The sequence below is a fragment of the Desulfovibrio sp. OH1186_COT-070 genome (genome assembly GCF_003860215.1).
Taxonomy (GTDB): Bacteria; Desulfobacterota; Desulfovibrionia; order Desulfovibrionales; family Desulfovibrionaceae; genus Desulfovibrio.
The window spans coordinates 1-42,762 of sequence record NZ_RQYH01000017.1 but is presented as its reverse complement, the minus strand read 5'-3'; the positions used below and the strand labels follow the sequence as shown (position 1 = coordinate 42,762).

Annotated in this window: 36 protein-coding genes and 1 pseudogene; 9 read left to right on the top strand and 28 right to left on the bottom strand. The window is 61.2% G+C overall.

The genetic code is table 11. The annotated features are described in order from the left end of the window. Positions 1 to 634: 634 nt before the first annotated feature. The 17 genes from EII23_RS07285 to EII23_RS07210 form a co-directional block, all read right to left on the bottom strand. On the bottom strand, positions 635 to 1,366 hold the full coding sequence (locus tag EII23_RS07285; RefSeq protein WP_124792732.1) for a hypothetical protein: 732 nt from the start codon (positions 1,364 to 1,366) through the stop codon (positions 635 to 637). A 21-nt stretch (positions 1,367 to 1,387) separates the two neighbouring features. Then, complete coding sequence (locus EII23_RS07280; protein WP_185702332.1) at positions 1,388 to 4,324, bottom strand: helicase HerA domain-containing protein; 2,937 nt, start codon at positions 4,322 to 4,324, stop codon at positions 1,388 to 1,390. 8 nt (positions 4,325 to 4,332) lie between these two features. Further along, the gene (locus EII23_RS12920) at positions 4,333 to 7,056 is read right to left on the bottom strand and encodes a hypothetical protein (protein ID WP_185702331.1); all 2,724 of its coding nucleotides are present in this window, start codon (positions 7,054 to 7,056) and stop codon (positions 4,333 to 4,335) included. Positions 7,057 to 7,064: 8 nt separating this feature from the next. Continuing rightward, a complete protein-coding gene (locus EII23_RS07275; protein WP_124792730.1) occupies positions 7,065 to 9,995 on the bottom strand; it encodes a hypothetical protein in 2,931 nt (976 codons plus the stop codon). A gap of 15 nt (positions 9,996 to 10,010) precedes the next feature. Further along, complete coding sequence (locus tag EII23_RS07270; RefSeq protein ID WP_124792729.1) at positions 10,011 to 10,823, bottom strand: hypothetical protein; 813 nt, start codon at positions 10,821 to 10,823, stop codon at positions 10,011 to 10,013. After that, on the bottom strand, positions 10,820 to 11,407 hold the full coding sequence (locus EII23_RS07265) for a hypothetical protein (protein WP_124792728.1): 588 nt from the start codon (positions 11,405 to 11,407) through the stop codon (positions 10,820 to 10,822). Before EII23_RS07265 ends, EII23_RS07270 begins: the two co-directional genes overlap by 4 nt. 5 nt (positions 11,408 to 11,412) lie before the next feature. After that, entirely contained in the window at positions 11,413 to 13,245 is a 1,833-nt protein-coding gene (locus EII23_RS07260) for a DEAD/DEAH box helicase (protein ID WP_124792727.1), read from the bottom strand. A 12-nt stretch (positions 13,246 to 13,257) separates the two neighbouring features. Then, complete coding sequence (locus tag EII23_RS07255) at positions 13,258 to 13,452, bottom strand: hypothetical protein (RefSeq protein ID WP_124792726.1); 195 nt, start codon at positions 13,450 to 13,452, stop codon at positions 13,258 to 13,260. Next, positions 13,449 to 14,402, bottom strand: a complete 954-nt coding sequence (locus EII23_RS07250; RefSeq protein ID WP_124792725.1) for a YafY family protein — start codon at positions 14,400 to 14,402, stop codon at positions 13,449 to 13,451. Before EII23_RS07250 ends, EII23_RS07255 begins: the two co-directional genes overlap by 4 nt. Before the next feature lie 65 nt (positions 14,403 to 14,467). Beyond that, the gene (locus tag EII23_RS07245; RefSeq protein WP_124792724.1) at positions 14,468 to 15,142 is read right to left on the bottom strand and encodes a hypothetical protein; all 675 of its coding nucleotides are present in this window, start codon (positions 15,140 to 15,142) and stop codon (positions 14,468 to 14,470) included. 9 nt (positions 15,143 to 15,151) lie between these two features. Beyond that, complete coding sequence (locus tag EII23_RS07240) at positions 15,152 to 15,340, bottom strand: hypothetical protein (protein ID WP_124792723.1); 189 nt, start codon at positions 15,338 to 15,340, stop codon at positions 15,152 to 15,154. Positions 15,341 to 15,554: 214 nt separating this feature from the next. Next, positions 15,555 to 16,190 carry a protein phosphatase CheZ gene (locus EII23_RS07235; RefSeq protein WP_124792722.1) on the bottom strand — a complete coding sequence of 212 codons (636 nt, stop codon included), beginning with the start codon at positions 16,188 to 16,190 and terminating at the stop codon, positions 15,555 to 15,557. 36 nt (positions 16,191 to 16,226) lie between these two features. After that, complete coding sequence (gene ybgF, locus EII23_RS07230) at positions 16,227 to 17,147, bottom strand: tol-pal system protein YbgF (protein WP_124792721.1); 921 nt, start codon at positions 17,145 to 17,147, stop codon at positions 16,227 to 16,229. 10 nt (positions 17,148 to 17,157) lie between these two features. Further along, positions 17,158 to 17,367, bottom strand: a complete 210-nt coding sequence (locus EII23_RS07225; RefSeq protein WP_124792720.1) for a PLDc N-terminal domain-containing protein — start codon at positions 17,365 to 17,367, stop codon at positions 17,158 to 17,160. Beyond that, positions 17,364 to 17,888, bottom strand: coding sequence for a signal peptidase II (gene lspA, locus EII23_RS07220; RefSeq protein ID WP_124792719.1), 525 nt, complete (start codon positions 17,886 to 17,888; stop codon positions 17,364 to 17,366). The genes EII23_RS07225 and lspA overlap by 4 nt, the downstream gene beginning before the upstream one ends. Continuing rightward, complete coding sequence (gene ileS, locus EII23_RS07215) at positions 17,889 to 20,717, bottom strand: isoleucine--tRNA ligase (protein WP_124792718.1); 2,829 nt, start codon at positions 20,715 to 20,717, stop codon at positions 17,889 to 17,891. It lies immediately after the preceding gene. A 61-nt stretch (positions 20,718 to 20,778) separates the two neighbouring features. Then, positions 20,779 to 21,030, bottom strand: coding sequence for a HypC/HybG/HupF family hydrogenase formation chaperone (locus EII23_RS07210; RefSeq protein ID WP_124792717.1), 252 nt, complete (start codon positions 21,028 to 21,030; stop codon positions 20,779 to 20,781). Between the two features lie 231 nt (positions 21,031 to 21,261). Between EII23_RS07210 and EII23_RS07205 the strand changes: the two genes are divergently transcribed. Next, positions 21,262 to 24,555: a S8 family serine peptidase gene (locus EII23_RS07205; RefSeq protein WP_185702330.1), complete on the top strand. Its 3,294-nt coding sequence runs from the start codon at positions 21,262 to 21,264 to the stop codon at positions 24,553 to 24,555. Positions 24,556 to 24,638: 83 nt separating this feature from the next. On the opposite strand, the gene EII23_RS12915 is transcribed toward EII23_RS07205, so the two are convergent. From EII23_RS12915 to EII23_RS07170, 8 genes are all read right to left on the bottom strand, one after another. Then, a complete protein-coding gene (locus tag EII23_RS12915) occupies positions 24,639 to 24,791 on the bottom strand; it encodes a hypothetical protein (protein WP_185702329.1) in 153 nt (50 codons plus the stop codon). A gap of 23 nt (positions 24,792 to 24,814) precedes the next feature. Further along, positions 24,815 to 26,029, bottom strand: a complete 1,215-nt coding sequence (gene hmcC / locus EII23_RS07200) for a sulfate respiration complex protein HmcC (RefSeq protein ID WP_124792715.1) — start codon at positions 26,027 to 26,029, stop codon at positions 24,815 to 24,817. Then, positions 26,030 to 27,160 (bottom strand): 4Fe-4S dicluster domain-containing protein, encoded by a 1,131-nt coding sequence (locus EII23_RS07195; protein ID WP_124792714.1) that lies wholly within the window; start codon positions 27,158 to 27,160, stop codon positions 26,030 to 26,032. A 25-nt stretch (positions 27,161 to 27,185) separates the two neighbouring features. Next, complete coding sequence (locus EII23_RS07190; protein WP_124792713.1) at positions 27,186 to 28,157, bottom strand: cytochrome c3 family protein; 972 nt, start codon at positions 28,155 to 28,157, stop codon at positions 27,186 to 27,188. A 235-nt stretch (positions 28,158 to 28,392) separates the two neighbouring features. Next, positions 28,393 to 29,322 (bottom strand): tRNA (adenosine(37)-N6)-dimethylallyltransferase MiaA, encoded by a 930-nt coding sequence (gene miaA / locus EII23_RS07185; RefSeq protein ID WP_124792712.1) that lies wholly within the window; start codon positions 29,320 to 29,322, stop codon positions 28,393 to 28,395. After that, complete coding sequence (gene coaD, locus EII23_RS07180) at positions 29,323 to 29,862, bottom strand: pantetheine-phosphate adenylyltransferase (RefSeq protein ID WP_124792711.1); 540 nt, start codon at positions 29,860 to 29,862, stop codon at positions 29,323 to 29,325. Between the two features lie 53 nt (positions 29,863 to 29,915). Then, positions 29,916 to 30,500: a 16S rRNA (guanine(966)-N(2))-methyltransferase RsmD gene (gene rsmD / locus EII23_RS07175; protein WP_124792710.1), complete on the bottom strand. Its 585-nt coding sequence runs from the start codon at positions 30,498 to 30,500 to the stop codon at positions 29,916 to 29,918. 9 nt (positions 30,501 to 30,509) lie between these two features. Further along, positions 30,510 to 32,114 carry an MBL fold metallo-hydrolase RNA specificity domain-containing protein gene (locus tag EII23_RS07170; protein WP_124792709.1) on the bottom strand — a complete coding sequence of 535 codons (1,605 nt, stop codon included), beginning with the start codon at positions 32,112 to 32,114 and terminating at the stop codon, positions 30,510 to 30,512. Positions 32,115 to 32,363: 249 nt separating this feature from the next. Here EII23_RS07170 and EII23_RS07165 point away from each other — a divergent pair, with 249 nt between their 5' ends. The 3 genes from EII23_RS07165 to EII23_RS07155 all read left to right on the top strand — a co-directional run bounded on the left by EII23_RS07165 (position 32,364) and on the right by EII23_RS07155 (position 35,094). Then, complete coding sequence (locus tag EII23_RS07165) at positions 32,364 to 33,032, top strand: TIGR00730 family Rossman fold protein (protein ID WP_124792708.1); 669 nt, start codon at positions 32,364 to 32,366, stop codon at positions 33,030 to 33,032. An 80-nt stretch (positions 33,033 to 33,112) separates the two neighbouring features. Continuing rightward, complete coding sequence (locus EII23_RS07160) at positions 33,113 to 33,580, top strand: nucleoside deaminase (protein WP_124792707.1); 468 nt, start codon at positions 33,113 to 33,115, stop codon at positions 33,578 to 33,580. Further along, positions 33,580 to 35,094, top strand: a complete 1,515-nt coding sequence (locus EII23_RS07155) for a fused MFS/spermidine synthase (RefSeq protein ID WP_124792706.1) — start codon at positions 33,580 to 33,582, stop codon at positions 35,092 to 35,094. The genes EII23_RS07160 and EII23_RS07155 overlap by 1 nt, the downstream gene beginning before the upstream one ends. Positions 35,095 to 35,100: 6 nt before the next feature. On the opposite strand, the gene EII23_RS07150 is transcribed toward EII23_RS07155, so the two are convergent. Beyond that, positions 35,101 to 35,391 (bottom strand): hypothetical protein, encoded by a 291-nt coding sequence (locus EII23_RS07150; RefSeq protein ID WP_124792705.1) that lies wholly within the window; start codon positions 35,389 to 35,391, stop codon positions 35,101 to 35,103. Between the two features lie 146 nt (positions 35,392 to 35,537). Here EII23_RS07150 and EII23_RS07145 point away from each other — a divergent pair, with 146 nt between their 5' ends. Together EII23_RS07145 and EII23_RS07140 are read left to right on the top strand one after the other, a co-directional pair. After that, positions 35,538 to 35,768 (top strand): hypothetical protein, encoded by a 231-nt coding sequence (locus tag EII23_RS07145; RefSeq protein ID WP_124792704.1) that lies wholly within the window; start codon positions 35,538 to 35,540, stop codon positions 35,766 to 35,768. Between the two features lie 24 nt (positions 35,769 to 35,792). Further along, positions 35,793 to 36,074 (top strand): hypothetical protein, encoded by a 282-nt coding sequence (locus tag EII23_RS07140; RefSeq protein ID WP_124792703.1) that lies wholly within the window; start codon positions 35,793 to 35,795, stop codon positions 36,072 to 36,074. Positions 36,075 to 36,115: 41 nt separating this feature from the next. Here the strand turns inward: EII23_RS07140 and ggt are convergent, their stop codons facing one another. Then, a complete protein-coding gene (gene ggt, locus EII23_RS07135; protein ID WP_260424634.1) occupies positions 36,116 to 37,759 on the bottom strand; it encodes a gamma-glutamyltransferase in 1,644 nt (547 codons plus the stop codon). 303 nt (positions 37,760 to 38,062) lie between these two features. Here ggt and EII23_RS07130 point away from each other — a divergent pair, with 303 nt between their 5' ends. The 3 genes from EII23_RS07130 (at position 38,063) to EII23_RS07120 (ending at position 42,513) form a co-directional block, all read left to right on the top strand. Further along, entirely contained in the window at positions 38,063 to 40,534 is a 2,472-nt protein-coding gene (locus tag EII23_RS07130; protein WP_124792702.1) for a glycyl radical protein, read from the top strand. 147 nt (positions 40,535 to 40,681) lie between these two features. After that, positions 40,682 to 41,578 carry a glycyl-radical enzyme activating protein gene (locus tag EII23_RS07125; protein ID WP_124792701.1) on the top strand — a complete coding sequence of 299 codons (897 nt, stop codon included), beginning with the start codon at positions 40,682 to 40,684 and terminating at the stop codon, positions 41,576 to 41,578. Between the two features lie 47 nt (positions 41,579 to 41,625). Then, complete coding sequence (locus EII23_RS07120; RefSeq protein WP_124792700.1) at positions 41,626 to 42,513, top strand: NAD(P)-dependent oxidoreductase; 888 nt, start codon at positions 41,626 to 41,628, stop codon at positions 42,511 to 42,513. A gap of 164 nt (positions 42,514 to 42,677) precedes the next feature. Here the strand turns inward: EII23_RS07120 and EII23_RS07115 are convergent. Further along, positions 42,678 to 42,762 (bottom strand): annotated as a pseudogene (locus tag EII23_RS07115) (IS5/IS1182 family transposase); the annotation flags it as partial.

The following is a 42,762-nucleotide window of genomic DNA, read 5'->3' as shown; positions in this document are numbered from 1 at the left end:
TCCAGATCCGCAACGAAATCCGCAGGCACAAAATCCCGCAGCAGCGATTCCACCATTTCAGGATTGCTGAAAAACTGCTTGTACGCAGGATCGTGCGGGATGCGCTCTTTTCCCATACGCACATCCTATCCCAGTGATGCCCGAGGGGCAAGGTGTGGGGGACGCCCTTGCGATCCTCCCCGAAACAGGGCCGCCCCTGAAAGCAGAAGTTCCCCCGCACATGGAGCGGGAAATCATGCATGCAAAAAAGCCCCTGCGCACGAGCACAGGCGGCCATCATGTTTTGTGTGCACTCGCGTCAGAAAGGCATTCCCCCTGCCTTTTCAAGGGACTCCTGTCCACGTCTGAAGATATTCATCGGGCATCGTATGTGCATCTTTTGCATTGCGTATGATGCAAATCTCACGCAGGTTCTGTCACTGCGTGACTGTCCGCGCACAAAAAACAGGGGTGGAAGCTACGGCAGCGCTTTCGGCACTGGCGGTTGCACGGCGGTACAGCCCGGCAACCGCCGTCCGGCTGGAAAGACTCCGGGGATAGGGGATACTACAGGGGCATCAGGGTTTGCGGAAAACGAAAAAAGGGTCCCCATTTTATGCGGATGGGGACCCTTTGAGAAGACATACCCTATGCGCTATGCCTTCGGCTCCTGCGTTTCGCAGTTGGCGCTGACCGTGCGCAAGGTGGCACTGATTTCATTGTCCGTGGCAGCGGGATTCATCTTTTTTTCCGCTTCCCACACAAAGTCAGCGGTATCGCTATCAACGCGGACCCTGTCGCCGGGAGCAAAATATCTGGCAATGCTTTCCCCAAAGGGGATATTTTTTTCCAGCGCCAGGTGCGTGTAAACCTCCTGGCGTTGCCTGGTGAAAAAGTCCGAGTTGCGGACGATAATGGGCCACATGGCTGCGGTGGACATTTGCGGGTACTTCAGTTCAAGGCCTTTTTCCAGAAGCAGGCTGCCTGCCAACCACTGGTCAGTCTCCGGTCTCGTCGCCGCTTTTTGGGGGTCAAGTTCAAGAGCGCGCAGTTTTTCCATATAGGCGTCAAAATCCTTGTTGCAGCTTTCCAGAGTGATGCCCTGCTCCTCGGCCTGCAGGGCGCGCTCGCCCATGTCCGGCACTTTTTCGTCGGGTTTGAGCAGGTTCATGACTTTTGCCACCACGTCAATGACAATGCCGATGACCTGTATGGCAATTCCAATCTGTGGACCCACCAGTTTTACCAGCACAGGTGCAAGCACTTTTACCGCCTGGAACACGCTTGTCGCAACGCTTGTCACTGCGCTCGCCACATCGCGCACAGCATTGGAAATGCCCGTAGCAATACTGGAACAAAAATCTCCGACACTTGACCAGAATCCCATACTTCCTCCCCAAAAAGGTTTTCAAAAAATCCGTTTGGATACGTTGTCCGCGGGCTTGAGCCACCCGTCAGCAGGCGGATTGTCAAACTGCCGGACAAGGCGGGGCAGTTTTTCCTGCATGGTGCGGCGGTGCTCTGCGGCATCGGGGCAGGGGACGAGCATGTCCCACGCGGCCAAGAGAGTCAGGAGCAGTTCGTCTGTTCTCCCGTTCAGGGCCTTGCGCAGTTCACGCCACGCTTCCCGCCAGTCTCTGCCCTGTTTGTCGAGCAGCAGTGTCCAGAAGTTTTCCTTGAGGCGCACTGTCTGGAGAAGTTCTTCCCGGCTCAGCGCCCCTGCCATGTCTGCGGGTATGCCGGGGCAAAAAAGGTGGGGCCGTTGCAGCCAGTAGGTCCAGCCTGCTGCGTTCACCTGATCCTGCGGCACATCGGCATCACCGGTTTTGACATCCAGCGGCTCCACCTGCACGTTCACGGGTTTTTTCCACCCCTGGGAGAACATGACAGCCTCACCGGGCGCAAGGTGGGAAAGATAGGGTTTTTGCTTGTCGTCCAGGGCCATGGTATCGCCGACCACATCCTTGTCGTCCCGGGCAAAGAGCTTGTGGATGATTTTGGTATTGGTGTTTTTCAGCACTTCCGGGGCCAGTTTGTTGGGAATCTGGTCCACGATGATCAGGCTTTCTCCGTACTTGCGCACTTCGGCCAGAAGGTCGGTGAAGGTTTCCACGCCCAGCTTGCGGTTGGGGCTGTCGCCGGGCATGGGCCGGGTGAGCAGCCTGTGCGCCTCTTCCAGCAGGGTGATGTGCCGGAAAGAGGGATTTTCCCGGTGGCGCGCCTTGAGGGCTTCGACCATACGGCCCAGTACAAGCCCCATGAGAAAAGACTTGTCTTCACCGGACTTGAGCTCTTCCAGTTCCAGAATAACCTTTTTGTCGATAAGCTCCATAAAGTCCACGGAAAGCGGCGTATCCAGCATGAGGCCCTTGGCTCCGGCGCGCAGGCTGTCCAGCCTGCCCCGGATGGAGCCTTTGTAGTCGTTTTGCAGGCGTTCATCAAAGCCCTTTTCGTCCACAAGGCCAATGGTGATGTCAATATAGCTGGAAATGGTGGGAAAGTAGCGTCCGCCGCAATTCCAGGCATCCAGGCGGTTTTCCAGATAGCGGTTGGAATCGTCGCGAAAATCCCAGCCATAGGCTTCATAGGCGCGGTACATCCCTTCTTCCAGCAGGTTGGGGATGGCCGCCTCCATGTCAAAGCTGGCGATAAAGCAGGCCTTGAGCAGATCCACATGGCCCGAAAGGCTTTCTGTGGGGAGAAACTCGAAGGGATTGAAGCGGAAGGGCACGCCTTTTTCGTTGCCCACCGTAAAGATGATGGTGTCGGCAAGCCGTTGGTCGCGCAGCAGCGCCCGGTACTCTGTTTTGGCAGGTTCAATGACCAGAAAGGGCAGGGCCTGCCCTGTCGAGGCCGAGGAGGCCAGCAGTTTGTGGCAGGTGGTGGTTTTGCCGGATCCCGTGGTTCCGGCAATGAACACATGTTTGCTCAGTTCCTGGCGATCCAGACTGACCCGCCGTTTTTCGAGGTGGCTGCCTTCCTGCATCATATGGCCGAGTTCCAGGGCATCGCCGGAACCTGGAGGAGCGATGTTGAGGCCGAAGGACACCTGCTCCCGCAGTTCCAGGCCGGGAACCTCCTTCTGCGGCATGCCGGCCAGCATGCTGATTTCCGCTGCGGTGAGCCATGTGCCCAGACTGACCCTGCCGCGCACGACAGGCCGGGAATCCAGCAGGAGCAGGCTGACATCGGTGTCGAGATGGTCGTGGATGTTCAGGGAAGAAACGAGGGCATATGCCGCTTCCGTGCGCGGCAGGGGCCGCGCGTACAGGGGGGTGAAAACAGGTTTGTCGCCCTGGCAGATGGACAGGAGAGCGTTTTCCAGCAGGGAGAGGTCCAGAGGGGTTGCCGCGCCCACATAGACCGAGGTTTTGTACATGCCCTTGGCCTTGCCCCGGCGGATGCGCGGTTGCAGTTCGTCCTTGATGTGCTCCATGGCGTCCTGCACAAATTTGTTCTGTTCTTCCCAGGAAAGATTGTCGCTTTCGGTGCGCGTGGTGGTTTTGGAAGTTTCCTCGTTGTGGTTTTTTTGCTTGCTGGTTCCGCCGGATGTGGTGTTGCTGGTGTTTTCGCTGCCTGTACTACAAGTAGTGGTTTGGCTTTTTCCTTCACTTTTCCCTTCGGCGTAGGAATCCTGGATTGTCTTTCCCTCTTGCTGGCTTGTTTGTGTGCTGTGCTGGACATTGTGTTTGGCCTCAGCAGAGAGCCGGGAATAGAGGTTTTGGGCTTCAGCTTCAATGCGCGCCACATCCTGCGCCGCCACCGGCTCCCAGAGCACCAGCAGATGAAAGCTGTGTCTGAGGCTTTTGCCGCCGCTGGTCATGATGTTGACCAACCTGTCCACGCCCTGAAAAGCAATGTCTTCCCGCTGGCTGTTGCGGGTGGGCACGCCCAGCAGGGTGCTGAATTCCATATGGGGCTGGCGCAGTTCGGCCAGCAGGGAGCGCGTTTCCTCTTCCTTCAGTTCGTCCAGTTGCGAACCGAGAAAATTGCCCTGGAAGGCACGGGAAAGCATGTTGCCGTAGTCGCCGATGTTCAGGCGGTCGTCCACGCCCATGTTCACCACGCCGACATAAAATTCCACACCGTCCCCTGTGCCCCGCAGGTAATATACAAGGCGGCATCGCATATTGTTGATGGAGGCCACCACGTTTTCAAAGGCTTCCTGTCGGGGAAAATCCTTTTCATAGGTCAGGCGGCTGACCCGGTACAGGCGGCAGGTGCTGTTGTTGATGGGAATATCGAGGGCCGTTGCGTTGCCCAGAGAGATTTCCTCATCGCGTGCCGTGCGGAGTTTGTGGAGTTCGTCGGCAAGATTTTCGGGCGAAGGGAAACTGTTGTCCATGCATCCTCCTAATGTGCCAGTATGAGCGTGTGTGCATTGTCCAGATCTGTTTCGTCCCCGCTGCCTTCGTTGCCAAGGGCCAGCACGGCCTCGCCGGGGCCAGCGGCCTTGATGAAGATGGAGCGCCCGAAGTTTTCTGCACCCCAGTGGATTCTGTGTTCGCGGCAGCGTGTGCGGGGAATCTGCTGTTCCATGGCCAGGGGGGAATCGGAGTATCCCAGCAGGGTCCAGCCGTTGCGCACGACCCTGCCCAGGGGTTCCCATTTGCCGTATTCGGCGTTGCGGTGCAGAACCGGCACAAGAAGGTCATTTTTGAAGGTGCCCACAGAAAACAGGAAAGGCGACTCTTCTTCGCGGTTGCGCTCCACAATGCCAGTGGCCTCACCGGGCAGAAGGCGCAGCAGGCCCAGGGTCACGCCGGTTTTGAGCGTGGGGCTGATGCCGTTGCTGCCGATGGCGCTGCCCCCGGCATTCTGGTTGGCATGCTTTTCTTCTGCGGAGGGGATCATTTCGTAATGCACCGGGACGCTCTCGCTCTCATTGGGCGCGACTTCCGTGCTGATGAAGTGTTCAAAGACCTCCCGCACCAGAGGAGAACGGCAGGAGTTGCCTGCCAGGAGCACATGCAGTTCCCGCGGGTGTATTTCGTGCATTTTGAATGCCTGCCGGAAGGTGGTGAAAAAGGCCAGCACGCCCTGGCGGATGCGGTCTTTGAGGCAGGCGCGCAGGGCATCTTCGTCCACGGAAAAGGTGACGTTTTCCTCCTTGTCCTGGCCCTGCAGCATCACGCTGATCTGCCCGGTTCCCTCGTCGGGGAGTTTGCCTTCTTCCCAGAGCGGCCGCAGTGCCTCACGGAGGCTGATCATGTTGGCATGGGCCTCCCGGCTTTCGGCAAAAAGAAGCTCCGAACCGGGAAAGGGGGTCATGCCGGTGGGGCAAAGCACGGTGACTCCTTCCGGCATCTGCTTTTCTTTTTCGGCCTGTGTTGCCTTGGTCCGGATGATTTCGTAGGCCAGCAGATCCAGCAGGTGTTCACCGCCCAGATTTTCGTCTCCGGAGACGTCAAGAATGTCCAGCACACGCTCCCAGCCGTCGTTGCCGCTTTCTTCCGGCGTTGCCGTGCGGTAGAGGCCGAAAGCAAAATCCGTGGTGCCGCCGCCGAAGTCGAAAATGCCGAAAGGCGTTCCCCCTTCTGTGGGCATGATGCCCAGATGCGGCAGCACGCTGGCGGCAAAGGCCGTGGGTTCGCTGGCCTGTTCCGCAAGCGTGAAGGGGGGCTTTTCCTGCCAGCGGGCAGAGCTTGCCAGACTGAGCGGCATGGAGCGCAGCAGCCCCCGCGAAAATCCCTGCAGAATGCGCTGGCGCACCTCACGGGGAAATTTGACCGGAAAGGTCATGGTGTAGTCGCAGTAAATGCGGCCGCCGAAAGCCGACTGGTTGTTGAGGGCAAGGCCGAGAAAGTAGGCGTACAACTCGACGGGATCCAGCGGGCGCTGGTCAAAGTTGCCGATACCTTGCGTATTTTCTTCCACCGGCAGGGGAACAAGCTCGAAGTTTTCGCCCTGTTCGTCGTGCAGGCGCAGGGGGCGCTGCCCGGGACGGGCACGCGCCCATGTTTTGATCTGGCGGATGCCGCACAGGGCCAGCGGGCCTGCGCCCAGTTCGTTTTTGGCCTGATGGGAGCACTTGACGTTTTTCCACTCGATGGACGGCCGCCACGGCTCCCTGGTCCAGGGACGCAACAGTTCCCTGTAGTTGGAAAATTCCAGAGCCGTGGGATTTTCGTATTCCGTGGGTGCGTCCCGTGCTGTCAGGTCTCCCCCGATGCGCAGCAGGCGCACGCTGCCGTCATTTTCGCGCACGGCAGCCACGGTGCTGGAAGTGCCGAAGTCAATGCATACGGAACTGCCGTGGCGCACGCTGTCCCACGGGTCGGCAGCCGCGCATTCTGCGGCAAGGTTCACGGGGAGATACCATTTTTTGTCAGGCTCCGCTCCCTGCGGCCAATACGCATCCCACAGGCCCAGGTTGCTGTTCAGGTAGGTTTTGTCCAGCACGGGCAGTTGGGCGCGCTCGTGATCGCCCTTCAGCAGGACCTCCGGAGAAATTTCAGGGAGCAGCTTGTCGGGAGAAGGGGGAATGAGCGCCTTGTCGCTGCTGCTGCGCTCCATATGCAGGAGCACATAGTCGTGCTTACGGGCAGCTTCGATATATTCGTCACTACCATAAAATGATATTGAATGCTCTGTACATGTTGGAAGTTCGGAGCGGGTGTCCAGGCTGTAGATTTTGCCGCCGGTGCATACAAACATTGTGGATTTTTCTGGAAGATATGCGGCAGCGTCCTGTATATTCCCCTTCCATTCGCACACAAAATCGAAGCCGAGATTGTTTTTGTGCTTTATGGTGGGGAGAATCTGCTGGAGAATATCTTGTATGTTCACCCGATACGTGTTGTGGATATTTACCGTCGCATCGGAAAGAAAGTCCTCTGTTCTGAGAAGCAGATACACGTGCGTGTGGACAACAAAAATGCGGGATGTGTTCCGCAGCAGAGGAACAGAATGGAAGATGTTTTTGCCGGACAGGAGCGTCTCGTGCAGATCCGGCAGTTGCTCCACGGGCGGCAGGCCGTACAGGCCCCATTCCAGGGCATCGTGGACAACGCGCAGGGCAAAGCGCTCATCGTTCAGGCAACGCCATACGGGGAAATACGATCTTCGGGAAAACACGGCAGCTCCTATGGGCGTGTGTTTGACAGGGAAAGCGTGAAATTGTCCCTGCCTTGCGGCAGTTCGTGCCCCACATCCAGTGCCACTTCCACCGTGTCCTGGCCCACAGGGCGCACAAAGGCCTCGTGCCCGACATCCCCGGGCTTCCAGTCAATGACGGTTTCCGTGCATGCGGGGTCGCCGCGCAAGATCCTGCCTTCCAGAGCCAGGGGAGATTCTGTATGGGCAACGATCTGCCGCAGATCCGCGCGCACAAAACCCAGAGAGTGCCACTCGCCCGGCGCGGAAAAGCGCGTCAGCAGCGGTTCCAGCATGCCCCGCCGGAACGTGCCGAAAGCATAGCGGAACACTGTGTCCGGGTCCGCCAGTTCGGGCACGGGGAGAATGCCCACGCTTTCGCCCGGCACGGTATTGAGCAGGCCAAGGGCTACGCCGGTTTTCAGGGTAACGGCCTCCGGATTGGCATCGTCCGGCAGGCGGACATCGTGCAGGCGAAAATGGTCTGCCTTGAAGTTTTCCTGCCGGGCAATGGCCTGCATGTGTTCCACGAAGCAGGCATGCACCAGCGGCGAGCGGCAGGCGTTGCCCGCAGGCAGGATGTGCAGCGTATCCATGCCCTCCACATTGTGGCGTTTGAATGCCTGTCGAAAGGCGATGAAAAAGGCGCTGACCCCTTGCAGGATACGGTCGTGGAGCAGGGCTGTCAGTTTTTCCTTGTCTGCCTTGAGTTCCACAAGGCTGGCATTGCCGCCGTTGTGGTTCTGCATGTCCAGACGCAGCAGGCCTTCGTTTTCGCTGTCAAAGGCATCCGGCCCTTTTTCCCAGAGGGGACGCAGGGCTTCCATGAGGCGGGTGGTGTTGGCCCGCGCTGCCAGGCTGTCGCCAAAGATGCGCTCCATGCCTGCAGGGGCCTGGGCCGTACGCGGCAGTACAAAGGGCAGCGCCTTGGCGAGCAGGGTGTCTGCATTGTCGCACATGACGGCAAAAGACAGCATGTGCAGCAGAGCTTCGCCGCCCAGATCGGCATCGCCTGTCACGTCCAGCAGTTGGAGCACGCTTTCCCATCCCTTGTGCCTTTCTTCTTCCTGGCTTGCCCGGCGGTAGAGGCCAAAGGCAAAGTCCGTCGTGCCGCCGCCGAAGTCAAAAACGCCAAAGGCCAGGCCCCTGTCTGTGGGCTCCAGATCGCTTTCTTCCAGCACGGCGGCGGCGTAGGCCACCGGCTCTGCCGCTCCCTCGCGCACGCTGAAGGGGGTTTCTGCCCGCCACTGGCTCTGGTGGGCAAGGCTGGCGGGCAGGCTGCGCTCCAGGCCGCGGCCAAAGGCCTCCAGAATGTCCTGCCGTGTGGCGGAATCAAAGGTGGCGGGAAAAGAGAGATGGTATTCGTGATAAATGCGCCCGTTCTCCCTGTACTGGTTGTTGATGGCAAGGCCCAGATAGAAGGCGTAGATTTCCAGCGGATTCAGGGCAAGCCCGCCGTTTTCGGGCGCGGCATTGCCCGGGGTCAGGCGCAGTTCTGTTCCCTGCTGGTCGCGCATGTCCAGCGGCGGTCGGTCGGCTGCAAGCCGCGCCCATGTTTTGAGGTCGCCGATGATGCTGTAGAGGGTTTCCGGGCTGGCAACAGGGGAAATGTCGTTTCTGGCCTGATGCGAACACTTGAGGGATGTCCAGCGCACCGGGGGGCGCCACTGTTCATGCTGCCACTTCCCGGCAAATGCGGAGGCGTTGATGAATTCCAGCGCCGTGGGGTTTTCAAAATGTCTGGCCCTGATTTCTTCGCTCCAGTCGCTGACGCCCACCCGCAGCAGGCGTTTGCGGCCGTTCTCGCGCAGGGCCACCACCGTGGAACTGGTGCCGAAGTCAATGCACACCGGCACGCGTTTTTGTATGTCGCCTTTGGGGTTGCGGGCCATGAGGCCGTCTTTTGTCTGCACGGTCTGCCTGCTCTGGTCGTGCGGATTTGCGTCGGGTGGCCACAGGTCCCAGTGCCCGCGCAGGGGATCGTGCAGCAGGCTTTCTTCCAGCGCGGGGTAGCCGTTGCGCCGGGTATCGGCCTGCAGCAGAGCCTGAAGGCGTCTCCGATGCAGGGCTGCCAGAACAGCCTGTTCTTGTTTTTTCCTTTCTTCCTTCTGCCGCAGTTCCCACACTTTGTGCCGCCGGGCAAGGCAATCCCAGGCAGGAGCAAAAAGTTTTTCTGCCGCGGACATATCGACATCTGGAGTGCGGTCCGCGACGGGGATGCCCTCCAGGTGCTGGTGGTCAAGCGCACGGTAGAAGGAAAGGCGGTCCGCGACTAGGATGCCATCCAGGGAGCGCCAAAAACCGAGTCGTCCGGAGGCTGCGCCTGTTGCTTCTTTGTGGGGACAAAGCAGAGAGAACCATTGCGGAGGGAAGGACTCCTGCGGCTCTGACAGTGGATGCGATTCCGAGGCATCAAAAATTTTCCCGATCAGACGGGAAAATTCTTCAGCTTTTCCTGCGCGCTCATAGGCAGACCAGAGCCAGGCCAGAAGGCTTTTGTCCAGGGGGGTGTCCGGCACACGGGCAAGGGTCATGAAAAATGCCTTTACCTTCTGGGGCCGAGGACTGCGGACTTCCTCTGCCCAGAGGGATTCCAGGTTTTCCTCCATGAAAAATGCCTTTACCTTCTGGGGCCGAGGACTCATCGGCAGAACGTCCTTTACGGCGCAGGCAAGCTCTGTGCGTTTTTTCTGAAAATCTGCGGCCAGTCGCACAAGAACAGGCAGCCAGACAAAGGCGTTCAGTTTGTGGCCGTACCACCAGCCGCCGACATCAGCCCAGAGGCGGCGGACGGTTTCTCTGATCGTGTCTGTTTGCTTTGCGGGCAAGGCCAGGCCGCGCAGCGCATCCTCCAGCAATGCGGTCTGCTCTTCTTCGGAAAAAGAAAATGTCTTGTTTTGTGCGGGACGGGCGTTGGGCATGGGCTTCTCTTTTGTTTACCGGAGTTCCACCAGGGCTTTCTGTTGCAGCTTGCCGCCGGGATTGCGCAGGCCGGGCAGCAGCAGCGTGCGGACCGTGCGGCCATCGCTGTTGACGCGGTAATGGATTTCGGAGTTGTAGGCATTGCCCGGTGTTGGGGCAACTGTGGTGGCAAGGTTTTCTCCTGCGGCCCTGTTGTAGAGAGCGAGCAGTTTTTCCAGGCACTGCGTCATGCCGGGCGTTGCGCGCCCGGCGGTAATGGCTTTGCCGCAGGCCTCCCACAACTGGTTCAGCCGGTTGAACTGCCCGCACTGGACAAGAAAGGTGATCAGGCTGTCTGTGGCAAAATAGGGGGACAGGAGGTGCGCTGTTTCCTGCGGCAATGCCGCCAGAAATGCCTGGATTTCGCCCAGACTCTCCTGCTCCGGCACATGGCATTGCCTGGCGGCTGCGAGCGATGTTTCCGCGTCATGGGCCTTGCGCAGGGCCTGCTCAAGATCGTTCTGCCATCGCGCCTTTTCGTTTTCGTGCTGCGTCTTCAATCGGTTGAGGTCGGCATCTGCCTGGTCATGTTTTTTCCGCCATGTTGCGGCTTCCCGCTCGGCCGCCTCACGCTCGCGCAGCAGTTGCCCGGTTTCGGGCGTGTGTTGCGGCGCGGGCATGGGCTGCTCCGCCTCTGCCGGGGACTGGGGGGCGGGCGGCACGGGATTTCTGCTTTCCATAAAGCGCAGGAATGCCGCGACAGCTTGCCCGGCCTTGTCGGTAAGCATGTTTTTTGTCAAATGCTCATACAGGGCCTCGCAGGCCAACCGGACTGCACGATCGTTCATGACGGTTTTCTCCCTGTTCCGGAGGACTTGGGCTGCACCCTGGAGCCCCGCACATAGCCATCCAGTTCTCCATGAGGGACCGGCGGCGGCGCGCTTTTTTCTTCCGTTTTCGGCGGGGCAGGTTCCGGAGCAAAAAAGAGCCGCGCCACGTCCTTTTCCTCCAGGCGGAATGGCGCATTGCCGCTGGCCTGGCAGGGAGTCACGGTCAGTTCTTCCACACGCCATGTTGCTGCGTCAAAAGTGATGCAGGCGGCGCTCTGCCGGGGAATGCCCATCTTGTGGCAGAACTGCGGCAGCAGGTAGGGGATGGTGTAGAGGGCAAAGGGGATGTCCTGATACGTCCCGGTGATTGCCGCCACGGCCAGCGCCGCGTCCCTGCACGGGTCCCCGCAAAGAAAACTGATGCGCGTAGCCCGGCCATCATTGCCGTAATTTTTCAGCATATACTCCAGAAACAGGCGGACATCCTCGGCAGTCGCGCAGGGCATTTTCTTACTGCCCCGGTAGTTGAGGGGTTTTCCATTGCCGGGATGACAAAAAGCCCAGGCATGCCCGCTGTTGAGCAGAAAAAGGAATTCCTTCACGTTCTTCATTCCTCGCTGTTGCTTGTCATGGGCGCGGAGCATTGTGCCCGGCGCGAAAAGCCTGCTGCCGCAGCCTTCAGGCGTTCTTTCCACCCCGTGCGCCCGCACACGGCCAGGGTCAGGCTTTCGCGCGCCCGTGTCATGCCCACGTGGGCCAGCCGCCGATCCTGGCTTTTTTCCGGATTCAGGCTGTCCAGACCCAGCAGAAAGACGTGGGCAAAGTCCAGACCCTTGGCGCTGTGGATGGTGGAAACCGTCACGCTGTCCGTGGTGATGTCAAAGGAACGCTTGCTGGCAGCGTCCCGCGCGGCCCAGCGGGCCAGAGCACCGCGCGCCTCGATGGCGTGCAGCAGGGCTTCGGGCAGGCTGGCCGTGCCTTCGCCTCTGGAGCGGACATAGAGCACCGCAATTTCGCTCATGGGCACGCCCCCGTGCGCCAGCCTTGCCACGGCATCGGCCACGTCCGCCACCTGGGCGGGAAGGTCGGGGCTGACCAGCCATGCCGGTTCCGGCCCGTCGGCTCCTGCAAGACTTTCCGGCTCCGGCTCTGTGCCGAGCGCCAGACCTGCGGCGCGCGCAATCTGTTTGGTGTTGCGGTATTGGCGGCACAGGCGGCGCACTTTCAGCCCCTTGATGCCCATGTGTTGCCATGTTGCCGCTTCGGGCCGGTACAGGCACTGGTTTTCGTCCTGGGCCACATTCAGCGTGCCGTGGGACGGCACAAGGCGCAGCAGCACCTGCGCCATGTCTGGCGAAAAATCCTGCCCTTCGTCCACAAGCACGGCGTCCCAGTATTTTTGCAGGGGGTGCGTGCCGTCCAGACGTTCCAGTGTTTCCTGCACGACCAGATGGTAAAAATCTTCCGTTTCGGCAGAATGCGCCAGCGGTTCGCCGAGGATACGCTCGCACAGACTGTAGAAGGGAATGACCTCCACGCCGTCTCGGCCGAGGCTGACGCCCTTGCGGGCCAGCAGGCGGCGGATATACCCCACCAGCGACAGATTGAAGCAGGTGATGAGTACGCGCCGCACGCGTTTGTCCACCCGCGGCAGATGCCAAGCCTGATGGGCGAGAATGAGCGTTTTTCCGCTGCCGGAGGGGCCGGTGATCAGGTTTTTTCCCGGCCCGAAAGAGCGGGCCAGATTTTCCTGCTCGTGGTCAAGGGCCAGCACGGCCTGTGCCTGCGCGGAGGCCGCTGCCGCGCGCTGGGGCAGGTCCAGCCGTACTACCGGGAAAATGCGCTCGCGCAACCGGTGCACATCTTCCGGCGACAGGGAAAAATCAAAGAGCGGCGGAAAGTGCTCCTGCAGCCAGCGCCGCAGTGTCTGGCCGGAGGCATCGCACAGCAGGGGAGAGCGCTCGCACAATTCGTCCCAACACAGCACCCGCGTCCCGTCCATGACAGTGTTCAGGCCCGAAGCCTCAAACTCCTCCCGCCGCATATGGGGAAAAACCGCTCCCCACGTCACCGGGCAGGGCAGCCGCCTGCCTTTCGCACCGGGGGTTCCCCTGCCCAGCAGGCTCATGAGGTTGTTGACGTATTCACGGGCCTGGGCCAGAGGCTGTTTGCGCCGTTCCTCCCTGTCGCCCATGCGCAGCAGAGCTGTTTTGGGGTCGGCCTCCAGCAGTTGCCCGGCCAGCCAGTCCTTGACCTCCAGCACAATGAGGCCGCAGTCGGGCGACAGCAGGATGAAATCCGGCTCCCTGTCCTCAATGTCCGGCGAATACCAGACAAGAAAATCCGCATCAGGCCGCGCCGCCTGCCGCAAAAAGCGGTAGACCGCGCCCTCTCCGGGCGTGGAGAAATCCGTGACGTCAGAGGGAAACATGGTGGCCATGCCGCAGACCCCTTACAGGATATGAAGCATGGATATCTGCCCGCAGTCCTTGCATTTCACAAACTTTCGTCCGCCCGGCTGGGACGGCAGCGCCATGTCCCGGAGCGTGCTCATCAGTCTGGTCTGCCAGTCGCTGGCAGGCAGGCTCGAACTCTGCTCCGTATTGCGCGAGCCGCAATGCGAGCAGGAAAGGGTCGGAGTGTTCATTCTTTCTCCTTTGCGGGCAAAAGCCGCGCTTCGTCTCCAAAGCTGCGCGCCCAGGCTTGCAGCTCCGGTTCGCTGCGCGTGGTGATTTCCAGCAGGAGGCCGCCGTCGGGCAGATCTTTCAGCGTCTGCTCATCTGCCCAAATGCGTTCCCGCACGTAGTCTGCGGCTTTTCCCGCCGCAAAGCGGATGCGGAAGGTGCGCGGCTCGTGCCACGGCAAACCAAAAGTGCCGGGGTCTGCCTCGGGGATGGCAAAGGCCACGGGCCTGTCGGTAAGGGTGACGGCCAGGATGCGGTGTACCGCCAGGCTGGTCATGCGCCGGAGGGTACGCCAGTCCTCCTCAACATCCGCGCCCAGAGCGTAGATGGCGTTGTTCATGCAGGCCATGCGCCCCACGGCGAAGCGCCGTTCCCCGGCTTCGCCGCGCCCGGCGGGCCTGTAGCGCACAAGGCAGATGCGTTTTTCTTCCTGCGCGCGCAGCAGCTGGTCGATGTGCGTGAAGTGCGGGGTATAGTCGATACGCCCCTTGCCGAAAAAGGCGAAGCGGGAGGCCCCATTCCCGCCAAGGCCGCCGGAAGGGGACTCGGCCAGATGCATGGCAAAGCGCAGAATGCTTTCGTCCACACGTTGGCCGACCTGCTCCGGCAGATAGGGCCGGGCCATGTCCCGGCAGATGCACAAAAAGCGCAGTTCTTCGGAGTCCAGCCCCAACTGCGGGCGGGAATGGGGGCAGAGCTGGTACCAGCGCCGCCGGCCCTCCAGCCCTGTACGCAACTGCGTACCTGCCACGCCCTCGATTTCACGGGCAAGGCGGATGATCGTCTGCTTGGAGCAGTTGAGCCATTGCGCAAGATCGGCCTGAAAGTGCCTGCGCCTGTCGGCCATGAGCCTCTGGAAGAAGCGCAGCAGCTTGGTTCCGGTGGTGGCATCGGCGTCATGCTTGAGCGGCATGGCATCTCCGGTTGGTGTCCGCGCCGGGCAGGCGGCGCGGACGTTGTGCGCCAGGGCAATTTTGCCTATACGGCCATGCTGGTGGCCCCTTCCTCTTCACGCGGCGGCGCGGGGGACTGCCCCACAAGGTTTTCCAGGCGCGAGGTCAGGGTGAGGGCCGCTTCGCTTGTGCGTTCCGCAAAGTCACTCAACATGGCCTGAAGTGCCGCCACTTCTTCGCCCCAGTTCTCGTTGGATGCGGAGTTGTTCAGGGAGAAGTCGTGCCCGGCCAGCGTCAAGTCCTTCAGGCTCACGCCCGCCATGCCGTGCGCAGCCAGCAGTTGATTGGCCCGCACAAAGACCGGGCGGTATTCCTGATACAGCCCCTCAATGCGCTGCCTGGCCTGACGCAGGTTGATCTCCTTGCCCCTGCGGCCGATGGTCGTGCACATGTCCTGCACGCCGTTCTGCATTTTTTCGGTCCAGGTGTCTTCCGGCTGGGCAAAGGAACCTGCCACCAAGTCTATATATTCGCTGTCAATCACCAAATTTGCAAGAGACAGCCGGGTAAGCTGCCAAGAATATCGGCTGAGTTGCCGGATCACCGCGTCCGCAGGCATTCCCTTTGCCGCATCCGGCGTGAAGTCTGCGTGCTCTCCTGTTTTGGAGAGTGCATTTTTGTCCCTATCCAGAAAAACAGCGGCGGTCAATCCTCCGATGCCCAGCAGCACGCCGCTCCAAAAAGATTTCATCCTGCTCATGCCCGGCTCCTATACGGTTTCGGTTTCTGCATCGGGAGGGAGGCTCCCTTCCGATGTGTCCAGGGTGAGGCAACCGTCGTCGCTGTTATCGCGCTCCACGTCTTTCCGTGCCTCATACTCGGTCACAAGCCAGGCGGCTGTGCCCAGGGCTGCAACACCGGCCAGCACTCCGCCAAGAAAAGAAACAAACCTGCTCACAAGAACCTCCAGATGGTTGTAGTATTGCCTTGGTGGTTCTCACAATAGGGGGAGAGTATTCCGTAAGAAGGAATTTTCGGGGCTTTCCGAAATTTTTTTGCGGATTTTTTATCCCGGAAATTTTTTTGCTGGAAGGAATTTTTGCCTTTTGTCAAAAAGCAGAGCGGGGATGCGCCAGCAAGCGCATCCCCGCTTCAAAGCATTGGGGGGCAGGTTACATGCCCAGTTGGGAGAGCATGTCGTCAATGGCGCTCTGGGAAAAGCCGTTCTTGTCCGGTCCCTTGAGCTCGCCGCCCTGGCGCTGCTGGCGAAAGTCCTCCACAGCCTTGCGGGCTTCGGTCTGCAACTGGGCGGGGTCTTTCTCCGGCGCGTTGCGGGCGCCTTCCAGCATCAGTCCCGAAGAAACATACAGTTCCACCACCTTGCTTTCGATCTGGTTCAGGGCCGTGACCACGCGTTTGATGCGCTGGCCGGTGATGTCCTGAAAGCTCAGACTGGTCAGCACATTGCCCAGGTCCTCGCCCAGAAGCGCATTGTGCTCCCGCAGGCGGGCCACCTGTTCCGGCGCATCGCCCCTGGCTGCCATTTCGTCCAGAATGGCGGCGCTCTCGGCCTGAATATCCATGTGCCGTTCCACGATTTCCATGATCTTCATGGTCGCCGCTTCCGTGCCCTTGAGCACTTCGTCCAACTGGTCGGACGCTTCGTGAAAGAGCGTGTCCGTGCTCATGTCGGTCTGGGGCGCGTCTTTGGAGGCAGTGGCGATCTGCTGGTAGATATCCTTGAGCCCCTGGCGCATGTCTGTGCTCAACTGCCTGTACACGGCGGACTGATCCGTTTTTTCACTCATGGCGTCTTCCTTGTGTGCCCGGAAAAGTCGGCACAATTATTTGTTGGTCTTGAGGAAATTCCTGGCGCGCGCGGCCTCTGGCGAATTGGGGAACTTGGCGATGAGTTCCTGCATGCGTGCCTTGGCGGCCGCCCCCTGATTGAGCTTGCTGAAGCTGATGCCCTGTTTGAGGTAGGCGCCGGGCGCGCTGGAAGATTTGGGATACTGCTTGATCACCGTATCATAGCTCAGGGCCGCATCGGCAAACTGGTTGCGCTGGAAATAGCATTCCGCCAGATAGAACTGGGCTTCGGCCGCCTGGCTGTGGTTTTTGTAATTTTTGAGAAAGTCGGAGAAAGAGCGCTGGGCCTCGTCATACTTGCGCGCGTTGTAGGCATTGACGCCCGCGTCAAAGAGGGCCAGCGAAATGTCTTTTTGCGGAACCTGAACCTGCGGCTGGGGCTGGGGAGAGGGCTGGCCCCATGTGCTGGAACTGGGGTTGATGACCGGCTCCACGGGCTGGGAAGACTGGCCTGTGTCGGCAGTGGCCGCAGGCAGCCCGTAGGACGGCAGGGAGCCCGCCTGGGCCAGCGACTCTGGCTGCGCGACAGGCGTGGCGCCCACAGGCGTGGCGGGCACAGGCGCGCCCAGATTCAGGTTGAGCGCCATGCTGCGCTCCACCTGCCGCAGGGCCTCGTCGTGGCTCTGGACTCTTTCCGCAAGAACCTGCGCGCCGCCCACATTGCGCAGGTCGTCCATCTGCCCCTTGATGGCGTTCAGGTCCTGCCGCAGGGCCTGAAGCTGGTTCCACACATCGGCCTGGGTGGGCTGCATCTGGCGCAGCTGCGCATCGTGCTGCTGCACCTGCTGTTCCAGGGTCAGGCTGTTGCCGCGGCTGCCGCTGCCGCCCATGCAGCCGCTCAGGGGCAGGGTCAGGCAGACCAGGGAAACAATGGACAGAGAACGGATGGTGCGCATATTCTCCTCGTCATGAAGGTTGGACTTTGCCCAGCACACGCTTGCGGCCGGTGCATATGTAGATGATGCCGCCCACCACGGGCAGAAAAACCACCAGAACCAGCCAGAGCGCGCGCTGCTGCTGCGTGGGAAACTCGTGCCCCCAGATGTGCAGGATGCTCCACAGGGTGGGAATCATGGGAACCATCAGCAACAGCACATGCCACCAGTGGAAAATCATGGCCTTTCCCCCGTCATGCCGGGCATGCGGCTCCGGCTGTCCGGCGCGGGGAGCGGTTTGCGCCAGACCAGAAAACAGGCCAGTACCGCTCCCGTGAGTATGGCCGAGTCCGCCAGATTGAAAGCCGGCCAGTGCCAGTCTTTCCAATAGAAATCCAGAAAATCCACCACCGCGCGAAAGCGCAGCCTGTCGGTCAGGTTGCCCAGCGCGCCGCCCATGACCAGCCCCAGGGCCGTGACCAGCCACGGCTCGTCATGGGCATTGCGCACAAGAGAAATGATGGCCGCCACAGCCACCAGCGTGGCCGCCAGAAAGAGCCAGAACTGCCATTCGATGTCGGAGCGGTTCAGAAAGCCGAAGGCCGCGCCCCGGTTGCGGATGTTGACCAGATCGAAAAAACCCTGAATGACGGTGATTGCCCGGTGCTCCGGGATTGTCCGCACCACGAGCCACTTGCTGGCCTGATCCAGCACAAGGACGAGAGCGGCAGTGCCGCCCAGCAGGGCGTAGCGTTTGCGCATTCATACACCCGTTTCGGCCACAACGCGCGCGCACCGCGGGCAGAGCGCGGGGTGCGCGGGCTGTGTGCCCAGTTGCGTGCTGTGTATCCAGCAGCGCGCGCATTTTTCGCCGTGGGCTTTTTCGGCGCTGATTTTGAGACCTTCCAGCTCTTCGGCGCAGCAGGCGTCCTGCGGGGCCTGATCCAGAGGGGCAAGCTCCAGTTGGGAAACAATGCAAAAAGCCCGCAAGTCCGTATACAGGCTTTCCAGACGCCGGGCAAGCTCGTCGCTCAGAAAGAGGGTGACGTGGGTGTCCAGCGAGTGCCCGACAGTGCCTGCCTGCCGCAGGGGCTCGATGGCTTTTGTCACCGCGCCGCGTACTGCCAGAAGGACGTTCCAGTCATCGCGCAGACCGTCGGGCAGGAAAAAAGCGTCGGCTGCCAGCGGGGGCAGGGCGAAAACCGTTTTTTCCTCGCCGCGCAGGCCCGGGGGAATGTGCCCGAGGACTTCTTCTGCGGTGAAGGAAAGAACCGGGGCCATGTCGCGCAGGAGCAGACCGAGCACATGCCAGAGAGCCGTTTGCCCGGAGCGGCGCTCCCGGCTGTTTTTGCCCGAGGCGTACAGACGGTCCTTGAGAATGTCCAGATACAGGGCAGAAAGGTCGGTTGCACAGTATTTGTGCAGGGAGTGGTAGACCTTGTGGAAGTCGAAATCCAGATATGCCTGTTGCACGCGCTCGTGCATGCGGGCCGCAGCGTCCAGCGCAAAGCGGTCCAGCGGCAGCAGGTCGTCCAGGGGCAGCACGTCTTCACGGGAAAAATCGTGCAGGTTGCCCAGCAGGTAGCGGCAGGTATTGCGGATGCGGCGGTAGGCGTCCACCAGGCGTTTCAGGATTTCGTCAGAAATGCGGATGTCTTCGCGGTATTCTACCGAAGATGCCCACAAACGCACGATTTCCGCGCCGAATTTCTCGATGAGCTCCTGCGGCGCAATGACATTGCCCACGGATTTGGACATCTTGCGCCCTTCGCCGTCCACCACATAGCCGTGGGTCAGCACCGCCCGGTAGGGCGCATGCCCACGCGTGCCCACACTGACCAGAAGGGAACTGTGGAACCAGCCCCGGTGCTGGTCCGAACCTTCCAGATAGAGGTCCGCGGGGAAGGCGAGTTCCGGCCTCTGCTCCAGAACCGCGGCAAAGCTGGTGCCCGAATCAAACCAGACGTCGAGAATGTCCGTTTCCTTCTTCCAGTTGCGGCCGCCGCAGTGCGGGCAGGCAAGCCCCTGGGGGACGAGTTCCGCAAGGTCGGCCTCATACCAGTAGTCACAGCCCGTGGGGTGGGCGGCAAAGCGGTCGCAGATGCCGCGCATCCATGCCGGGTCGTTCCAGGCAGCGCCGCAATCCTCGCAGAGCAGGGCCAGAATGGGCACGCCCCACTGCCGCTGGCGCGAAATGCACCAGTCCGGACGAAAGGCGATCATGTTGTGGATGCGTTCGCGGCCCCATGCGGGAATCCATTCCACATCCTTTTCGATGGTCGTGAGGGCGCGCTGGCGCAGGTCGTTTTTCTCCATGCTCACAAACCACTGGGTTGTGGCCCGAAAGATGACCGGCTCCTTGCAGCGCCAGCAGTGGGGGTAGGAGTGGCTGATCCTGCTTTTGGAGAGAAGGGTGTCTGTTTCTTCCAGTTTGGCAATGACCACGGGGTTGGCCTCAAAAACCGTGAGGCCCGCGAAAAACGGCACCGAGGGCAGAAAGCGTCCGGCATCGTCCAGAGGCGAAAGCACTTCCAGCCCGTAGCGGAGGGAAACGTCATAGTCTTCCCGGCCGTGCCCCGGCGCGGTGTGCACGCAGCCGGTGCCCGCCTCAAGGGTGACGTGGGTTCCCAGAATCAGCGGGGATTGCCGGTCGTAAAAGGGATGGCGGGCGACAAGACCTTCCAGGCGCGCGCCCGGCGCGCGCCCCACAATGTGCAGCGCGGCCTGGGGATGGCGTGCGCGCAGCACGCTCTCGCAGGCGGGCAGCAGTTCTTCGGCCAGCAGATACTGCGCTTCGCCCGTATCCACCAGAGCGTAGGAAAATTCCGGATGCAGGCAAACGGCCATATTGTCCGGCAGGGTCCAGGGGGTGGTGGTCCAGATGACCACCCAGGCCCGCGCGGGGTCCGCCTGGGGGAAAATTTTTTGCAGGCCCGTGTCGGGGAGGGGAAAGCGCACAAAAACAGAAGGGGAAGTGTGGTCGCCGTATTCCACTTCCGCCTCGGCCAGAGCCGTATGGCAGGAGCAGCACCAGTAGATGGGCTTTTGCGCGCGGGTCACGGAACCGGCGTCCACAAAGGCGGCCAGTTCCCGCGCGGTGGCCGCCTCATAGGCCGGGGTCATGCTCAGATAGGGATCTTCCCAGTTGCCCAGCACGCCAAGACGCCGAAACTCCCCGCGCTGCACGTCGATCCATTTTTCCGCATACTGGCGGCAGAGGCGGCGCACCACATGGGGGGGCAGTTCTTTTTTCTTTTCCTTCAGTTCCTGCTCCACCTTGTGCTCGATGGGCAGTCCGTGGCAGTCCCAGCCGGGCACATAGCGCGCGGCATAGCCCGCCATGTTGCGCGACTTGACAATGATGTCCTTGAGGATCTTGTTCAGGGCCGTGCCCATGTGGATGTGGCCGTTGGCGTAGGGCGGGCCGTCGTGCAGCACATAACTTCCCCTGGAGCCGGAGGCCGCCACCATGGCCTCGCAGGCATTGACGTTTTCCCACTGTTTCAGGATTTCCGGCTCCCGGCGGGCCAGATTGGCCTTCATGGGAAAGTCGGTTGCGGGCAGGTTCAGCGTGCTTTTGTAGTCGGTCATGGTGATTGTCCTGTCCGGATGCGAAAAAAACGCTCCGGACAAATATGGTTGCGGCGTTTTGTCAGAAAGAAGGGGGCGCGCCTTCCAGGGCTTCGGCCAGGTCGCGCAGGGCTGCAAGGCTTTCCTGGGCTTCCTGGGGCGTCATGGTGTGCATGGCAAAACCCGCATGCACAATGACATAATCGCCCACCTGCGGCGGTTCCGGCAAAAGCATGACGGAGGCTGTGAGAAAGGTTTCGCTTTCGCCCACGCGCACGCGGGCCATGCCTTCTCCCTGAAGTTCCTCGATACGGGCGGGGATGGCGAGACACATGGCGGTTTGCCTCCTTATCTGTCTGATTGTGGACGCGGAATACCGGAAAGTCAAGGCAAGGATGCGCGCCGCAACTGCGGAGCCGGGGCAGGAATGCGCGTGCAGCGGCTTGTCATGCCGGGCATGCATGACGTATGGATGCAAAAAGCAACACCGGATTCCGCGCCCGCGGGCGTCCGCGTGAGCGTCCGTGGGAAAAAACCGAGAGGCCGGAGGCAATCTGGAGGAAATATGCCGCTGTTTTTCTTCATCCTTTTGGGGGGCCTTTTCCGAACCTTTTTTCCAACAAGGAGAACGCGTTCGGTCGCGCGCCTCTGCCGCGCCGTGGGTGGGGGGCCAGTCCTGCTGCTTCTGCTTGCCGTGGCTCTGCCAATTCCGGCCGCGGGGGCCACCGCAGACAGCTTCAGAACAGAAGAATACCGCAGGAGCACAGGGCTGGACTTTCTCCGCGCGGCAGAGGCCTATGCTCTGGGCTTCACCGGCGCGGGCGTGACGCTGGGCATCATTGACTCTGCTGTGCGCGCTGACCATCCCGAACTGGCCGGTAAGGTCAGGGGCATGACCCTGCCGTTGGATAAAAGTACCGGCCAGACCTATGTGCCCAACTGGGCGGATGACGATCACGGCAGCCATGTGGCGGGCATCATGGCGGCTGCGCACGACGGCCGGGGCATGCACGGCGTGGCCTTTGACGCCAACCTGTTTTCGGTCGCTATCCTCGGAGGCAGTGGGGGGGCGGACGAGGGACTTCAGGCGCCGGCCGTTGAGGCCCTGTTTGCCGCGCGTCCGGAGGTTCGCATCATCAACAACAGTTGGGGCGGTAGTGAATATCCCACCCTCGACGGCCAGGATACCCTTGAATATGCTCACGAATTGTTCCAAGATAATTCCAACTCCACGCTGCGTGAGCTGACCCGGCTCAACCTGCATGACAAGGTCAGTGTGTTCGCGGGAGGCAATGAGAGCAAGGCGGCGCCTTGTTTCGAAAGCATGCTGCCGCGCTATTTTCCGGAATTGAGGGCTTGGGTCAACGTTGGTTCCCTGGACACAAAAGGCATTGCCACGGCGGCGGACGGAACCCGCACGGTGAGTCCCACCGGAGTCAGTCGGTTCAGCTGTCTGGCGGGGGACGCGGCCCTGTGGACAGTGTTTGCCCCCGGCAGCGACATCTATTCTTTGCACTCCTCCGACAACGGCTATGCGTACCTCAGTGGAACCAGCATGGCCGCGCCCTATGTGAGCGGAACCTTGGGGCTGGTGGCCCAGGCCTTTCCCTGGATGACCGGCAAGCAACTGGCCGATGCCGTGCTGACCACAGCGGACGATACCTTCGCTGCGCCGGACTATCTTGTCCAGTACAGGTGTGATGATGACGGCCGGCTCGAAAAGCTTGTTGTGACCGGAGTCGATGGTGGAGCGATCCCGAGTCCGGAGGTTCTCAAGCAGGCCATTGCGGAGGCCTCCTATCCCGATGACGTGAAGGAGGTTTTGGGAGAACTGGTGGATGCCGGGGAGATAGAGACGCGATTCCTGTCCCGGTGGGAAGTTTTCGGGCAGGGCTTTCTGGACGCGGGCAAGGCCGTGCGCGGCATTGCCCGTCTGGACGCCAACCGCATGACGGCTGCCGATGTGCGCTCCCTGCCCGAACTGGACAGCGTCAGGAAGGACGCGCTGGAGACTTTTGACACCAAAGGCTATTTTGCCGAATTCAGCAATGACATAGACGAGCGGAAGTGGGATGATGGCTGGCACCATCCTGATTTTCGATCCGATGCTGCGGGCGACAGCAATGCAAACGCCAAGGCACTGGAAGACAAGGATATTGGCCTGCGCAAAATCGGCGCGGGTCTGCTGGTGCTCAGCGGCTCCAACGACTATACCGGGGCAACCGTGGTGGAGGGCGGTTCTCTGGGCATAAGCAGAAGGGCTGACGGCAGCGGCGGAGAACTGATCAACAGCGATGTGGTGGTGCGCCAGGGCGGCACGCTGCTGGGCGACGGCAAAATACACAAGCAGGTTGTGAACACGGGCACGGTTGCTCCGGGCTATGGCGGCACAACGCTTGAGGTGGGAACCTATGTGCAGAAGCCAGAGGGCGTTCTGCGCATCAGCATGGCTCCCGACGGGCGGCATGCCGTGCTCAAGGCGGATACCGCGGAGCTTGACGGAAGCCTGCATCTTGCTCCCACGCCGGCCTTTTATCCTGACGGCTATACGCAAGCGGTGCGCAGTGTGGAGGCGGGCAACCTCATTGGCACGTTTGCCAATGTGGGCGTCACGTCGTTGTCGCCCACGCTGACGTTCAGCCTGGTTTCCAGTGACGACAAAGGGGCGGCTACTGTGGCGCTGCGGCGCGCGGCCGATGCCTACAGCCGCCATGCCCACAGCGCCACGACCGCTGATGTGGGGCGCGCCTTGTCCCGGGTGGCCGGGCAGGCCACGGGCGACATGCGCAATCTGCTCCAGGCCCTGGACTGGAGTGATGCCTCGGGGAGCGGCATTGAACCGGCTCTGGAACAGTTGAGCCCCGCTGGCTACGATGCCGTTGCGCGGGCGGGCCTGGAGGTGCAGCAGCAGGCCAATCTGCTTTTTGCCCAGCGCCTTGTGGGAGTGGCTCCTCCTGTGGCCGGCGTGGGCACAGGCGTGTCCGGCGGCGATGGAACTTCAAGCTGGCAGGCATGGGCCATGCCCTTTGGCAGCTACAGCCAGGTCAACGGCGAAGGCTCCTCGGCAAGCCAGGTTTCCTCCGGCGCGGGAGTGGCCCTTGGCCTTGAGCGCCTGTGGGACAGCGGTTTCTCCGCGGGGCTGGACGTGGCGCTTTCCGGCCGCCGCACACAGTTGCGCAACGGAGGCGAAATCACCACGACAAGTCAGGCCGTCTCCCTTGGCGGGCATCTGCGTTTCGCGCCGCAGCGGTGGGACGGGGCCTATGTCATGGGGCTGGCCCGTGTGGGCGTTGAAGACACGCAGATGCGGCGTACCGTCAGATTTAACGGGTATGAGCGCAGCCATGACAGCCGCTGGACAGGGTATACGGCGGATTTTCTTGCGGGCGGCGGCAAGGACTGGGCCTGGCTGACTCCGTGGGGCCGCATGGATGCGGGGCCGCTTGTCTGGCTGGAATACAGCCTGAATATGCGCCCAGGCATTACGGAAAAGGGCTTCGGAGCCTCCGCCCTCAAACTGGATGCCGCCACTGTGGACAACCTTTCTTTTGTGCTGGGCGGCCATGCGGATTTTGCGCGGGAACTGGGCAACAGCACACAGCTTGCCTGGGGTCTTCTTGCCGGCTGGCGGCACGACGCGCTTGCGGGCTCTGCCTGCAGCCAGGCCAGATTCAAGGAGTATAACGTAAAGTTTGAAAGTCGTTCAGAACTGCCGGGTCAGGACGCCCTGCTGGCCCAGGCCCGTCTGCGTGCCACTCATGCCAGCGGGTTTTTTGCCCAGGCGGAACTGGGCGCGAAGCTTTTCCGCACGCGCAGTTTTTCGTGCTCGGGCGGCATCAGCCTCGGTCTCGAATTTTGAGACGGCCAGGCGGGGGGGCTGTACGGCCACGGGGCCGGAACCGCAAGGTTCCGGCCCCGTGGCGTTTGGGAGGCCGTTACGGCCTAGTGGCTGTCGGTATTGTTGCCCCGCCCCTTTTTGGAGGGGAAGAGCACGAAGTTCCAGTACAGCACATAGAGGGGCAGCACAATGAACATCATCACATACGCCCAGCTCTTGGTGTAGAGGAAGTAGTCATAGAACGTGTAGAAGTGCATGATATTCTCCTCGCGTATGCGGTTTAGTGCTCGTCCCTGAAGTGCGGGTGTTCATACAGCACCGGCATGTTGTAGACGATGAAGCGATACGCCGTCACGATCATGGTCACTACAAACATGGAGATGCAGATTTCCCAGATACTGGGGAAATAGCGCTCCGCCGAGGGCAGATCGTAGTTGAAGGCGATCATGGACACGTTGAAGCGGTTGAGCACAATGCCCAGCACTGCATTTGCCGCGGCAAAGCGGCACAGGCCGAGGCTGCGCTCGCGCGCGCCCTTGGCATAGAGCAGGGCGGGCAGCAGAACGAAGCCCAGCATTTCCAGCAGCCACCATGCCCCGTAGCCCGTGAACAGGTAGGGGATGTTGGCCTGCACCAGCATGTCGATGAGCTTGAGCATGAAGTAGGCAAAAAGGATGAACGAGGCGGCTCTGGCAAAGCTGAAGGTCACCTGATCCGCTTCGCGCAAATGTGTCTTGTCCATATAGTGGTGCACGCCCCTGTGGGCGAGCATGCCCTCAAAAATGACCATGGACGCGCCCGCTGCCATGGAACTGACAAAGAAGAACATGGGAATGAAGGGCGAGTACCACAGCGGGTGCAGCTTGCCGGGGGCGATGAGATAGAGCGCGCCCAGCGAGGACTGGTGCAGGGTGGAGAGGGTCACGCCGAAGATGGTCAGGGGAATGGTGCACTTGATGACAAGGTTGCGCCACTTGATGAGCCAGGGATACTGGCAGGACAGCCACTCCATGGGCGCCACCGAAAACTCGATAAAGAGCACGGTGACGTAGGTGGCTACGCACAGGCCCACTTCAAAGAGCACGGACGTGGTGCCGGGAAAGAAGAACATGAAGGGCAGCCGCAGGGGATGGCCCAGATCGTAGAGCAGGGCAATGACCACGAAAAGATAGCCCAGAAAGGCCGTGGTGATGGCCGGGCGCACTGCGGAATGAAAGTGCTTCACGCCCATGATGTAACAGGCCACTGTGGTGAAGTAGCCGCCCGCCGCCAGGCACACGCCGCACAGAAGGTCAAAGCCGATCCAGAGTCCCCAGGGCTGGTTGTCGCTCAGGTTGGTGACCGAGCCGATGCCCATGGTAAAGCGGATGACCGTGAGAACCAGCCCCACCGTCAGAATGATGCCGGTAATGATGTTGCCCGGTGTGGGCGTCAGGAACTCGCCGATATTGAACAGCCTGCTCCTGGTGGGAATGACAATGCTGTGGTTTTCCATTTACTTATCCTCCCCGTGTTCCTGGCGACACGCCGCCTCCCTGGCCCTGAGGGCTTCGGTCATGGCGCGGCGGGCGGTATCTGCGGCGCCCGGCCCCTGGGTTTCCTCAATTTTGCGCACGGCCGCGTCAACAGCCGCGGCCACATCGTCCCTGGCCTCCCTGACATGCTTTTCCTGCTCGGCCTTGTACATGGCCTCGCGGCGCTTGCTGATGGCGTAGGCTCCGCCAAAGAGCACAGGCCAGAAAGCCACGATCATGGGCACGGCTCCCAGCGCGCCGTACGTCAGCTCGCCGATGGGGCGGTTGCCGAGGTGGGCGTCCAGATCGAGCTGCTTGAGTTCGTCGCCCTTGTCCGCAGCCGCGTCTGATGCCGCAAGCGGGGATTTGCCCTTGTCCTCCGCCCCGGAGGACAGCGGAACAGCCGGAGCCAGCACCATCCATGCCGTGCCGCCGGCATCGGATTCGCCGTAGACATAGTTGACGTATTTTCCGGGATTGTCGGCAATGCGCGCCCGCGCGATACGGAGCAGGTCGCTGCGCCGGCCGAAGGTCAGGGCTTCCATGGGGCAGGCTTCCACACAGCCGGGCAGCTTGCCTTCCTTGAGGCGGTGTTCGCAGAATGTGCACTTCTGCACCAGAGGGTCAAAGGCTTCGTCATACTGGAAGCCGGGCACATAGAAAGGACAGGCGATCATGCAGTACCGGCAGCCCACACACTGCGAACCTTCGTACGAAACGCGCCCGTCAGGCTCTTTTTTGAAGCATTTGGCAAAACAGGCCGAGGCGCAGGCCGGGTCGTTGCAGTGAAAACACTGGAGCTTGCGGAACACGTCCTTGCCGTTGACCGTGTACTTGTTGACCACGGTCCATTCGTAGGCCGTGGTACGGCGTTTGTCGCCCGTTACCGAAAGGTCGGAAAAAGGCTTCTGGGGCTTGGGCAGGTTGTTGACGATATTGCAGGCCTCTTCACACTTGCGGCAGCCGATGCAGCGGGTGGTGTCGTGCAGCACGGCATAGCTGTCGGCATAATAGGGAAAGGTGTGCACACCGGCCTCGGCCACCTTGGCTGTGCTCAATGCCGAGAGAACACCCGCGCTTCCCATGAAAGTCAGGAATTTTCTGCGATTCATATACATTCTCCGTGCAGTTGGGCTGTTACGGACGAGCCTTGTGGCAGGTGGTGCAGTCGGTATTTCGCGGACGCGCCACTTGCATGCCCTGATGGCAGCCCATGCATTGCAGATGGTAGGCGGCCTTGAGGTTGGGGCGTCCGCTGTTTTCGGCATTGGTATCCTTGGCGTGGCAGCTGCCGCACTTGGGAGGCGTGGCCGAAAGCGGACTTCTGTGGTGGCAGGTGGCGCACAGGGTTTCCGGCTTGTTGTGGAAGGCCTGGGCCAGCTTGTCGTCCTTGATGCGCTCCATGAGAGAGTCAATGTGGCGCCGGTGGGTGAACGTGCTGGGCTCGTACTGGTCGGCCAGCGCGTCGATGGTCACCTTGTAGGGGGCCTGCAAGGGCGTGAGAAGCTGCACGGGCTTGCGCGCGAGCACGGTTTCCGTTGCCAGGGCGTCTTTCTGGTGGAAGGGGAGCTTGTCTGCCGCGCCCATGCGCATCTGCTGCGCAGTCATGGAGGGCGTGACGTTGTGACAGGTGGCGCACCAGTCTTCCTTGCGCTGCGGGGTCACAATGCTGTGGCAGCCCGCGCACTCGCGGCGCTCTTTGGTTTGCCGCTCATGGCAGCTCACACAACTGGACGGGGTGATGCCCTTGGCGCGCTTGGCAATGTTGGTGGCGTGCATGGCCCGTTCGAGCGTGACGAACTTGCCTTCGGCCTTGCCCTCGACCGTGTGACAGCTGCTACAGGACACGGGATCGCCCGTGTGGTGGCAGGTTTCACAGGGTTCGATCTTTTTCTCGTGGATAAGGTGGTTGAACACCACGGGTTTCATGCCCGCACCCACGGGACTGGGCTTTGAACTGACCGGAAACATGACAATGGCCGATGGTGCGCCGCTGTCTGTCGGCTCCAGGGCTGCGGGCGCGGCCGCAGCGTATCCCGGCGCAGTCAGACACGTCGCGCCCGCCAGGGCCAGAGCCGCCAGCAGAAGCAATGATGTGCCGTTCCTCATGTGCTTGTCCTTTTGTATTCCAGACATTTCCCCAATGCCCGCCGCATGGCGCGACGGGATTCCTCCGGCTCCTGCGATCCTTGCTGCGCAAGGATTACGGACTGGGCTACCATACCTCAACGAACGGGCTACGTCAAGGAGGGGGCGGGATTGAAAGACCTTCTCGGCAAAGGGCACAGAAGGCTTTGGGAAAATTTTCATCAGTTTTGCCCGCCGCCGTGTGCGCCCGAAACTGTCAGCGGGGGCCGGGCCACAGGCTGCGCGCAAGGGCAACCGCGTTTTGGGGGGCGTCGGGGGCGATCCAGCGGGCTTCGGGCCGCGCCCGGAACCAGGTGATCTGGCGTTTGGCATAGCTGCGGGTATGGTGCAGCCAGAGGGCGCGGCACTGCCCAAGGTCAAGGCGGCCCTTCAGGTGGGCCAGCAACTCGGCGCAGCCGATGCCCGACCATCCGGGCGCGCTTGCGTCGTCGCAGGCCTTGAGGGCGCGGCGGGCCTCGTCAACGGCTCCGGCTTCCAGCATGAGGTCAAGCCTGCGCGCCAGGCGCGGTTCCAGCCAGGCAAGGGAGGCGTCCAGAACCAGCAGGGGGCCTGCGCAGGGCGCGGGCGACATGGCGTTTTCGTGCCACCAGGTGAAGGTGCGCCCCGTACCGCGCCAGACTTCCAGAGCGCGGACAATGCGCTGCCTGTCGTTGGGGTGGATGCGCGCCGCATAGGGGGGATCGGCCTGTGCCAGTTCCGCGTGCAGGGGGGCCGGGCCGCGTTCTTCCATCTCTTGGGTCAGAGCTGCCGTCAGGCAGGGGTCCACAGGAGGGATCAGGGCCATGCCGCGCAGCAGGGCCTGAAAATAGAGCCCCGTGCCGCCCACCAGCAGCGGTACCCGGCCGCGTCCAAGAATTTCGCGCGCCGCGCGCGTGGCGGCCTCGGCCCAGATTCCGGCGCTGATTTTTTGCCCGGTGGGCAAAAATCCGTAAAGATGGTGCGGGCAGGCGGCCTGCTCCTCCGGCGAGGGCTGGGCCGTTGTCAGGGGAAAATCCGCGTAGACCTGACGCGAGTCGGCGTTGATGACTTCGCCGCCCAGAGCTTCGGCCAGGGCCAGAGCCGTGGCTGTTTTGCCCGAACCGGTGGGACCGGCCAGGCAGATCACGGGCAGGGGGCAGGGCGGCATTCAGTCCACCCGGAAGCCGCCAAAGGGGGCCGCCAGGCAGGGCGTTCCCTGCCGCACGCCGCCTTCCCGGTATTTTTGCTCCAGGGCCTGCCGCACGTTTTCCGGCACAAGGCCCGTGATGTCCGCGCCGTGGCTGGCTGCGGACTTGACAATGGTGGAACTGATGAACAGCCATTGGTAATCGGTCATGAGAAAGACGGTCTGGATATGCCGCTGCAGCCGCCGGTTCATGAGCGCCAACTGGAATTCGTATTCAAAATCCGAGGCCGCGCGCAGACCGCGCAGCAGGGCGCAGGCTCCACGGCTGGCGGCGTATTCCACCGTCAGGCCCGAAAAGGGGGCCACCTCCACCTGCGTCTCGCCTTTCAAGGCTTCCCTGGCCATGGCCACCCGCTCCTCATGGCTGAACAGGGGCCTTTTGGGCGTATTGTCGGCCACGGCCACGATAATGCGGTCAAAGACCTGGCAACTGCGCCGGATCAGGCTCATGTGTCCGTTGGTCAGGGGGTCGAAGGTGCCCGGATAGATTGCCGTTCTCATAACAATTTTCCTGTCCGGAGGTTTTTGCGCGCGCACGGGCCGCGATTTTTTTGTTATTTCTCCCGTGCGGGCGCGTCAGCAAAAGGGCCGGGCAGCGTCCAGATGCAGATGCGTGTCTGCCCGAAAAGACGCTGCGTTTCCGGCCTGAGGGCTTCGGGGGCGGGGAGGGGAGCGTCTTTTTCTATCTCGGCGGTGACAAAGGCTCCCGCAGCAAGCCAGCCGTTTTTGACCAGCAGGCGCAGGGCGGGTTCCGCCAGATTTTTTCTGTAGGGCGGGTCCATGAAAATCAGGTCGTACGGCTGTGGCGGCGAACGCCGCAACACGCGCAACACATCGTCCTCCACAAGGCGGACGCTCTGTTCAAGCCCCAGGGCGGCGGTATTCTCTTTGAGGCAGCGCAGGGCCTGCGGGGCCATTTCCACCAGCAGGGCATGGGCCGCGCCACGGCTCAGCGCCTCAAAGCCCAGGCTCCCGCTGCCCGCAAACAAGTCCAGCACCCGCGCCGCGTCCCAGCAAAGCCCGCGGGCCTCCAGCATGGAAAAAAGCGCCTCGCGGGTTTTGCCCATGGCCGGGCGATACCCTTCCCCTTCTGCGGTTTTCAGCCTGCGTCCCCCCAGGCGTCCGGCAATGATACGCATGGGCCCTGCCTACATGCGGGAGAGCGTGCGGGTGAGGGCGTAGTCCAGCTTTTCCAGAGCCTCCTGCACGTCTGTCTGCTCCACCCAGGGGCGGGCGTGCATACTGTCCATTTTTGTTTTGAGCATGCCCCATTTGCGTTCCAGCTCGCCGGTGAGGAAATCCCAGTTCACACGGGGCTGGGCCGGCGCCGTGTGGCGCACCGGCTCATCAGCGGGCGTGAGCTGCAGTTCCTCATGGTGCACGGGAATGAAGGGTGTGACGCCGAAGCGCTGCTGTATGAGCCCGGCCAGGGTGGCCTGGGCGCCATTATCGCCGTGCACAAGCACCACCTTCACCTTGTCGTGCACAAGGGGGGCCAGCCAGTCCTGCAACTGGCTCTGCCCGGCATGGGCGGAAAAACCGTTGATGGTGACGATACGGGCCGCGATTTCGGTGTCTTCACCGAACAGGGTGATTTTTTTGGCCTTGTTCACAATGGAGCGGCCGGGGGTTCCCATGGCCTGGTAGCCCACAAAAACAATGCTTGCGCCGGGCTTCCAGATATTGTGGCGCAGGTGGTGGCGCACCCGTCCCGCATTGCACATGCCGCTGGCCGAAATGATGATGGCCGGGCCCTTGTGGTCGTTGATGGCCCGTGATTCCTCCACCGACAGAGTGTAGCGCAGATTGGGCAGAGAAAAGGGGTTCTCGCCGTTGCAGAGCAGGTCTTTGGCGTCGTCATCAAAAAGATTGCAGTGCTGCTCGAAGACCTTGGTGGCGCGGATGGCCAAGGGGCTGTCCACAAAAACGGGCATGTCTTCGGGCAGTTTGCCCTCCCTGTTGAGAGCGTGCAGGCAGTAGAGGACTTCCTGTGCGCGCTCCACGGCAAAAGCGGGGATGATGACCTTTTCGCCCTTGCCGTAGCTGTAGGCAATGGCCTGGGCCAGCTCGTCCACGCTGACCTCTTTGCTTTTGTGGTCGCGGTCGCCGTAGGTGGACTCCATGAAAACATAGTCGGCCTTGGGCGGGTTTTCCGGATCACGGACAATGAGCGACTGGGGGCGGCCGATATCGCCGGAAAAAATCAGGCTGACGGTTTTGCCGTTGTCGTTGATCTCGATGCGCAGCGTGCCCGAACCCAGAATGTGCCCGGCATCGTAATAGACAACGCGGATGCCGGGAGCGGGCTCAAAGGGGGTATGGTAGTCCACCGTGTGGAAAAGGGTGGAGGTTTTTTGCGCGTCCTCCGTGGTGTAGAGGGCATCCGGAGGATTGCTGAGGCCGCGCCGCTGGTATTTTCTGGCTTCCCACTGGGCTTCCATTTCCTGAATATGGGCGCTGTCCTGCAGCATGATGTCCAGAAGCTCGCTGGTGGCTCTGGTGCAGTAGACGGGATTGGAATAGCCCTCGCGCACCATCCTGGGCAGCAGGCCCGAATGGTCGATATGGGCGTGGGTGAGAAGAACAAAGTCAATATCTGTGGGGCGGTAGACTTCGGTTTCGCGGTTGCGTTTTTCAATGGCCTTGTTGCCCTGATGCATGCCGCAGTCGACACAGAAGCGTTTTCCGCAGGCCTCGAGCATGTAGCAGGAGCCGGTCACTGTTTGCGCTGCTCCCAGAAATTGGACCTTCATACGTTCTCCAGTGAGGGGTGAGGCCCGCGCGCGGCGCGGCGGGCGAAATGTTTCTGTAGCCGCAAGTTTTGTGCAGCGTCAAGCAAGGCGCGGCAGAGCCGGGCCGCAGCCGTGGCGGATTGCCTTTGCCTGCGGCTGCGGCTATAGAGAAAACGGCGTTTCTGATGTTGTCCCCGTTTTTCCGCGCGCTTGTGGCGGTTTTGGGGGGGCGGCAAAAAGAACAGGCAAACAGGACAACAAGGAGACCCCATGCCCGAATTGCAACAGAATATTGTGGATGATCTTGCCTCTGTGACCACCGAGTCCTGGCGCACTTTCCGGATCATGTCCGAAATGGTGGGGGCGCTGGATGTGCTCAACGCGCTCACCGTGAACTGCATTTCCATTTTTGGCTCCGCCCGAAGCACGCCGGACTCCAAGACCTATCAGGATGCGGAAAAGATCGCCCGCATGCTGGTGCAGGAGGGCTTCGGCATTATCACGGGCGGCGGCCCCGGCGTCATGGAGGCGGCCAACAAGGGCGCCACCGAGGCGGGCGGTGTTTCCGTGGGCCTGCACATCCATCTGCCGCACGAGCAGGGCTGCAACCCGTATGTGAAAACGCGCTGCGACTTCCGCTATTTTTTCATCCGCAAGTTCATGTTTGTCAAATACGCCATGGCCTATGTGGTCATGCCCGGCGGCATGGGCACTGTTGACGAGCTTGCCGAAGCCTTTGTGCTGGCCCAGACCGGGCGCACGCGGCCCTTCCCCATCATCCTGTACGATTCCGGATACTGGAAAGGGCTTGTGGACTGGCTGCGCACGAGCATGGCTGGCAATGGCTACATCCGCGAAGCGGAGATCGATAAGCTGGTGACCGTTTGCGACACGCCGGAAGAAGTTGTCCGGCATTTGTGCAGGATCGTCATTCTCTAGGCGTGTGCGGGGCCGTGCGGGCGTTTTTTCCCGCAGGGCCCCGCACGGCCCCGCCTCCCGGTCAAACATGGGACGGCCTGATGGCTCTGGCCCTGGCTGAAGCCGAATCTGCGGGCGCTGCGGGCGAAGTGCCCGTGGGCGCGGTGGTGGCGGCGGCGGACGGGCGCGTGCTGTCCAGAGCGGGCAATGCGCCACTGGGCCTGTGCGATCCCACGGCCCATGCGGAAATTCTGGCCCTGCGGGCCGCTGCGGCCGTAACGGGCAATTACCGGCTTTCGGGCTGTGTGCTGGTGGTCACGCTGGAACCCTGCGCCATGTGCGCCGCAGCCCTGATCCATGCGCGGGTGGACGGGCTGGTGTACGGAGCGGCCGACCCTCTGGCCGGTGCCGTGATTTCGCGCGGGGAGTATCTGGACGCTCCCCGGGCCAACCACCGCGTCTGGCACATGGGCGGCATATGTTCCCGGCAATGCGCGACCTTGCTGCGCGGTTTTTTTCGCCGCAGGCGTCACGGGGCGCTTGGGGCGACACCAGAAAGGGATGCCTGATGCTTGAAGTGACGGTTTTTCTGGGCGGGGCTCTGGTCATGGTGCTGGAGATGGTGGGGGCCCGTGTGTTGGCCCCCCATGTGGGCACATCGGCCATTGTCTGGACAAGCCTGATCGGCGTGGTGCTCGCCTGCCTGGCCCTGGGGGCCTGGGCGGGCGGACGCCTGGCAGACAAAAATTTTTCGCGGCAGAAATTCGGCCTGATTCTGGCCGGGGCTGGGCTGGGCAGCGCTCTTACGGCCTTGAGCCACGGTCTGGTGGGGGAGATGGCCGGGGCTGTGGGCAACCTCTATCTGGCTGCCGTGCTGGCGGCTGCGGGCGTGTTTGCCCTGCCCGCCTTTTTTTTCGGCATGGTTTCTCCCTGCGCCGTCAGGCTGCGCATGAGCGGGGTGGACACGGCCGGGCGCACGGTGGGCAGGCTGTATGCCCTGTCCACGGCGGGCAGCATCGCGGGAACCTTTCTGGGCGGATTTGTGCTCATTTCCTTTTTCGGCAGCGCCAGCATCCTGTGGGGGGTGGCCGCCTGCACCCTGGGCCTTGCCCTGTGCCATGCGCGGGACTGGCGCAAGGCGCAGGCCCTGCTGCTGGCCGCAAGCTGCCTCATGGCCGTGGGCGCGGACCGGTACGGGCAGTGGCAGGAGCAGAAGGGCACGAGCCATCTGGTGGAAAGCCCCTACAACAGCATCCGCGTTTTTGAGGGCATTGACCACGGCGAGGGGGGGCGGAGGGTGCGCCTGATGGCCACGGACCCCGGCTACAGCCAGTCAGGCATGTATCTGGACGCTCCTGCGGAACTGTATTTTCGCTATACCCGCTACTATGCCCTGGGGCCGCTTTTCGCGCCGGGGGCGCGGCGCGTGCTCATGCTGGGCGGCGGAGGGTATTCGGTGCCCAAGTGGCTGCTGGCCCGGCCGGGGCCGCTTGCGCATTGTGACGACATGCGCCTCACCGTGGTGGAACTGGACCCGGCCATGACGGCCACGGCGCGGCGCTGGTTTGCCCTGCAGGACGATCCGCGCCTGACGGTGCGGCACGAGGATGCCCGCGCCTTTCTGAACCGCCAGAAAGAACAGTATGATCTGGTTTTTGTGGACGTGTTCAACTCGCACTATGCCGTGCCCTTCCAGATGGGCACGCGGGAGGCGGCGGCCGCGCTGCGGCGGGCCGTGGCGCCGGGCGGCGTGCTGCTCATGAATGTCATTTCTGCGGTGGAAGGGGAGGACGGGCGCTTGTTCCAGAGCATATACAATGCCCTGCGCTCCGCTTTTGCCCACGTGCGCGTGTACTGCGTGGGGGGCACGGCCCGGCCCCGGGACGTGGGCAACCTGATGCTGGCGGCCTTTGCCGAGGAGCCTGACGGGGCTGCCGAGGCCGCGTGGGAGAAATCCGCCTCTCCCGCGCTTTTGGCCCTGCTGCGCACGCGCTACCGGGGCAGGCTCGACTTTGCCACGCTGCCCCTGACCGACGATTTCGCACCGGTGGAGCGGTATGCGATCATGCTTTTGCGGCAGTAGGCGAACCTATTTTTCCGCATCGCTTTTTTGCAGGATGCGCCGGATTTTGTTTTTTTCTTCCAGCGTGATGCGCTGTATGATGATGAACGGCCAAACATCGGCCAGCCGCGTGCAGGAAAAATTCTTTCTGCCTTTCAAAAAACACACATAGGCGTTGCCGAGCAGCAACAGGGCAATGCCTGCGACAAGAGGCATGTCTTCGGTATCAATGGGGGCCATTTCGTAAAGAAAATGGCAGAACCAGGCCAGCGCAAGCAGATTGGCCACGGAAATCACGTGGCACAGAATGTCTTTCATGTTTCCTCCTGAAAAAGATATGCCCTGATGTCCCTGTAACGCCTTTTCGCGTTGCGGGCAAATTTTTCGCATCGCGGGTGCAGGCCGCGTCCCTTGCACGGCGGGCCTGTTCTGTTGTAGGCTGCCCGCAAACAGGAGACAGCCGTATGGAACTGCATGGCTTCAGCCCCACGCGCAACGGCGAATACATGCTGCGCATTCTGGGCACAAAGGTTGCCGCTGGCCGGGAACTGACCCTGGTGGAAAGGCTCATGGCCATGACGGCGGCAGGCAGGGTGATGGCTGGCAATTTCGGGCCGGGCCCGGCCGACATGGTTGCCGGCAGTCTGGATTTGCCCGAAAGCGTCAAGGGCATGCTGGCCGACTACGCATCGTGACCCGCGCACTCCGGAGAAACACGCGTGAACGAAAGCATTGACGATCTCACAGTACGGTATGAAGAAAACGGCCAGGTCATCATTGACGAGCTGGACAAGGTCGTGCTGAGCAAGGGAGCCTGGGCCACGGTTCTTTTCCGCTACCGGCAGTGGCAGCCGGAAAAGGACTGCTTTGGGCCGGACATGTATGTCATCCGCCGCTACCGGAAGACCAGAGGCGAATACCGCCAGCAGTCCAAATTCAATATTTCCAGCGCCGAGCAGGCCCGCAAGATTGTGGACGCGCTCACTGCCTGGATAGCCTGATTTTCGGGCACAGCCCCTGCCGTGGCAGCCGTTGCCACGCGCTACAGAGCAGCCGCCAGCCCGTCGCCGCGCGGGTCGCAGGCGCCTTGCCACACGCCGTTTTTGCGCCGAAGCAGCGCACCGGCGTGGCCCATCATCTCCGCATAGTCTTCCACCTGCCGCACCGCATGCCCCCGGGCGCGCAGTTCTTCGGACACAGCCAGCGGGATGCGCCCTTCCAGCTTGAGGTCGTTGGACTCGTCCCCCCAACTGCGACCCAGCAGCCAGCGGGGCGCGGTGACGGCGTCTTGCGGTTCCAGGCCAAAATCCACCATGCGCGTGACCAGGGCGGCAATGGTCTGGGGCTGCCCGTCGCCGCCCATGCTCCCGCAGACCAGCCAGGGTTTGCCGTCTTGCAGGAGCATGGCCGGGGTCAGGGTGTGCAGGGTGCGCTTGCCCCCGCGCAGGCAGTTGACGTGGGAGGCATCAAGGGCAAAGGCGCAGCCCCTGTTTTGCAGGGCAAAGCCCGCGGCCATCACGCCGGAGCCGAATTCGTGGTATATGCTCTGGATAAGGGAAACCGCGTTGCCGGCGGCGTCCACCGCGCCCAGCCAGACCGTGTCGCCGCCGGGCGGCAGGGGAGGCAGGGGGGCTGCCGCCCGGTCCATACGGATGCGCGCTGCCTGCGCGCGCCCGTGCTCGCGGGACAGCAGGCGTGACGCCGGAACGGGAAAAAATTCCGGGTCTGTCAGATAGTGCTGACGATCCAGAAATGCCTCGCGCGTGGCCTCGGCAATGAGGTGGATGTGGTCTGCGCCGCCTTCGGTCAGCGCGGATACGTCCACCTGTTGAAGGATATTGAGAATTTCCAGGGTGGAGATGCCCTGGCTGTTGGGCGGCGGCGTGTGGGCCGTGCAGTGCCGGTAGGACACTTCCAGAGGTTCGGCCCAGTCGGCGCGATGGGCCTTGAGATCCTCCGCCGTGAGCAGCCCGCCCTGCCCGGCAAGGGCCTTTGCGAGCACATGCGCGGTTTCTCCCTGATAAAATTCGTCCGGGCCGTTGGCGGCCAGCCGGTCCAGAGTGGCTGCCAGGCGGGGCTGGCGCAGTACATGGCCCGTGCGGGGCCAGCCGTGGGCGGAGCCAAAGACAGCGCAAAAGTCCTCCCGTTGGGCCAGGGAGGCACTGCCGGGAGCGGTAACCAGAGCCAGGGCGCGGGCCAGAGACGGGCCAACGGCAAAGCCCTCGTGGGCGTAGCGGCGGGCATCGGCCAGAAGGTCGCCCCAGGACAGGGGGGAACGCATGGCCTGCCTGCTCAGCTTGTGGGCCTCGGCCCAGCCGGATACAGCGCCGGGTACGGTAATGGCTGCCAGGGGGCCGCGCTGCGGGATGCGGACCAGCCCCAGGCGCGCGTACACGTCGGGCGCAGCGGCGCGCGCGGCCCGTCCGCTGCCGTTGAGCGCTCTCAGGCGGCCTGTGTCCGCATGGTAGATGAGCCAGAAATTGTCGCCCCCCAAGCCGCACATGTGGGGATATGTCACGCAGAGAACCGCAGCGGCGGCAATGGCCGCATCCACGGCCGTGCCTCCCTGCCGCAGCGCATGGATGCCTGCCTGCGAGGCAAGATAGTGCGGGCTTGTGACCATGCCGTGCAAACCCAGAGGGTTGGCGGCGGCGGACGGGGTGGCAGAGTATGCGGGCTTGTGCACGGCAGCTCCCGGCGTGGATTGTGCTTCTGCACAAAAGCCGCAGAAGCAGTGTTTTTTTGCATCATGCAAAAAAACACATATTGATTTTTTTGTAATATATCAGGTAAATAGTAAATTTTTGTTGTTTTTTTGCAACAGGCTCCATTTTTTTCTCCGGCCCGGAACAAACATTTTTCTGAAAAATTCAAGAAAAGCTATGTGTTATTTTTATGGCACACATAATGCTTTGCTTTCGGGCATGGCATGGGATTGATTTCACAAAAACAGTTCTCCAACCCGATGGAAATTTTTCAGGAGTTTGTCATGAGCCAGTGCGCCTGCATGTCCCCTCAGGAAGAGCGCGTTATCAGCAAGAACATTAACCGCCAAGGGCGTGAACGCATTTACAGGATACTGGAACGCAACCAGTTTACCCTGCCCCATGTGGATGTGGAGCGCGCCAAATACTTTACCGAATCCATGCGCGAAACGGAAGGCGAACTTCTGACCCTGCGTTGGGCAAAAGCCCTCAAGAATGTGGCGGAAAAAATCACCGTCTGGATTACCCCCGACCAACTGCTGGCTGGCCGCGTCGGGAAACTGGGGCGTTACGGTATCCTCTATCCGGAGATTGATGGCGATTTTTACCGGGAGGTTCTGGTTGATCTGGAGCACCGCGACAAGAGCCCTTTCCAGATTTCACAGGAAGATATCAGGACCGTGATGGAAGACATTGCCCCCTATTGGGAGGGCAAGACGTACCATGAGCACCTCAACAAGGTTCTGCCTGCGGAAATCCGCAACGTGACCTATGCTGACGAGCGCGGTCTCAGATCCAAGTTTGTGGTCAGCGAAACATCTTCCTACCGTTCCGCCCTGCAATGGGTTCCGGACTATGAAAAGGTCATCAAGCGCGGCTTCATTGATATCCAGAATGAGGCAAGGGAACGTCTGGCCCGGTTGGATACCGGAAATTCCATAGATATTTGGGACAAGAAGCCTTTTCTTGAAGCCATGATCATCGTTTGTGATGCCATCATGATCTGGGCCGGGCGTCATGTGCAGCTGGCGCGGGAACTGGCCGCCGGAGAAAACGATCCCAAGCGCAAGGCGGAACTTTTGCAGATCGCCGAAATCTGCGAGCGCGTGCCCGCCCATCCCGCCCGCACATTCCGCGAAGCCGTGCAGTGCCAGTGGTTTGTCCAGATGTTTTCACGCATTGAGCAGAAGGCCAGCGCCATTATTTCCAACGGACGCATGGATCAATATCTTTATCCTTTCTACAGAAAAGATATTGCGGAGGGGCGTCTGACCCCCTCTCAAGCCAAGGAACTGCTGGAATGCATGTGGGTGGATATGGCCCAGTTCATCGATCTCTACATCAACCCCACCGGCGTGGAATTTCAGGAAGGCTACGCCCATTGGGAAGCCGTGACCATCGGCGGGCAGACCCGTGAAGGAGAAGACGCCACAAATGATCTGACCTATCTTTTCCTGGAGTCCAAGCGCGAATTTCCGCTCAATTACCCGGATCTGGCCGCGCGCATCCATTCCCGCTCGCCCGAGCGCTTCCTGCACGAGGTGGCCCTGACCATCAAGGACGGTTCGGGTTTTCCCAAGCTCATCAACGACGAGGAAGTGGTTTTTCTGAATACCGTCAAGGGGTGCCCCGTGGAGGAAGCCCTGGACTATGCTGTGTCCGGCTGCACGGAAACCCGCATGCCCAACCGGGATACCTATACCTCGGGCTGCGTCTATGTGAACTTTGCCACCGCACTGGAAATGACCCTGTACAACGGGCGTATGCTTCGTTATGGCGATGAACTGGTAGGGCTGGAAACCGGTGATCCCCTTGGTTTTGCAACATGGGAAGATTTTTACGAAGCTTACAAGGCCCAGCACCTGAATCTGTTGCGCAAGGCTTTCCAGCAGCAGCATGTGGTGGACAAACTGCGCCCGCAACACTTTGCCGCCCCCTTGTCCTCGGTGCTGCACGATCTCTGCATGGAGCACATGCTGGACCTGCACACAGAAAAAATCCCCGGCGGTGTGGACTATTCCTATTTCGAATTTTTGGGATACGGCACGGTGGTGGATTCCCTGGCGGCTGTCAAGAAGCTGGTTTTTGAAGAGAAGAAGCTGAGTCTGGGGGAAGTCATTGACGCCTGCAAGGCTGATTTCAAAGGTTATGAGCCAGTGCGCGAAATGTTGCGCAATGCGCCCTGCTACGGCAACAACCTCCCCTATGCCGATGCCATTGCCAAGGATGTGGATCGCTTCACACAGGTTGAGGCCAGAAAGAGCTCCAGAGAGCGTGGCGTGCATGTGGACGTGCGCTATGTGCCCATCACCTCGCATGTGCCGTTTGGCAAGGTGGTATCGGCAACGCCCAATGGCCGCCATGCTTGGACAGCCCTTTCCGACGGTTCTTCCGCTTCCCACGGCGCGGACAAAAACGGCCCCACGGCAGTGTTGCTGTCCAACTACCATTCCAAGAACTACGGCATGACCAATCGTGCCTCGCGCCTGCTGAACATCAAGCTTTCGCCCAAATGCGTGGCCGGAGACGAAGGTACGGAGAAAATCATCAACCTTGTCCGCACCTGGTGCGACCTCAAGCTGTGGCACCTCCAGTTCAATATCGTGAACCGCGAAACCCTGCTCAAGGCGCAGAAAGATCCGGACAATTACCGGAGCCTGCTGGTGCGCATCGCGGGGTACAGCGCCTACTTCTGCGACCTGTCCCGCGATTTGCAGAACGACATCATTGACCGCACGGAGCACGAGGGCCTTTAGGCCCGGAAGCCTGACCGGGGGAGGATTTTTCTCCCCCGGGAAGCCGGGAGCGCCATACCCGCCTCGGGAACAGGCCACAGCCTTGACCCGTCGGCGCGAAATCCGCGCGGCGGGTATTTGCCCTTCGACAGGGAGAGAGGGTCTTCCATGACGGATACGCAGACAAGCGGCATTGTTTTCAATGTGCAGAAATTCAGTGTGCACGATGGCAAGGGCATCCGTACTCTGGTGTTTCTCAAGGGCTGCCCCTTGCGTTGCCGCTGGTGCAGCAATCCGGAGTCACAGACGCGCGAACCCGAACATGCCTTCAACCCCGGACGCTGCCTGACGGCACAGGTCTGTGGGCGCTGCCTTGCGGCATGTCCCCACGGGGCGCTCAGCCTTGCAGACGGGATGATTCTCCACCACGCGGAAAAATGCCGCCAGTGCTTTTCTTGTGTGCGGGCCTGTCCTTCCGGAGCACAAAGCGTTTATGGTGAAAGGATGACCGTGGGCGCCGTGCTGGACGCGGTGGAAGAGGACGGCGTGTTTTACCACCGTTCCGGCGGTGGCATGACCCTTTCCGGCGGTGAGGCACTCATGCAGCACGAATTTGCCAGTGCCCTGCTGCGCGAGGCCCGCCGCCGCATCAATACCGCCATGGAAACATGCGGCTGCTGTTCGTACGATTGCCTGCGCGAGGCATGTCGGCATCTGGATGGGCTGATCTTTGACATCAAATGCCTGAACCCGCGCAAGCACAAGGGGCAAACAGGCGTGGACAATGTTCTGATTCTGGAGAATTTCCGTCGGCTGTGCGAAGATTTTCCCGATCTGCCCGTCAGGGTGCGCACGCCGGTGGTGCCCGGGTTCAACGACTGCGAGGAGGAAATACGCGCCATACGCACTTTTGTTCCGCACAAGCCCAATATTGAATATGAATTGCTGGCCTACCATCGTATGGGCGAGCCCAAGTATGCCTATCTGGGGCGGCGTTACGAGATGGAGAGGGCTGCCCTGGACGAATCCGCCATGCAACGCCTGCGGGCGATTGCCCAGGCATAGGGTATGTCCGCCTGTCGGTGGTTTGCCATGCACGTAGGGAGACAGACATGAAAATCGGATTTTGGGGCGTCGGGCTCATGGGGGCTCCGTTGGCGCGTCGGCTTGCGGAGGCTGGTTACGCGGTGCTGGCTTGCAGCCGCGAGATGTCCAAAGCGATGTCCGCAGTCGGACAGAAGGGCACAGCGACGACCCGGCGAGAAGATCTGGCGGAGTGCGACATTCTTTTTACCTGTCTGGCTCTTCCGGAGCATGTGCGTTGCGCCGTTGCCGGACCGGCCGGATTGTACGGACGCATGGCTTCCGGCAGCATGCATGTGGAATGCAGCACCATTGATCCGGCGCTGGCCGAAAGCTTGGAAAAAGAAGCTGCTGCCCGCGGCATCGCCTATGTACAGGCGACATTGGGCAAAACCCCCCAGGTGGCGGCCAGGGGCGAAGCACCGATGTTCGTGGGTGGAAAAACAGCGGACAAGGCAAGAATATGGCCGGTGCTCGAAGCTATGGGCCTGCCTGTGGATGTGGGCAGTATCAGGGCCTCCTGCGCTGTGAAGCTCGTCAGCAACTTGGTGGGCATGACCAATCTGGCTGTGCTGGCCGAAGGCATGCGGCTGGGGAGGGAGGCCGGCCTGCCGCAGGATCTGCTGCTGCGGATTCTGATGGATAGCGGCGCACGCAGTTTTCAATTGGAAAACCGTGGTCCCATGATGGCGCAGGGGGATTTCACGCCGCGTTTCCTGTTGCGCCTTGCCCACAAGGACATGCGCCTGGGGTGCGAGATGGCGCGGCAGCAGCGGGTTTTCTGCCCCATAATGGAAGAGGCCCGCACAGCCTATGCCGCTGCCGAGGCGCAGGGCTTGGGAGAGAAGGACTGCGCTGCTGTCAGTGAGCTTGCCTTGACCATGCGCGAAACGGGAAAGCCGGAGGGAGAGGGCTGAGTGTGCAGGTGCTTTGCAGACCGTGCCGCTTTTTTTCAGAAAATACGCAGATAATCTTTCGGCAGACCGCAGGCCTGTGCAAAAAAACACTGAATTCCCTCCTCAGGCGTTGTTTTTTTGCACAGGCTTTTTGATTTTATTTTTATCACAGCTAGATAGTGTCGTCAAATTATAGTTGCCCACAATGAGATGCACCTGATTTGCACGGCGGCAAGGAAGGAAAGGCTTCGTTTTGCGTAGCGCGTAGCG

What these genes read in the sequence shown, in the direction of transcription:
- EII23_RS07285 (WP_124792732.1), bottom strand. Translation starts at nt 1,366, where the DNA reads ATGGGATTCTGGTCAAGTGTCGGAGATTTTTGTTCCAGTATTGCTACG.
- EII23_RS07280 (WP_185702332.1), bottom strand. Translation starts at nt 4,324, where the DNA reads ATGGACAACAGTTTCCCTTCGCCCGAAAATCTTGCCGACGAACTCCAC.
- EII23_RS07275 (WP_124792730.1), bottom strand. Translation starts at nt 9,995, where the DNA reads ATGCCCAACGCCCGTCCCGCACAAAACAAGACATTTTCTTTTTCCGAA.
- EII23_RS07270 (WP_124792729.1), bottom strand. Translation starts at nt 10,823, where the DNA reads ATGAACGATCGTGCAGTCCGGTTGGCCTGCGAGGCCCTGTATGAGCAT.
- EII23_RS07260 (WP_124792727.1), bottom strand. Translation starts at nt 13,245, where the DNA reads ATGGCCACCATGTTTCCCTCTGACGTCACGGATTTCTCCACGCCCGGA.
- EII23_RS07255 (WP_124792726.1), bottom strand. Translation starts at nt 13,452, where the DNA reads ATGAACACTCCGACCCTTTCCTGCTCGCATTGCGGCTCGCGCAATACG.
- EII23_RS07250 (WP_124792725.1), bottom strand. Translation starts at nt 14,402, where the DNA reads ATGCCGCTCAAGCATGACGCCGATGCCACCACCGGAACCAAGCTGCTG.
- EII23_RS07245 (WP_124792724.1), bottom strand. Translation starts at nt 15,142, where the DNA reads ATGAGCAGGATGAAATCTTTTTGGAGCGGCGTGCTGCTGGGCATCGGA.
- EII23_RS07235 (WP_124792722.1), bottom strand. Translation starts at nt 16,190, where the DNA reads ATGAGTGAAAAAACGGATCAGTCCGCCGTGTACAGGCAGTTGAGCACA.
- ybgF (WP_124792721.1), bottom strand. Translation starts at nt 17,147, where the DNA reads ATGCGCACCATCCGTTCTCTGTCCATTGTTTCCCTGGTCTGCCTGACC.
- EII23_RS07225 (WP_124792720.1), bottom strand. Translation starts at nt 17,367, where the DNA reads ATGATTTTCCACTGGTGGCATGTGCTGTTGCTGATGGTTCCCATGATT.
- lspA (WP_124792719.1), bottom strand. Translation starts at nt 17,888, where the DNA reads ATGCGCAAACGCTACGCCCTGCTGGGCGGCACTGCCGCTCTCGTCCTT.
- ileS (WP_124792718.1), bottom strand. Translation starts at nt 20,717, where the DNA reads ATGACCGACTACAAAAGCACGCTGAACCTGCCCGCAACCGACTTTCCC.
- EII23_RS07210 (WP_124792717.1), bottom strand. Translation starts at nt 21,030, where the DNA reads ATGTGTCTCGCCATCCCCGCCCGTATCGAGGAACTTCAGGGAGAAGGC.
- EII23_RS07205 (WP_185702330.1), top strand. Translation starts at nt 21,262, where the DNA reads ATGCCGCTGTTTTTCTTCATCCTTTTGGGGGGCCTTTTCCGAACCTTT.
- EII23_RS12915 (WP_185702329.1), bottom strand. Translation starts at nt 24,791, where the DNA reads ATGCACTTCTACACGTTCTATGACTACTTCCTCTACACCAAGAGCTGG.
- hmcC (WP_124792715.1), bottom strand. Translation starts at nt 26,029, where the DNA reads ATGGAAAACCACAGCATTGTCATTCCCACCAGGAGCAGGCTGTTCAAT.
- EII23_RS07195 (WP_124792714.1), bottom strand. Translation starts at nt 27,160, where the DNA reads ATGAATCGCAGAAAATTCCTGACTTTCATGGGAAGCGCGGGTGTTCTC.
- EII23_RS07190 (WP_124792713.1), bottom strand. Translation starts at nt 28,157, where the DNA reads ATGAGGAACGGCACATCATTGCTTCTGCTGGCGGCTCTGGCCCTGGCG.
- miaA (WP_124792712.1), bottom strand. Translation starts at nt 29,322, where the DNA reads ATGCCGCCCTGCCCCCTGCCCGTGATCTGCCTGGCCGGTCCCACCGGT.
- coaD (WP_124792711.1), bottom strand. Translation starts at nt 29,862, where the DNA reads ATGAGAACGGCAATCTATCCGGGCACCTTCGACCCCCTGACCAACGGA.
- rsmD (WP_124792710.1), bottom strand. Translation starts at nt 30,500, where the DNA reads ATGCGTATCATTGCCGGACGCCTGGGGGGACGCAGGCTGAAAACCGCA.
- EII23_RS07170 (WP_124792709.1), bottom strand. Translation starts at nt 32,114, where the DNA reads ATGAAGGTCCAATTTCTGGGAGCAGCGCAAACAGTGACCGGCTCCTGC.
- EII23_RS07165 (WP_124792708.1), top strand. Translation starts at nt 32,364, where the DNA reads ATGCCCGAATTGCAACAGAATATTGTGGATGATCTTGCCTCTGTGACC.
- EII23_RS07160 (WP_124792707.1), top strand. Translation starts at nt 33,113, where the DNA reads ATGGCTCTGGCCCTGGCTGAAGCCGAATCTGCGGGCGCTGCGGGCGAA.
- EII23_RS07155 (WP_124792706.1), top strand. Translation starts at nt 33,580, where the DNA reads ATGCTTGAAGTGACGGTTTTTCTGGGCGGGGCTCTGGTCATGGTGCTG.
- EII23_RS07150 (WP_124792705.1), bottom strand. Translation starts at nt 35,391, where the DNA reads ATGAAAGACATTCTGTGCCACGTGATTTCCGTGGCCAATCTGCTTGCG.
- EII23_RS07145 (WP_124792704.1), top strand. Translation starts at nt 35,538, where the DNA reads ATGGAACTGCATGGCTTCAGCCCCACGCGCAACGGCGAATACATGCTG.
- EII23_RS07130 (WP_124792702.1), top strand. Translation starts at nt 38,063, where the DNA reads ATGAGCCAGTGCGCCTGCATGTCCCCTCAGGAAGAGCGCGTTATCAGC.
- EII23_RS07125 (WP_124792701.1), top strand. Translation starts at nt 40,682, where the DNA reads ATGACGGATACGCAGACAAGCGGCATTGTTTTCAATGTGCAGAAATTC.
- EII23_RS07120 (WP_124792700.1), top strand. Translation starts at nt 41,626, where the DNA reads ATGAAAATCGGATTTTGGGGCGTCGGGCTCATGGGGGCTCCGTTGGCG.